Genomic DNA, 57,671 nt, shown 5'->3' on the forward strand with positions numbered 1-57,671 from the left:
TGTCAAACTGAAAGAATAGATGGAATTCTTTTCTTTTCTGTACAAAAAAAGCATCTTGTTCATTAATCTATAAAAAGGTACAATATAAGTAGCATGTCTTTAGGAGGTTACTCATATGTCACGCAAATTTCAAAAAATGATTATTTACGTAATGATCGCAACATTAGTATTAGGGAGTTTACTTACAGGAGCTGCTTTTTGGCTTTAATACAATACGCAGAGGTTAACTCAATACTTACTTGAGTTAACCTCTTCTTCTTGGTTATGGAAGTGCCCCTGCCTCTCTTGCCAGATATTCAAAGCTCTCATTCGTATTGACAATTAATATTTTTGTACCTAGAGGAATTTCCTCATACAATTCTTCCACTTGATTATTTTCCATCCTCACACAACCCGCTGTCACATAATGTCCTATAGACTGAGGAAGATTGGTACCATGTACACCATATATTCTACCGTCAGTTTCTAGTGCATCAAAACCAATCCATCTCGTCCCTAAAGGGTTTTCTTTCGCACCACCTTCTATGTCTTTTTTGCGGTAATAGGGGTTCGGTGCTTTAACAACGATCATAAACTCACCTTCTGGAGTTAATTCGTTCTGTGTTCCAGTAGCAACAGAATATACATTTTGGATAACTCCCTCGTTAATATAAGCTAATTGATTCGTCTGTTTATTAACGATAATGTATGGATCGCCCACAAGTGGATTTTCACCTAATGGCCAAATCGGTGAGACTACGAGCAAAATCGATAAGAAAAGAGTTTGTAGCATTTTTCCGCCTCCAAAATTTGCTCTTTTCCTTATCTTTACTATTCATGCTATTTTTATTCGCTCTTACCTTAGCCGATCTAATGTTTCTTTAATGAATCTTTAATTATTAAGTAACTTTCTAATTCTTGCATCACATAATACAGTGATGACCTAATCTCAAACTCTTGCCGTGTTTGCGGTAATGGCATCTGTTGAAACTCTTCTCTCATTTGAGAAAGTTCATCAAGAAAATAACTCGAAGTATTTACTGGACCAACAGCTTGACTTAATTGATCCAGAAAGCTAGAAATTTTCACTCCTTGGATAACTGTATCATCTAATGAAGAAATAAATGGCATTACTCTCTCAAAAATTTCAAATTGCCTTTCACGCATCTTGAAATAATTATAATACTGGTCTTCATATCTCAGTATATGATTTTCAATGTTTTTTATAGCAATATTCTTAGCTTCCTGAAGCAATTCATAGGTTTCAGTCAATTCTTTACCATCCCATAAATTATTACTATCTCGTAAATAATTTGAGAATTCAGTTAAAATCACTTTGAAATTCTCTTCAATCTTTTTTTGATACATATGTAGATCCTGGCCAACACTTGGCATATATAAATTCATAATTAACGCAACGCCTATACCTATAATAATAAGGTATAGTTCGTTCAAAAAAATCCCGACAGAAACAGTTCCAAGAGTATAAATATGTAAAATGATTACACAGCTCGTCACTATTCCTTCTTTAAGCCTCAGCATAACGGAAAGTGGTATAAATAATAACAACAAGAGCACCAAGGTAATAGGATGGTACCCGATCAATTCAAAAAGGATAAAAGCTAATACGAGTCCTAATAAACACCCCGCAAACCGTTGCCAAGAAATTGATAATGAACTTCTCCGCGTAACTGAAATACATAAAATTGTAAGAATAGCTGCAGATGCGTAAAAATCTAAAGATAGCCATTGGGCGATTAGAATAGCTATCCCAGCTCCTATTGCCGTCTTTAACGTTCGGTATCCTATCTTAAACATGTAGCTCTCCTATCACATAATAATAGAAAAAAGATGGTCACTCAAGACCACCTTTTATTATACGTTAAATGATTATCATTTAACATCCACTCTATTTAGAACATCTTTATTCTATATAAATGAAAGTGCTGAAACCCTTTCTCAGCACTTTCATTTCACATTTTATAAGACCTTTTGTAAAAAGTCACGAGCACGATCAGTTTTTGGTTGACTAAAAAATTCACTCGGTGGAGCATCTTCCAGTAACTGGCCATGGTCAAGAAAAAATACTCGATCAGCCACTTCTCTAGCAAAGCCCATTTCATGCGTAACAATCGTCATCGTCATTCCTGTTTGAGTTAATGATTTCATTACTTCTAAAACTTCCTTAACCATTTCAGGATCAAGTGCGGAGGTCGGTTCATCAAAAAGCATTACTTCAGGATCCATGGCTAATGCTCGAGCAATCGCAACACGTTGCTTTTGCCCACCAGAAAGACGACTAGGATATTCGTTTTTCTTTTCATATAAACCGACTTTTTTTAGAAGTTCTTCTGCCTTAGTGACAGCTTCTGATTTCTCCATTTTCTTAACTGACATCGGTGCATAAGTTAAGTTTTCCAACACAGTCATATGCGGAAATAAATGAAAGTGTTGAAATACCATACCAATTTGTTGCCTTACTTTCAAAATATCAACCTTAGGGCTAGTTAATTCCGTATCATTAAACCAAACCTCACCTGAAGTCGGTTGTTCTAGCATGTTTAAACATCTTAGAAACGTTGACTTACCAGATCCAGAAGGCCCGATAATAGCGACTACTTCCCCTTTATTTATTGAAGTTGAAATATTTTTTAATACTTCAAGCTTCCCAAATGATTTAGATAAATTTTTTACATTAATCACTTCGTTTCAATCTCCTCTCTAGCAATTTCCCAAGAAGAGTTAATGCCATTACTAATACATAATAGATAACTCCAGCAATCAGTAACGGTTCAAAATAGGCAAACGTATTCGAAGCTACGACTTGTGACCTTCTTAGAATATCCATAACCCCAATAACCGATACGATTGCAGACTCTTTAGTTAGAGTAATAAATTCGTTAAATAACGCAGGTAAAATATTTCGAAACGCCTGTGGTAATATAATTTTTAGCATCATTTGATTGTAAGGGATTCCTAATGCTTCCGCTGCTTCTTTTTGACCCTTATCTACTGCTTGTATACCAGCACGTATAATTTCTGATATGTAAGCCGCAGAGTTTAAACCAAAAGTTAAAACCCCTGCTTCATATGCTGAAATATTATAGTCAATTAACTGCGGTGTCGCAAAATAGATAATAGATAATTGCAAGATAAGTGGTGTACCACGGAAAATCGATGTATAAATATCAGATAAAATAACTAATAACTTTACTTTTCCAATCTTGAGTATTGCCAGAAATGTCCCTAAAACTAATCCAATAATTAAAGACACACTAACAAACTTTAACGTGACCCATATCCCTCCCATTATAAAAGGGATAGAGGGCACGATTTGGTTAAAATCCAAATTCATGCCCGTATCTCATTCCTCTCTCGTATATGTCTATTTTATTAGATTTTTATTCGTCAAACCATTTTAAGATTAGTTCTTCTAGTTTGCCATCCTCTTTCATTTTTTGAAGTTCTTCATTAAACGGATCTAATAATTCACTACCTTTAGGGAAAGCAATTGCGGATCCAGCTTCTTCTGTGTGTGGTAATAGGAAAGAAGTTAATTCTGTATTTCTCTCTAAATAACCTTTAGCAACAGTATCTTCGATAATCGCTGCATCAATACGTCCAGCTATTAATTCTTGAATAAGTTCAGGAATACGATTACGCTTTTCAACTTGTAACCCATCTAATTCAGGAGCTAAAACATCTTCAGCTTCTTCTTCTTGAATAGAACCAAGTTGAACACCAAGAGTTTTCCCATTTAAATCTTCTACCGTTTCAATTCCACTATCAGCTTTAAAAACTATTAAGTTATTTGCTTCATGATAAATATCCGAAAAATCAGCACGCTCTAAGCGATCGGGTCTAGGAGTCATCCCTGCTAATACAAAATCAACTCGTCCACCTTCTAAAGCCGGAATGAGACCATTAAAATCCATATCTTGAACTTCAAACTCGTATCCTAGCTGTTCAGTAATATAACGAGCTAAGTCAACATCAAAACCAACAATTTCACCTGTAGCTTCGTCAATCGATTCAAATGGCGGGTAATCTGCGGAAGTACCCATAACAAGTACTTGTTCGTCATCTCCTCCACACCCTGCTAGTAAACCTAATGACAGTATTGCTGTTACACCAATCTTTAATAACTTTTTCATCCTTTTATCCCCCTATTTTTCATAAATCTTTTGTATACTTTCTTACATAAATAACTAATAAATATTCATCTTGATGTATCTTAACACAACTGACTTTGTTTGAAAAGCTTTTTGTATAAATTAAAACATAACTTTATAAATGATCAAAACTTTGGTTAAATAGGAATAATTAAAAAATTCTATTAACTAAAAGAAATACTGGAATATTAATAATCTTAGATACTTATTAAACTATATACAAAATTTCTATACAAATCATAAGATATACCTAAAAATTGATGACTATTCTTAAATAGAATAAAAGGATGACTTAAAGGTGTCCTCACCCTTAAGTCATCCTTTTTAATAAAGTGAAACTTCCATCAGTGAGGGGTTTTCCACTTCCCCCACTGATGGGTAGTTGAGGCCCACACGATGTGGGTCACACAGACGTTGCCACAGAACGTAGCGCCTTTAGTCTGTGTCCATTTAGTCTTTACTGGCAGTTTATCCCCCACTTCTCCTTCTTTGATTTCTCGAAGTCTTGAAGTGGGGTATTACTGCCAGTTGTTGCGGGATAAAACAAGTTATTAGCCTTTAAACATTTCTGGAACGACTTGTAAATCGATACCCCAAACAATTGGTAGATAGAAGTATATAGCAATGACAATGACTACAATGGACATGATATTGATCCAAAAACCTGCTCGTGCCATATCTACCATTTTTAAGTGTCCTGATGCAAAGACAACGGCATTCGGTGGTGTCGCCACAGGCAACATGAAAGCACAAGATGCTGCAATTGCTGCGGGGATCATTAAAGCATAAGGATGAACACCAATTGCCAATGCAAGTGAAGCCATAATTGGCAAGATCATCGTAGCCGATGCAGTATTCGACGTAATTTCAGTAAGGAACATGACTAATGCAGTAACAATCGTTAAGACTAAAATGAAGTGTATTCCGTCTACGACCGTTAATTGATTACCGATCCAAGAAGCAAGACCTGACTCTCTAAATCCTGCGGCAATGGCTAGGCCACCACCAAATAACAGTAAAATACCCCACGGAACCTTTTTTGCTGTTTCCCAATCTAGGAGGAAAGTTCCTCGCTTATTAAGAGAAGGAATAAGGAACAAAATAGCTGCAGCTACAATAGCAATCATTGTATCGTCAATTCCTGGAATAACACCATCGAGTAAGAACGAGCGTGTAATCCAAGAAAACGCTGCTAATAAGAAAACTGCAAGGACAGCTTTTTCTTCAAAACTTGCTTTACCTAAAGCTTTCTTTTGTTCACGAATTAACGCACCTCCACCAGGTAAAGTTTTCATTTTGATCGGAAAAGCCATCTTAACTAAATATACCCAGGCAAAACTAAGTAAAATAATAGTTAAAGGAAGTCCAAACATCATCCAACTTGCAAAAGTAATTTGAATTCCATATAACTCATTAATCACACCAGCTAATATCATATTAGGGGGTGTACCAATTAAAGTTGCTAAACCACCAATAGAAGCAGAGTAAGCTATACCTAACATCATAGCACGTCCAAAGTTTTTATCTTCATTGGCAACACTAACATTTTTCTCTATTAAACTACGGGACACTTGATAAATGATTGCGGTACCGATTGGGACCATCATCATAGCAGTCGCAGTATTCGAAATCCACATCGATAAAAAACCTGTCGCAATCATAAACCCTAGTACTATTCGTTCTGAGCTAGTCCCTATAATAGAGATGATTGTTAAGGCAATTCGTTTATGAAGTTCCCAACGTTCCATAGCAAGGGCAATCAAAAAGCCACCTAAGAACAAGAAAATAGTACTATTCCCATAAGAAGAAGTCACGGCTCCACTATCTAGTGCGCCCGTCAGCGGAAACAAAACAATCGGCAACAATGAGGTAGCTGGGATCGGAATGGCTTCTGTTATCCACCAAGTCGCAATCCAAACTGTACTTGCAAGAACAGCCCTTGCTTCTGGCGTCAAACCATCTGGTGTAAAAAATAACATAATAATAGCAAAAAATGCAGGCCCTAAAATTAAACCAATGAGTTGTGTTTTTTTATAAATTGGATTGGCATTATTATTATTATCTTCATTTTCTTTAGTCTCAACTTTTTTATTTACATTTTGTTGCTGACTAGCAAATGAAAACGTTAATAGGTTTTTCACACGGGAGTGAGATTGCCAAAGGTTATTCCATAGATTTGAAATTAATTGATTACTCATTCGTGTTCTCCCCCTTATGAATATTTTTATAATTCTAAGTATAAAACGCTTTCATTTTTATTTATATTTTTGTACTTAAAGGTATCCTTTTGTTCTTTTTGGTCGCAAAAAAACCACGAATTATGCCATGAATGCAAAAATCGTGGTTTTCTATATTTAATATAGTTTATAGTTTGAATTTATTTGATTTAAGTCAGGGGGGGATTATGTGCCTTACTAAACTGTTTCTAGTTTAATTCCTTCATACTCTTTTATCTTATGAATGATATCCTCAGGAATCGGTTGAGATTTACCTTTTTCATTATTATAAGACACTTGTATTGCATCAGCCGTAACTAAAATATCATTCGTCCCTTCCCGTGCAATGACATATGAGCAAGTTAAACTGGATTTCCCAATCCTTTTTACTCGACAGTAAACATGGAGGAGATCATCTAACTTTGCAGGTTGATGGTATTCTAACGTGATTTTTGCTAGTACGATGTCAAACGTATTTGTTTCAGCTAATTCCATCCAATTTGCTCCTATAACTTCCCTGAAGTACTCTGTAGATGCGACATCCACATATGTAGAATAGTGCGCATTAAATACAATTTTTTGACCATCGATTTCTGAATATCGAACTCTAATGGGGTAATGAAAACGGAAATTATCCAACATAATATCATTCCTTTTTCGTATTATACTAACACGTAACGTATCTTGAGTACATAGTAATCTGACTTTTTAGAATAATTCATTTTTTATCTTCTATTCAACTATCATAAATATTTACTCTAAAATATGAAAAGATTGTTTTACACAAAAGCCTCTTGAATAATTGTATTTTCATTTTTGAATCCATTCATGAATACTCGTGTTATTCTTGAAGTTTAGTTACTTCAGTAATCAATTCTGGATCAATGATTTGCCCATACTTTTCATAGACGGGTTTAAGTGCGTTTCTCCACACCATCTTTTCACTTTCTGTTTGATGATGAATTTCGATTAGATTACTATTTTCGATGCGAGCTAACATTTCAGTATTAATTTTGTTAGAATGTTCACGTAACCATACTGTTACCTCATTCATTGCTTCTATTATACTGTTTTGATGATCAACTGGTAAGCTGTCCCAAAATTTACCATTCATAAAAACAGCGTATCCTAAATAATTATGGTTACTTACCGTCATATAATTTTGTTGCCGATAAAATCCTTTTGAATAAATATTAGATAGTGTATTTTCAGTGCCATCGACAACGCCATTACTAAGCACGTCATATACTTCATTAAAAGGGAAGAGTCGCGGCTTTGCACCAAGTACACGATAAGTATCGCTTAAAGCTTCGCTTGGCATCACACGAACAGAAAGACCTTCAATATCCTCTGGATTTATTATCGGTCTAATCCGATTCGTCACTTGTTTAAAACTATTTTCCCAATAAGTAATTCCATGTAATCCATAATCACTAATGCTATTAAATAGTAACTCACCAATTCTCCCATGAAGTGCATCTTCAACCATTTGCTCGTTTCGAAATACATAAGGTAAATCCATCACAAGCCAATTAGGATCTATTACCGTCACCTCTGAAAGGGCAGGAGCAATAATATGAATGTCCTTTTTCATCAGTGCATCAAATTCAGCTTGGGCTTCATACAACATTGCATTTGGAAAGACTTGCACTTCAACCCATCCATCTGTTTTTTCTCTCACTAATTGAGCAAACATCGAAGCGGCAAGTCCCTTTGGTGTATTTTCAGCAACAACATGACTAAACCGTAATACGTATTTTTCGTTTAACCCTTCTAATTCTTTATCTACTGCTTTTGGGTCCGAGTCAGCTTGATGCGCAAATCCAATATAATGGGCCGTCAACACCCCTACTAATAAGAAAGAACAGATTGTAATTAACCCTCTCATTCTACTCCTCCTACTGCTTCAAGCTATAAAGCTGTATAGGTCGCCCAATGGTACCGTAAGTTAATTCCATTTCTACTTGACCAATTGATTCTAAATAATTTAAATAGCGGCGAACAGTTACTCGAGCTAGACCGACATCGTTTCCTATTTCTTCTGCTGATTTAGCACTTTTCATATCTTTAAGATAACCATGAATTTGGTTTAGCGTGTGTGCATGTAAGCCTTTTGGCAAGGTAACATCTTGTTTTCTGGTTTGTTGGACTAAAACATGGTCTAACTTTTCCTGGGAAACTTTATCGTTGTGATTTAATTGTCCATACACATTTTTATATTGTGTTAATGCTTTTTCTAAACGTTCAAACGTAAACGGTTTAACAACATAATCCACTACACCATGACGTAATAACGTTTTTACTGTGTTTGTATCATTAGCTGCTGTTACTGCAATAATATCGACGTCCACTAATTCTTGCCGAAGTTGTTTAATGAGTTCAACTCCATCTTTTCCAGGCATGTAAACATCTAGTAACACCAAATCTGGTTTCAGCTTTTCAATTTGTTGCCTTCCCATTACTCCAGAGGATGCTACGCCGATAACTGAAAATCCATCAATTTTATCTATAAACATCCGATTTACTTCTTGAACCATCGGATCATCTTCTACTAAGAGTATTCGTATGACTCTTTTCTCATCACGCATAGCCATCCCCCCTTTTTAACGGTAAAGCAATCGAAATGGTCGTTCCTTCATTTTCTTCACTATCTATATCAATTGTACCATTTACTCGTTCTACAATAGATTGAATGAGAAATAACCCAATGCCTCTACCTTCTTTTTGTTTCGTTGAAAAACCACGTGTAAAGATTCTTTCTTGAAATTGCTTAGGTATTCCAATGCCATTATCTGAAATTTGAATAAATAACTCTTTCTCTAATTCTTTGATTAGAACATAAACTGTTTTTGATTCAACATCTGTATTTATTAGGGCATCATAACTATTATCAATTAAGTTTCCCATAATGACGACAAGATCATGGTTAGTTATACCTTCTGGATAATTGATAAAGGAACTAGCCTTATTAATTTTTAGTGCTATTCCTAACTCTTTTCCTCTACTTACTTTACCTAATATTAAACCCGCTACACTATCGTCATGAATTTGTTGCATCAGTATATGCGAAAGGGCATCTCTTTCATCTTTCAACTCAAAAATATAGTCTAATGCTTTGCTCCCCTGATTAAGTTGAATAAGTCCAGCTATTGTATGCAGTTTATTCGAATACTCATGATTTTGAACTCTTAATGCATCAACAAATGCCTGAACGCCTGTTAACTCTTTCGCTAAACGATTAATTTCTGTTTTATCTTGAAAAATAGCAACAACCCCTATTGTTCTTCCATGATCTCTTATTGGAATCCTATTACTTAATATCGCTCGATTTTGAACATAAAATTCTCGTTGGTATATAGGTTCGCCTAATTCTAAAATTTCAGGTAGCCGAGTATCAGGAATCACTTCAGAGATCTGCTTTCCTATTACATCCCCAGTTATATTAAGAATCGCCTTAGCAGACTCATTAAATACTGTAATCTTTTCAAATTCATCAATTGCGATAACTCCATCATGAATAGCATTAAATGTTGCTGTCCGTTCTTCGAGTACACGCGCTAATTCATTCGGCTCCATTTCAAAGGTTTGTTTTTTAATATGATTAGCCAATAGCCAAGCACCCCAGAAACCAAATAATGTCGTAATTATTGTAATAATGATTGCCGTTTGTCTATATTCGTTAATAATATCCGTTAGTTTTGGCAGAACATTCCCAACAACTACAACACCTACTTGTTGACGGTCTCTATCCATAATAGGGACGAACGCCCTAACAGTTTCAGTTCCATCTTCTGCTCTTGCTTTTGAAATATAAATATGTTCTGAAAATGCAGCATTTTCATCACCGCCAGTGAACACTGTTCCTAAACGCTCGGGTATAGGGTGCGTCAATCGAATCCGCTCCATATTCAAAATCACAATATAAGTATGATCGTTTATAACCCTCATTCGTTCAATTAGCGGCTGCAATATATCTGATGCATCGTCCTCTTCGATACTATTCTGCACAGCTTGATTTTGAGTGACTAACTGAGCCGTAATCATCGCCCGTTGCGATAATTCTTCTTCTTTTATTTCATGACTGTAACCAAGTAAGATAATGCCAATGATAATAAGAGCAAAAGCAACAATACCAAAAGCTAAACCAGTGATTTTCCAACGTATGGGTAATTGTAAAAATACCTTCAATTTACTCTCCATTCGACTCTGTTCAACATTTTCTACCATTACTATAACACAAAAATAATGCCAGGAACCTTTAGTACACAATAGAACTAATCAGGAGTCGTTTTTACTAGATATCACATTATCACCTTTAACAATTTATTTGTGTAGCAAAGCTACACAAGGTGCGACTGCCCGTCGCACAAAAAAAGCCTGAAGAAAAATTCTTCAGGCTTAAATGTATGTATTATTAAAAAATGGCGCGCCCACCAGGATTCGAACCCAGAACGCGAGAGCCGAAATCTCGTGTGATATCCATTTCACCATAGGCGCATTTTTTAGCGACAATATTATTATATAGCGAGGTTATTTAAAAGTCAAGATAGAACAAAATATCTTACCAACTATTTTTTACTCTAAAAAATTTTTCTTATCGGATAAATTAGTACCAGGCGCTAGTAACTTACTACTTCATGTTGATTTTACAGTGCGCCTGGATTTATGTTGTTTTTTGCCCTTAGTTAGCTTCGATTGGACCTTCTTCAAACATTTTCTCGAAGCGTTCGTTAATTTGATCATCGTTATACCCATATTTATGTAATCGAACTACAAAATTCTTTGCCCATAGTTCTGTACGTTGAGCCATTTTTTTATATTTTTTAACTAATGCACCTTTAGATTCTTTAGATCTTGCATCAGAATTTGACATTAAATTTTCTACAATAAATAAGGCTTTCCAAACTTCATCTTCATTAAATTGTTCACTACTTTTACTCAGCACATCTAATACTTTTTTATAGTATTGATCAAATTCTTCAAAAGGTATTTCTTCATCCATATTCAAATACCCTTGAATTTGTTTATACAACTCTTCCATGTTGACACCCTTCCTAAACATATTCGGATATTATTATATCACATTTATATATTAGAAAAACACGAATTATCGTTAAGATTAGCTGAATTGATCTTTCAGTTTACTGAAAGGCTTATCAAACTAACATTCCATACGATTGACTCCAAATCAACGATTATTATCAATGTAGAATAATACAGCCTAAAGGATAGAAAACAGGCTGACTTATTCTGTCAGCCTTTAACATCACCTACAATATTGGTCAAAAGCAGCTTCTAATTTTTGGACAACTTCAATTGGTTCATGCCCTTCAATTTCATGACGCTCAACCATCATTTTGATTTCTCCATCTTTTAATAAAGCAAACGAAGGTGAAGATGGGGGATAATCAGTAAAAAATTCTCTAGCTCGTGCAGTTGCTTCCTTATCTTGCCCGGCAAACACCGTAACAAACTGATCTGGTTTATTGTCATAATTCGCCATATATGCTGCTGCAGGACGAGCGATTCCCCCCGCACATCCACAAACCGAATTCACCATTACCAATACAGTTCCTTTTTGACCTAAGGCTTGATCTACTTCCTCAGGTGTAGTCAATTGCTTATAACCAGCATTATCCATATCTTGTCTTGCCATTTGAACAACATCGTTCAAAAAATTAAATTGCATACTTTATCACTCCTTGATGTTGTTTAGTCTGTATTTATTTTACCCGTTTTTTTCAGAACAACCAACTAAAAAGCATTGTAAGTTACTAAATATTTCATCATTGCTAAAGAAATTAAAAAGAACGAGGAACAAACTCCCCGCTCTTTGCTCTTATTGTAAGGCTGTTCTTAATGCTTCAATATTTTTTCTCATTAAACTAAAGTAATCTTCTTCATTATCAACATTTTCTTGAACCAATACTTCTAAGTTATGAATATAGACAGGCTCTGCACCTACTTCATCTTTAACTACTTCAGCCACTTGAGAAGTGAAATTCTGTTCAAACGCTACATGTTTAATGTTGTGCTTTTCAGCATACTCGATAATTTGCTCTAATTGCTTACGAGTTGGCTCATTTGTTGGTGAAAGACCTGAAATTCCCATTTGCTTAATACCGTAACGGTTTTCCCAATAACCAAATCCAGCATGTGACACGATAAATGTATCTTTTTCTACCTCTTCAACCATCGCAGAAAACTCTGCATCAATTGCTTCTAATTCAGTTTTTACGTCGTTAAAATTAGCTTCAAAGACTTCTTGTTGTTCTGGTAACAATTGAACAAGCGTATTTTTAATGTTTTCTGCTAATTGGATCGAAAGAATTGGATCCAACCAAACATGCGGATCTTCATCACCATGGTGGTGGTCATGATGGCCATTCTCTTCTTGCTCGTGATCATGTCCATGCTCTTCTTGCTCGTGGTCATGTCCATGCTCTTCATGCTCGTGGTCATGTCCATGCTCTTCATGCTCGTGATCATGTCCATGCTCTTCATGCTCGTGATCATGTCCATGCTCTTCATGCTCGTGATCATGTCCGTGCTCTTCATGCTCGTGGTCATGGTCGTGAGCATGGTCATGGTCGTATCCTATCAATTCAATTCCTTCAGTTGCTTTTAGTACTAGAACATCTTCATTAGCAACCGTTTCAATGACAGCATCAGCAAAACCTTCCATTCCAGCACCGTTATAAATAAACAAATCACTTTCTGCCACATTAATCATTTCTCTAGCAGTTGGTTCATATGTATGAGCATCAGCACCTACTGGAATTAGATTTGTGACATTAACAAACTCTCCACCAATTTTATTTGTAAAGTTTTCAAGCGGAAATAGTGTTGTAAATACCTCAAGACTTTCTACTTCTTCTATTACTTCTTCTTGTACATTTTCTTCAGACTCCTCTTGTCCCCCACAGGCAGCTAAAAAAGACGATGTTGCTAACATACCTGCAAACAAGCTTACTTTTAGTTTTTTCATGAGTATCCCCTTCCGTAATCATTACGTTTTTCACCTAATGAATTATAACGTAATAATTACGATTTGTAAATTAAAATTTTTTGTCCTTACTAGAAAACATGATTTACCACAAGAATTACGTGAGTTGATGGCTTTTCTTATATTTTATTCTATTATTGCAGTTAAACTTCTTTAAACTATAAAAAAAGCTGACTAATAAGTGTTTGCATCCTTACATGAAAAATAGTAATAGAGTTAACTATATTTCATGCAAGGAAATAATAAAATAACACACTTTCAAGTCAGCTAGTCCAACTAATTTATTATCTCTAACCTTTTCTTATACATTTTGTTTAAGTCTTTTTGTTGTTGAAATACTTTAGGTATTATTTTCTTTAATGCTTTTTCATTCCTCTGTTCTACAGCTTGAACAAACAAAGTTTGAAGTTCTTCATGTTTTTTTAACCACTCTTCTTCAATAACATCACCGTGCATGATTTTCCCACTTTTCATCGCCTCTGAAATCTTTCTTTTCAGTACAGCTTGCTCTTTACTTATATCACGCCAAGCATCTAAATATTCAGGTCTATATTTTTCTGCTAACAATTCATAGTACATGTTTAAATGAGCAGAGAAACCATTGTTAATTAATAAACTCGAGTGTGATCCACAGTCGTTATCCTTCTTTTGTTGACTACCACTACCAATGTCATATGCATAAGTAGCATTTTGACTACTTATCAGTGCTATTACTGAAATGATACATATTAAACCTAATGAAACAACTTTTTTTCTTGTCACCTTTTACACTACTCCTTTTCATTATTATCACGAGTAGAGTGCCCTTTATTACGCCATTTATTCAAGAAAATTACTTTTTTAATTCTGTAAATTCATCTTTTATAATAAAAAAACAAGGGTACCTAAGCACCCTTGTTTTAATTAGTAAATCGAGGTATTTTCTTTGCCGATCTTTTCTAACTTTTCTTTTACACTCGCTAGGAAGCGTCCACAGACAAGCCCATCTAATACACGGTGGTCTAATGATAAACATAAATTAACCATACTACGTACAGCAATCATATCGTTTTCCATTACAACAGGTCGTTTGACAATCGACTCAACAGAAAGAATAGCTGCTTGAGGGTAATTGATAATTGGAGTGGATAAAACAGACCCGAAAGAACCTGTATTATTCACTGTAAATGTGCCTCCTTGCATGTCAGCACCAGACAATTTCCCTGCACGAACCTTTTCTGCTAACTCATTGACTTCGCGAGCAATTCCTTTAATATTTTTTTCATCTGCAAGCTTAATTACAGGAACAAATAATGCATCGTCCGTTGCTACAGCGATTGAGATGTTTATGTCTTTCTTTTGAATAATTTTATCGCCAGCCCACATTGAGTTAAGCTGCGGAAATTCTTTTAATGATTCAACAACAGCTTTAATAAAAAACGGTAAAAATGTAATATTAAATCCTTCTTTTTGTTTAAAATCATTTTTAACTGAATTACGATAGTTAACTAAGTTTGTTACATCAACTTCTACCATTGTCCATGCATGTGGTGCCTCATGTTTGCTTCGAACCATGTTCGCAGCAATTGCTTTACGAACTCCAGAAACAGGGATTTCAATATCACCTGCTGTAACAGGAATATCCACAGAAGAAGTTTCCTTTGTCGGTTTTGACACAGGCGCAGGTGCTGAAACAGATGGAGCAGTTGATTCTTGAACAGAACTAACAGCCGCTTCTGTTTTCGGCTGCGGAATGACACCACTCTCGACAACCGCGAGGATATCTTTACGGGTAATTCGTCCGCCTTTACCTGATCCACTTACTTGTTCAAGATCAATATTGTTTTCTTGTGCTAAACGTAAAACTGCAGGAGAATAACGCTTTTTCTGAGATTGATCACTGTCTACTACTTCAGTAGATTCTGACGATTTCTCTTCTGTTTTACTTGGTTTTTCTTCAGTTGTCGGGGCTGCACCTTCAACTTCAATCGTACAAATGATCGCACCTACTGCTACCGTTTCATCCTCATCCGCTACTAATTCTTGAATAACACCAGTATATGAAGATGGGACTTCTGCATTTACCTTATCTGTCATAACTTCAGCTATAGGATCATACTTGTTCACCTTTTCTCCTGGTTTAACAAGCCATTTACTAATCGTACCTTCTGTAACACTTTCGCCTAGTTGCGGCATTGTAATTTCTGTAGCCATGATTGGACCTCCTTTTCTTAAAACTCTGCTAAATCTCGCATTGCTTTTTCGACTTTATCTGGATTGATCATAAAATATTTCTCCATCGTTGGTGCATAAGGCATAGGAGGTACATCAGGACCTGCTAGACGTCGAATTGGAGCGTCTAAATCAAACAGACATTCTTCTGCGATAATCGCGGAAACCTCACCCATAATACTTCCTTCTTTATTATCTTCTGTTACTAATAGGACTTTTCCAGTTTTCTTAGCTGCTTCCACTATCGCTTCTTTGTCTAATGGATAAACTGTTCGCAAATCAAGGATGTGAGCAGAAATACCGTCTTTTGCTAATTTTTCAGCTGCCTGAAGCGCAAAGTGAACGGACAAACCGTAAGTAATGACAGTGATATCATCACCTTCACGTTTTACATCTGCTTTACCAATCGGAAGTGTGTAATCCTCTTCAGGAACTTCCCCTTTAATTAAACGATACGCTCGTTTATGCTCAAAGAACAATACTGGATCCTTATCACGGATCGCTGCTTTTAATAAACCTTTTACATCATAAGGAGTAGAAGGCATTACAATTTTTAAGCCTGGTGTAGAAGCAAACATTGCTTCTACAGACTGCGAATGATATAAAGCTCCATGAACTCCACCACCGTAAGGAGCACGAATGACCATCGGACAAGTCCAGTCGTTATTTGAACGATACCGAATTTTTGCTGCTTCACTGACAATTTGGTTAACTGCTGGCATGATGAAATCTGCGAACTGGATTTCCGCAACGGGTTTCATACCGTACATTGCAGCACCCACTCCAACTCCCACTATCGCCGATTCAGCTAGAGGTGTATCAATCACTCGCTGTTCACCAAATTGATCATACAAACCTTTTGTCGCACGGAAAACCCCTCCACGTGCACCAACATCTTCTCCTAGGACAAACACTTTGGAATCCCGTTCCATCTCTTCCTTTAACGCTAAAGTCACTGCATCAATGTATGAAATAACTGCCATCGTTTCTCCCCCCTATTCTCCGTAAACATAGTTCATGGCATGCTCTGGGTCAGCATATGGAGCTTGTTCTGCATATTCAGTAGCTTCATTGACCAACACCATGATTCGGTCGTTCATTTCTTTTTCTTTTGCTTCTGTTAATAATCCTAAACCTTTTAAGTACTCCGCAAAAGTGAATACCGCATCCTTCTTCTTCGCTTCTTCTACCTCTTCTTGTGAACGGTATGTGCGATCATCATCATCACTAGAGTGAGGTGTTAATCGATAGGAAACAGTTTCAATTAGAGAAGGTCCTTCTCCTTTTCTACCACGATCAGCAGCTTCTTTTACCGCTGCATATACGGCTATAGGATCATTTCCATCCACAGTTACACCTGGCATTCCGTAACCAATTGCACGGTCGGATACTTTTTCACAAGCTAATTGCTTTTCAATTGGAACAGAAATCGCATACTTGTTATTTTCACACATAAAAATAACTGGTAGCTTATGAACTCCCGCAAAGTTAGCTCCCTCATGGAAATCTCCTTGGTTAGATGAACCTTCACCAAATGTCGTAAACGCTACAAAATCTTTCCCTTCCATTCGTCCACCTAATGCAATCCCTACCGCATGCGGGACTTGTGTTGTTACTGGTGAGGAGCCAGTTACAATTCTGTTGCTCTTTTGACCAAAGTGGCCAGGCATTTGGCGCCCACCTGAGTTTGGGTCCTCCGCCTTAGCAAAGGCAGAAAGCATTAAATCTTTAGCTGTCATCCCAAACGTTAAGACAACTCCCATGTCTCGGTAATATGGTAAAATATAGTCTTTTTCACGATCCAAAGCAAACGCTGCACCTACTTGAGCTGCTTCTTGACCTTGACACGAAATAACAAATGGAATTTTTCCCGAACGATTTAATAACCACATCCGCTCGTCAATTCTCCGAGCTAGTAGCATCATTTCAAACATTTCTAATACCGTATCATCAGATAAACCTAGAGCTTGATGACGATTTTCTGTCATGAAAATCCCTCCTATTATGAATGAATCGCTTTTCCTTCAACCGCTAACGCAGCTTCACCAATAATTTCAGAAAGCGTAGGATGTGGGTGAATTGTATGTGCTACTTCCCAGTTCGACGCATCTAACACTTTGGCTATCGCTGCTTCTGAGATCATATCCGTTACATGAGGTCCAATCATATGAACACCTAGTAAATCATCTGTTTTTTCATCCACAACAAACTTAACAAACCCATCACTTTCTCCAAATACAAGAGCTTTACCAATGGCTTTAAATAGAAACTTTCCTGTTTTTACAGAATAACCTTGTTCTTTAGCATCCGTTTCTGATAACCCTACCGAGGCTACTTCGGGGTGACTGTATATACATTTAGAAACCGTGTTATAGTCGATAGAATCAGGATTTAAACCCGCAATATGTTCAACAGCAACGATACCTTCATGAGACGCAACATGTGCAAGTTGCAAGCCTCCAATTACATCTCCTATTGCATAAATGTGAGATTCTTTTGTTTGGTAAAATTCATTGGTTAAAACAAACCCTTTTTCAACTTGTATATCTGTATTCTCAAGTCCAATCCCTTCCACATTTGCAGCTCGACCAACAGAAACGAGGAGTTTATCAGCAGAAAATGTTTTTTCTTCCCCTTTATGTTCAGCCTTGATCGTAACACCACTCGCTATTTCTAACGTTTCTGGTAACACTTTTGCTCCTGTGACAAATTTAATTCCTTTTTTCTTCATAAGACGTTGTGCCTCTTTTGAAATCTCATGATCTTCGGTCGGTAATATTCGATCACTGTATTCAATGACTGTAATCTCAACCCCAAAATCCGCTAACATGGATGCCCATTCTATACCGATTACACCACCACCAACAATAATCATGGATGTAGGAAGCTCTTCTAATTGCAATGCCTCATCCGAAGTTAATACATACTTTCCATCCGCTTGCATACCTGGTAACATTCTTGGTCTTGAACCTGTAGCAACAAGTACATTTTTCGGAATTAACATTTCATTTTCTTCACCGTTATTCATTTCAACCGAAATCGTTCCTGGAGTGGGCGAGAAAATCGACGGACCTAATATACGACCTGTACCTTCATATATATCAATTTTCCCTTTTTTCATCAGGTGCTGAACTCCATTATGAAGCTGGTCAATAATCGATTGTTTGCGTTCTTGAACTTTTATAAAGTTTAAGGAAACATCACTCGTTTCCACTCCAAAATCGCTCGCTCGCTTTGTCGTTACAAAAACTTCTGCACTTCTTAATAATGCTTTCGAAGGAATACACCCTTTATGTAGGCAAGTTCCACCTAACTTCTCTTTTTCTACTACTGCCGTTTTCAGTCCTAATTGTGCAGCACGTATGGCAGCAACATATCCACCAGTACCTGCCCCAAGGATGACTAAGTCATATTCGTGAGCCATTTATTTACCTCCTAGAATTCCTAATTCGCTGACCATTTGTCCACTAGGATAATGCTTCGCTTTTTCTTCACCATTCATGACACGTATGGCTCCTTTAGCAAGAGCTAACATTTCATCTTCACCAGGGTAAACTAGTATGTCACTAATCCACTCCAACCTTTTCGTAAGTAGTGAAATCAAATGCTGACTAAAGGCTAATCCACCAGTTAAGACGATTCCATTTACTTGCCCATATAAAACAGTACTAGCTGCCCCAACTTCTTTTGCTATTTGGTATACCATCGCTTCAAAATAAAATTCTGCTACTGCATTACCCATATCTATTTGACGTTCAATTTCATGACCGTCCTGAGTACCTAAATAACTTACTAAGCCACCTGCTCCTGACATTTGTTTTAACGCCTGTTCTTTCGTCATTTTTTCTGAGAAACAAAGCTCTATAACTGCACCAGTCGGTAACGTTCCAGCTCTTTCAGGTGAGAAGGGCCCTTCGCCATATAATCCATCATTGACATCAATGACACGCCCTTCTTTATGAACACCAACTGTAATTCCTCCACCCATATGAACGACAATCAAATTCAGTTCTTCATACTTCTTTCCCATATCTCTAGCAACAAGCCGCGCTGTAGCTTTTTGATTTAATGCATGAAAAATACTTTTACGCTCTATCCCTTGGAGACCTGAAACTTTCGCAATTTCATCCATTTCATCAACAACTACAGGATCAACGATAAACGCTGGAATATTTAACTGGTTTGCTATTTCATGAGCTATAATTCCACCGTAGTTTGAAGCATGCCAACCAGAATAACCATTTTTTAAATCCTCTAGTAATCGTTCATTAATAGAGTACGTGCCACTCGGAATAGATTGAACAAGACCGCCACGACCAACAACCGCATCTAATTTTGAAAGGTTAATACCTTCTTCATCTAAAGTACTTAACACCATTTGCTTTCGAAAATTATACTGTTCTTGAACAGTTAATAACGATTGAATTTCAGTTAAACTATGTTCAATCTTCGTCGTAAACAACGGGGTATATCCCTCGTAAATTGCAATCTTTGTCGAAGTAGATCCAGGATTAATTACTAAAACTCTTTTACGATCTTCCATCTGTTCCACCTAACTTATCTACGACTTAAAATATGTTGGCCATTTTGCAAAAATTGTTTTCTTGAATTTCTCATTCTTCTAATTCGCTCTTCCGCCATACGATCTGCCGCTAGGTATGTTGGAATTTTATCACGACTAGAAATTTCGATGACTTTTTCTATGTTTTCATATATACCTTCTACCTTTTTCATCGCACGATCTCTATTATAGCCATACAATTCATCAGCAACGTTAATGACACCACCTGCATTAATAACATAATCAGGCGCATAAACAATTCCCATTTCATGAATGAGGTCGCCGTGTCTCGTTTCTTTTAATTGATTATTTGCTGCACCAGCAATCACTTTTGCTTTTAACTTAGGAATCGTTTGATCATTGATGATCGCCCCAAGCGCACAAGGAGCAAAAATATCACACTCTACTTCATATATATCATTTATATCTACTGCTTTGGCATCGAATTCCTCGACGACGCGTTGTACAGCTTCCTTATTAATATCTGTAACAATTAATTTTGCACCTTCTTCATGAAGGTGACGACAAAGGTTATATGCAACGTTTCCAACGCCTTGGACTGCCACGGTTTTACCTTCTAAAGAATCCGTTCCAAAACCAGCTTTTGCCGCAGCTTTCATTCCTACATATACTCCATAGGCCGTTACTGGAGAAGGATTTCCTGATGATCCAAACGCAGGAGAAATTCCAGTAACATAATTTGTCTCTTCATGAATGAGGTCCATATCTGCTACAGTAGTTCCAACATCCTCAGCTGTAATATAACGACCATTCAACCCTTGAATAAAACGCCCAAATGCACGAAACATCTCTTCGTTTTTATCCTTACGAGGATCACCAATAATGACCGTTTTTCCACCGCCTAAATTTAATCCCGCTGCGGCATTTTTATAAGTCATTCCACGAGCTAACCGAAGCGCGTCTTCAAAAGCTGCTTCTTCACTTTCGTACATCCACATTCTCGTTCCACCTAATGCTGGTCCGAGTGTTGTATCGTGGATTGCGATAATTGCTTTTAGTCCCGAATCTTTATCTTGACAAACAACAACCTGTTCATAATTATATAATTCCATATACTTAAAAAGTTCCATTTTGTTTCCTCCTAGTATGCTATTTGACTAAAACTTTTTCAGTACGAATTGCAGTTAATGCAAATGCAATTGAGTACACTTTATTTAAAGTTGAATCTGATCTTGAGGATAATACAATCGGTGCTTTAGCGCCTGTAATAAATCCTCCGACATTCGCCTTCCCAAAATAAACCAAAGATTTATAAAGAATATTCCCTATTTCTAAAGTCGGCACTAGTATAATATCCGTCTCTCCTGCAACCTCTCCTGCAATCCCTTTATATTGAGCCGCATCTTTTGAGATCGCATTATCTAACGCAAGAGGGCCATCTACTAAGCAATTTTTGATTTGCCCTCTTCGGTTCATTTGTGTTAAAACTGCTGCATCAACGGTTGACTGCATATCTGGATTGACCACTTCGACAGCTGCAACAGGAGCCACTTTAGGTAACTCCAATCCAACACTTCGTGCAACTTCAACAGAGTTATTTATAATTTGCACTTTTTGTTCAAGTGTTGGAGCAACATTCATAGCCGAATCCGTAATAAATAACAACCGATCATAATCAGGAATATCAAAAGCCGCTACGTGTGAAAATAATTTACCTACTCTTAATCCATAGTCTTTATTTAAAACAGCCTTTAAGAGAACGGAAGTAGGTACCATTCCTTTCATTAACACATCAGCTTTCCCATGAAAAACAGCCTTAACCGCTTCCTGCGCCGACAGTTCAGCATGCTCTGTCGATATGATCTCAACATGTTTAAAATTCATCCGTTTTTGTTCCATTAATTGACGAATTTTTTCTTCATTACCGAACAACATAAATGAAGCTAGATTTAAACGAACAGCTTCATCTACAACTGTCATCATTCGTTCATCATCCGCAGCAGCAACTGCAACTATTTTTTTAGGGAAATCAGCCACCCTAGACATCATTTTCTTTAGTAACATACCCTCTTTCCCTTCCTTCTCTCTTTCTCAAATTTACTATTGCAAGAACCATGCCAAAACAAATATCCTGAAAGCGCTTTATTTTACAGAAATTACGATAATGAAAGTATGCAGTATTTTTCATACTGCGCAAGTTATTGCATGAAGTTTTTTTCAATTTGGTGTTTTTCCATTTTATAATATAAGTTTCTTACTGACAAACCTAATGACTTTGCTGTTGCTGTCTTATTCCAGTTACACAAATTTAAAGTATCTATAATTATTCTTTTTTCAAACTTCTCTACTTGTTTAGCTAACGTTTCAACTGTTAAAGACTCTTCTGATTTCCTTTCTATGTTTACTGTTGCTTTTTCAATTGTTGGTAAATGCTGAAAATGCTTTGTTTCAATAACATGTTCGTTTAGTGTCATATAAATCATCGCTCGACCAAGTACATTTTCAAGCTCTCTTACGTTTCCAGGCCAATCATATTTATTGATCAACTCAAGGGCATCATTAGAAATAAGTTCAACAGCTCTACCATAATCTTGATTTAACTTTTGAAGTAAATGTAAACAAAGTTGAGGTAAATCTTCCTTTCGTTCTCTTAGCGGTGGAATAAAAATAGGCATTTTATTTAACCTATAATATAAATCCTCTCTAAAAGTATGATCATTCATACCTTTTTCTAAATTTACATTTGTTGCAGCGATTACACGTACATCAATTGAAATTGGCTTAGTACCTCCAACTCTAACAATTTCTTTCTCCTGTAAGACTCTTAAAAGTTTAGCTTGCATATTTCCCGACAACTCACCAATTTCGTCAAGAAAAATACTTCCCTTATTCGCTTCTTCAAAAAGACCACGCTTTCCCCCACGTTTCGCACCCGAAAAAGCACCTTCTTCATAACCAAATAATTCACTTTCAAGTAGTGTCTCTGATATCGCAGCACAATTCACACGAATAAATTTATTATATTTACGTTCACTCTCATTATGTATAGCATGGGCGAATAACTCTTTACCTGTCCCTGACTCTCCTCGCAATAAAATTGTTGCAGGAGTAGTTGCAGCTAACTTGGCTTGTTCAATAGCCACTTTCACTTCTTCTGAATCACCGATAATATCATCAAACGTGTATTTTGCTTCTAACGTTCGAATAATTTGCCTTGCACGTTGTAATTGATCTGTTAATGATTTTATTTCAGACGTATCGTGAATGACACCAACACTTCCTTTTAATTTTCCATCAACAATAACAGGAGCTACATTTACTAAGACATCTTTTCGTTTAGGACCTACTGTCATTTGTACGCCCCTGACGGCTTTTCTCGTTTTGAGGACATGCATATGCATGCTTTCTCCTTCGTATATGTCAGCAGTGGCTGGTTTGCCAATAACGTCCTCTGGAAGTAGACCTGTTAAACGTGAATAGGCAGGGTTAATCATAATACCTAGACCTTGTTCATCAACAACTGAAATTGCGTCATCAGACGAATGAATAATTGCTTTTAACATCGTTTGAATACTTTTTAAATTAGTTACTTCTTCTGCCATCTGAACGATTTCGGTAATATCTCTAAAAACAGCTAATGCCCCAATCATTTGTTCTCCACAAATCAACGGAACACGCGTAGTAATAATTTTCCTCCCATTATCCAATAGTTGTTCTTGATTCGTTTCTTCCATTTTTGTATGTATAACCCTGGGTAAGTGACTTGAAGGTAATACATCCTCTATTCTTTTTCCAATGGCTGTCTTGGCATTAATATCCGCCATTTTACCTGCAGCTTCATTAAATAATGTCACTTCACAATCCATATTAATGGCGATCATTCCATCGTGCGTCGAATTGAGAATCGTTTCTTGTACAGTTCCATGTTCTTTCATATAAGATATGAATTTTTCTTTTTCATCAATTAATTGAAATATAAAGTTTGCTATCGTCCCTGAGATGATCGTCGTTTCACTAGGGCAAAACTGTTTTATTTCTTCAATTAAATTATTTTGATCCGTCGCTTCAATGACAATATCTATATTTTGATTAATTATATTTTTCCAGTTTGTATCTGTTTGAATATTATTTTTTACTGCAAATTGAATACCAGGTGCTTTTCTATTAATATCTGATACAGCTACTACTTCCATTTTCCTCGTTTCCATTAGTAGCTTCAATAGCGCTGTACCACCTCTCCCAGCACCGATGATCACGACTTTTTTCATATTACTTCCCCCTTTAAGGAATCGTTCCCACACACAACTATTACTGAAACTGAGAAAACTTGCAACTGATTACTTGGACATCATGGTATAATCATTTAGAATAAATAACAAAGAGGCTGTACGTTTGCATCTAGTTTGTAAACTACATCATTATCGATTTAAATATGAAAGGATAATTCCTATGCAACGATTTATTGCATTAATGATTTTAGTTATTCCAGCCGTTATAGCAGGATACGGGATTAAACTGATGCGCGATACCGTTTTTCAAATTCTCCATATACCTTATTTCTCGTTATGGTTTCAATTTATAGCAGGTCTCATTCTTTGTATACTTGGTATTGCGTTTATCGGCGGGTTTATTTTTCATCGTGATCGAAAAAATAATAAAATAGCCCCTCGTTTTCAAAAAAAATAAAAAAGAAGTTGAACAGGAATTATTCTCCCTTGTAAAACGATGTATAGAGGTGAAGTATAACCGTAGCTCTATATATCGTTTTCATAGGAGTATACAGCACCTGCATCAACCTCTTTATTACTTAATAGACAATCCCCACTGATCAACGATTTTCATTAAAGGATGTTTTTCAATCCACTTCGTAAACGAAATCTTCTCAGCAACAATCGTTAATAAAACTAACAACGATATTACAATATATTGTTGTTGAACCGTTGTATGGGAAACGGTAATAATTGCAAGTATACCTCCCATCAACGTAGCTCCATTATCTCCTAACATCGCTACTGCATGGCCTTCTAAAACATAAAAAATAAATAAAAATGTTAACAGAAACAAGTAATATGAAAACGGCACATTTACCACAACATAAGGTAAAAAAATCGGAATATGTAGCAAAGTCACTTTCCAAACTCGAAGTGGCCTTGTATCAAATAAGTTCATTACATGAGGCGTCAATATCAAGATCAACGAATATCTCACCCATTGCTCTATTGTTGATGGGGCAAGTAATAAAATCCATAAATAAGTCAATATTAAAGTGGATGTTAATTTCAATAACGCTGTACTAAACGTACCTTCTTTAATAAAAGCACGAATATGACCTTTTAGCCCCTTTATTTGTTTATCACCGATCATATCATCAATAAGTCCAACTAACCATAATCCTAATAAATACACTATACTTACTCCACTAAACAACTGAATTTCCCACTGCGAAAAAATAGCAAAAATAAAATAACTATATAATACAAACGATCCGATACTATAAGGAACAGATTTTTGTAGAAAATTGATTGTAATCCAGTTCATCCGCGTAAAAAAAACCATTGTAGCAATTGCAACTAAAGGTAAAGTAAATGATAAAAAAATCATTTAACCACCTCTCACTACTGCTTTAATATCGAACCATTGCTTTCCACGATGGAAAATCCCACTTAAATTCTTCCCTGTATACCTGTGGGTAATTTGTGTATCCACTTCAACTAATTGTGCACCTGCATTCAATAAGTCTATTGTCATGGCTAATTCAATTCCAAATCCACTATAATCTTTGCTTAACAGCGTCATTAACCACTTACGGCGAAAGGCACGTTGTCCTGATAACGGTGCAGTTAACCACTTTCCTGTTTTTTGATAAATAACATTTTGAGCTTTTCTTTTCACAAATCCAAAGCCTCTCGTTTTAGCTGGAGGAAGCGTTCCTATAACAACATCAATAAAAGGGTAGTTTAACGGTGATAATAATTTAATACCTTCTCTTGCTGATGTTCCAATATCAGCGTCTAAACATACAATATACTCTCCTCGAGCTTGTTCCCAACCTGCTTTTAAAGCTTGACCTTTTCCTTTATTGTGACTAAAGTGGATAGTTGTATCACTATATTTTTCACATATTTCACCCGTCGCATCGATACTCCCATCATTTACTGTTATAACTTCTTTTACCCATGTTTGTTCCTTTAATGTCCTTAACGTTTTTTCAATCCTCTCTTGCTCATTAAATGCAGGGACGACAACACTAGCTTGAATGTCCATGAGTATAATTTTCTCCTTTAACTCGTAATAAGGATAAATAAAAGTTTTGTACATCGATCTCATGAATAGGGATTGCTTCTAAAGTCATTTGTGGACCGTCATATTCTTTATACCATTCGTTCCCTAAAGAAATTAGGATACCATCAGCCTCAAGTATCGGCTCTACTCCCATTTCAATCAATTTAACCTCTGCACCAATCTCTTCTAATAAAAAAGCCAATTTACTATATGATTCATCCTCAGAGGGAATGTATAGAGGAGTTGAGCCCATTTCTTCAGCAACAAAGGATAACCACCCTTCTCTTTCTGATTTTAATAAAGCATTCTCTGATTGAAGTTGGTTGAAGTAAATAGCCTGTTGTTCACTCAACCAGTCTTTATCAATAACAACACCAATCAAAACGCCAAATAATAGTGTTGTTATTAAAATAAAAGGATGCTGAAATCTCATTTCTACACTCCACCTCCTGCCTTTACCCAATTCCATAAAACCATGATAAGTAATTGAACTTTAGAACTTGATGTCATGAATAACAACGCAGCGAAACTACCTGCTATCGGAAATAACGGCAGAGAATACTCACTCTTTTTTAATTCCAATCGATGAATTCCTTTCAGATCAACAATCCGATGACCTGCTTGCATTCGGGTCAAAAGGGTTGCTCCCATACCTTTTCTTCCTTTATCTAGGAAATCATTCATGGAGTTATGGCCGCCAACTAAGTAGATAACGGTTGCATTAGCCCAATATGAAAAAATAATCGCAACATCTTCACTCGTTCCAACAAACGAAACCTTTTCACAACGTAGCCCGAGATTACAAACACGGTCATACCCTGGAGAAACACCATTTAAATATCCGTGCGCAATAAGGTTCGCTCCCGATCTAAGTAATTTTTCACTAACTGAATCCATGTCACCGATAATATAATTAGGTATAATTCCTAATTCAGCTAAGCCATCCGCTGCACCATCAACCGCAATTATTGGAAGTTTCTTTCTTTTAATTCTTGGCAAAAGAGTTTGAAGGTCTTTTTTATATTTTGTTCCTCTAACTACGATCACAACTTCTTTTCCATTCAAGTCTTTAAATGGTTGATTACTTACGTTCGCATTTATAAATTCAGGGAGTTCTTTATCAGCAAAAGCAAGTGAGTTATTAACAAACTCATTGTATAATTCATTTACATGAAATGATGAAAGTTTAATTAACTCCTTTACCCATTTAATGGTATATTTGAAAACTTTGGCAACTTTTCTCCATTGAGTTTCATCCCTAACATATAGGTCCAAATTTATGAACTTTATCTTTGATCGGTGTAGGTTAATATTATGATCATATATTTCGACAATATCAAAAACAGGTATTTGGGCTTTTAACAACTCTAATACCCCGTGATGATCATAGCGGCCCGTCATAGAACGTTTCATGTTTAGCACCGCTTTAACTTTTTTATCCACTAATCCATCTGCTGCAGTACAATCGATATCTTCATGATGCAGTAAAGCGATACTTCGTTGTGGAATGACTTTCACTAAATCTTTCGTTATTTGTCCTTCATAACAAACACCACGCAGGAACCGATTCATACTTCATACCCCTCGTGTCTTTTTTTGATAGTATGTTCCAAAAAGGCAAATTTCAACCATACCTTAATGTGTATAAGGTAAAAGTGAGCAGGGAAAAATAAAAAGGATCTTGGAGGTGAAAAAATGTTTCAATTTTTACACGAAAGCAACGATCGAAGAGTTTATCAAGCGGAATATTGTGATGAAAGATATTTAATTACTTACAATTCGAAAACAGATGAAATTGAACATGTGGCACCCATGCTCGGAACAGATGCAATTGTTCACTTATTTAAAAATTATATACACGAAAACCGCTAAAAGAGGCAACCACGTATGGTTAGCCTCTTTATCTTATTATTTCTGATCTTTTCAACTAACTTTATGTTCAATCCTTAACTTATCAGCAACCATTGCAATAAATTCAGAGTTGGTCGGTTTTGCCTTTGTATGGCTCACTGTGTAACCGAATAACGACGAAATCGAATCAATGTTTCCTCGACTCCACGCAACTTCGATTGCGTGGCGGATCGCACGCTCTACACGACTTGCTGTTGTATTAAATTTCTTAGCAATATCTGGATATAAAACTTTAGTAATAGAACCTAACAGTTCAATATCATTATACACCATTGTAATAGCTTCTCTTAAATACATATACCCTTTTATATGTGCTGGGACCCCTATTTCATGAATGATATTTGTAATACTTGCATCAAGATTAAATTCTTTTGTCACTGTCTGTTTTAGTGCAGACTGTTGATATGAAACCGTTTTTTGAATGAAATGTTGTTTTTGACCACTCATATCGCGAATATTGGAAATCAACGTATCCATATCGAATGGTTTTAAAATATAATATGAAGCACCTAAATCAACTGCTTTCTTCGTTACATCTTCTTGTCCAAAAGCTGTTAACATAATAATATTTGTTTTTTTCTTGAGCCCTAATTGATTCAATTTCTCTAATACTGCCAAACCATCTAAATGAGGCATAATTATATCTAGAATAAGTACATCTGGTTGTTTTTCTTCTACAATTTTTAAACACTCTTGACCATTGTAAGCAAAACCTACTACTTCCATGTCGTCTTGAGCAGAAATATACTCATTTAATAAACCAACTAACTCTCGGTTATCATCTGCTATACATACTTTAACCTTTTGCACACGACGTCCTCCTCAACTTCTATAGTAATAAAATAATGTCCAAAGTTTATATTCCACACAATAATTTCGACACTTTTACTAAAACTCCTTTAAAAATTATAAAATTCATCTAAAAATATTGTTTTTTATTCATGAAATACGTTATAATATAAAATTCGCTATAATTCGATTTAACAAGCTAAAGCACAATGAATTTTTGTCGAATAATCTTTTTTGCCGTTTTTATTTATAATACAGTTACAGTATATGTCTTCATTCCCGTATTATTAATGTATCATAAATAAATTGTAAGATATAGACGATTTTTGATAAAGAACATAAATATAATTACTGTTAATGATTTCCGAAGTCTTGAATTGAGGGAATTACTGTTGTTGTGGAAAAAAAAAAGACGAGCTTAGCTCGCCTTTGCAGTCCCATCTTTTTGTTTATAAATGTCAATTCCAGCTTCTTGTAACATCCACTCAATATGACAGCCATATCCAGAGGTTGGATCATTTACAAATACATGAGTAACTGCACCTACGATCTTTCCATCTTGGATGATTGGGCTACCACTCATGCCTTGAACAATACCACCAGTTGCTTCAATTAATTTTTTATCTGTTACTTTAATAACGAGACCTTTTGTCGCTGGATATTTTTGAGGGGTTGAGCTAATTATTTCAATATCATACTCTTGAACTTTTTCTCCTTCAACCACCGTTAATATTTTCGCAGGGCCTTCTTTTACTTGTGACGATAAAGCAATTGGCATGGCTTGATCATGTAACTCATTCTTCACTTGCTTTGGTTGTGTTAGTTCTCCAAATATTCCAAAAGAACTATTCTTAGTAATACTACCTAAAATATTTCGTTGGTCTGAAAAGCTCGCTAATTTTTCACCTGGATCTCCATTACTCCCTTTTTCAATCGATGTTACCGACGATCGAATTATTTGTCCGTCATGAACAACAATTGGCTTTTTCGTATCAACATCTGAAATGACGTGGCCTAATGCACCATACTTTTTCGTTATTGGGTCAAAGAAAGTTAAAGTTCCAACCCCCGCTGCTGAATCACGAATATACAGTCCTAAACGGTATGAACTTTCTCCCTTTGCCTTTAACGGTAATAACTTTTTTTGCATCGTTTTCTTATCTCGCTTTACTTGAATATCAAGTTCTTTACCTTTTTCGCCAGCTTCTTGAACAAAAGCTGCCACTTGACTCATTCTTGTTATTTTTTCTCCATTTATTTCTGTAATCATATCTCCTACGAGAATGTCAGCAATTTCTCCTGGCGACTGTTCACCATTTTCAGTTTGTATTAGATGATGACCTACAACTAATACTCCATCTGTATTTAGTTTCACTCCTATTGATTGGCCCCCAGGAACGACTTTCACCTCTGGTAAAACTTTTACGTCCACCTTCTTAGTCGGTAAAGACCCAGACTGAATTGTCACCTCACCATCCCCTTGCCCTTGAGCTAAAACAGTGATAGCTTGTTCTTCTTCATGTTCGGTTACATTAAACATGAAATGATCTTGATTAGATTGAGCTGTGAGATGTCCTAATTCAGGAGATTGCTTCACGATTTGTTCTTCCACTCCTTCAAAAATGACAACTTGAGAAGGAATGCTTATCCATTCTTGTACTGGTTTATAAAAGCCAATACCGATGACAAAAACAAGGAGAATTGTTCCTATAATTTTTCTAATTTGTTCTGAATACAATTATTTCACTCTCCTCGCTCCTTACACACACCTCCATGTTTGCTGTATTACTAATGTTGCCTTGTTTCGTGTCATTTATAACTGATGTTTTAAATAAAAAGCCAGCCTTATTTGGCCGACTTATCATGTTTTGGTTTTTAATTTTTTAGCAAGGAGTAATAATTCGTTTGCATGTTCACGTGTAAGTTCAGTAACTTCAACTCCAGAGATCATTCTTGCTATTTCATTAATTTTTTCTGATTCTGAAAGCTGCCTTACATTTGTTTTCGTTCTTTCCTCTATTTGCTGTTTTGAAATAAATAAATGTTGATCAGACATGGCGGCCACTTGGGGAAGATGAGTAATGCATAACACTTGAGACTTTTCTGAAATTTTATTGATTTTTTCTGCAATTGCTTGAGCTACTCGACCACTAACCCCAGTATCCACTTCATCAAAAATTAACGAAGTAATGCCTTGTCCTGATGAGAAAATAGTCTTCATTGCTAGCATAATTCTAGAGATTTCTCCCCCTGATGCCACTTTAGATAGTGGTTTTAATGGTTCTCCAGGGTTAGGAGAAAGAAAAAATTCAGCCACATCCACACCTTCTTCAGTAAATCGACCATTTGGTAATACTTTAAGTTCAACTGCAAATTTTGTTTTTTCCATGTAAAGTGCTTGTAATTGTTCATGAACAGCATCGCTCAACTGTAATGCTGTTTGTTTTCGAATTTGAGATAATGCCTTTGCTTCTACTTCAAGATCTAATACGATTGCATTTAATTCTTTTTGTAAATTTTGTATACGGTCATCTTTATTTACGAGGGTATCCAGTTCATCTTCTACGTTTGCAGCATATTCTAAAATTTCATCAACGGTTGGACCATATTTCTTTTTTAACAAACTAATTTCATTTAAGCGGCTTTCAATGAGTTCAAGACGATGGGGATCAAATTCCAACTGTTCAAAATGATGGCTTAATGTAAATGAAACTTCTTCCAGTAAGTAATAACAATTAGAAACCGTCTCAACAAGTGATTGAAAATCTGGGTCAATTCCGACTGCTTCTTCCACATGACTTAAAGTATTATGTATCCAGTCGAGACCTTTCCCTTCACCATAAAGACTATTATAGCTTGCATGAAGTGCTTTATAGAGCTTTTCATTATTACTCAATTTAAACTTTTCATTTAAGAGGTCACTGTCTTCATGAGGACTTAAATTAGCTTTTTCAATTTCATTCAATTGATATTGAATTAAATCTAGACGATGGGCTAACTCTTGCTCATTTTTGTTCATTTGCTCTAACTGTTGTTTAACACTCATATATTTTTTGTAAAGTGTTTGATACTCACTTTTTGTCAACTCCAATTTATTTTTTGCATAACTGTCCAAGTAGGATATATGTCTTTCTTGTTGGAGTAACGTCTGATGTTCATGTTGCCCATGAATATCCACTAATGTTTGGCCAATTTCCCTAATAATCCCAAGAGTTACAAGTTTTCCATTTAACCGACAAATGCTCTTCCCATTCGTCGTTAAATCTCTTCGAACTATAATCATACCTTCTTCAACTTCAATTCCAAGGGCTTTCGCTTTTTCAATGACAGGGTGGTCTTGGTCAATTGAAAACAAACCTTCAATCTCGGCCCGGTTTGCCCCGTATCTAATAAATTCGGTTGAACCCCTTCCACCAACTAATAAGCCTATTGCATCAATGATAATTGATTTTCCTGCCCCTGTTTCACCTGTAAGTACAGTCAACCCTTTATTTAATGAAACCGTTAATTCATCAATTATTGCAAAATTTTTGATGGACAATTCTACAAGCATATTTTTTCACCTTCTATAGCATTTCTAAAAAACGTTCAGTAATACTTAGGGTATCTTCTTTATGTTTACAAATGATGAGTATAGTATCATCCCCACAAATCGTCCCCATTATCTCAGTCCAATCTAAGTTATCTATTAGAGCTCCAACAGCATTTGCATTTCCAGGTAACGTCTTCATAACAATCATATTTTCTGACCGGTCAATGCTTACAAAGCTATCCATTAATGCTCTTTTTAATTTTTGTAGCGGGTTAAAGCGTTGATCTGCTGGTAAACTATACTTATATCTCCCATCCATCATAGGGACTTTAACTAAGTGTAACTCTTTTATGTCACGTGAAACCGTAGCTTGTGTCACATTATAACCTGAATTTTTTAGTTGTTCGACTAAATCATCTTGAGTTTCAATTTCTTGATTGGTAATAATTTCCCTAATTTTTATATGGCGTTGTCCCTTATTCATTTTCATCCACCCACTTATCAAATTAATTAATATTCACTAATTGTATATTCATTATTGTACATCTATCTTCTTTCATTTCAAGGTTTTTTACAAATAATTATAATAATTACTGTATAAATACTATATCCCAAAGTATATACACAAAAAAGTGGAAGGATCCGGTTTAGCCCCGACAAGCAAATGTTCTGGCAGGCTAAAGTCCGCTTTTTGACTTTTGTCCTGACAGGTTATTTGACCTCGAGGGGCTGGCGACTGCAACTAGACATCAAAAAAGTGGAAGGAGCCGGTTTAGCCCCGACAAGCAAACACTTCATGTTTAAAGTATGTTTACACCTTTAAAAAACCAGCAGGGCGTTTGCCCTGCTGGTTTTAGTCTTTCTTTAATTGTTCGTGGGCTTGACTAACAACTTCTTCCACTGAATACGGCACCGTTTCCTGATTTGAATTCCAACGTAAATTCAATAGGAACTCAATATTACCCTCTCCGCCTTTAATTGGCGAGTAGTCAATACCTGCAATATCAAAGCCCTCACCTTTCGAGAAGTCAATGATAGCTTGTACAACTTTTATATGTGTCTTAGGTTCACGAACAATTCCTTTTTTACCTACTTCTTCCCTACCAGCTTCAAACTGAGGTTTAATTAACGCTATCACTTGACTATTTTCAAGCAACAACGTTTTTAATACAGGAAGGATGAGCTTTAGGGAAATAAACGAAACATCAATTGTTGCAAAATTAGGTAAACCATGAATTAAATCCTCAGGCTTCACGTAACGAAAATTCGTTCTCTCCATTACCGTTACCCGTTCATCGGTTCTTAATTTCCAGGCAAGTTGGTTATATCCAACATCTAAGGCATACACTTGCTTTGCCCCATTTTGCAAAGCACAGTCTGTAAACCCTCCAGTTGACGCCCCAATATCTAAGACAGTATAACCTTCTAACTGTAGATTGAATACTTTTATCGCCTTCTCTAGCTTTAAGCCTCCCCGGCTTACATATGGTATAACATCGCCTTTAATCATGAGAGGAGAATCAATACTAATTTTCATTCCTGGTTTGTCAATTCGTTCACTTTCTACATAAACTAGTCCTGCCATAACCGCTCGTTTCGCTTTTTCTCTCGTTTCGATTAAACCTTTCTCCACTAGCAATATATCTATTCGTTCTTTTTTGCTCATTATTTATGCCCTTTGTCTTTTTCGCGGTACCATTGCTGTAATTTTTTCAGCAACTTTGCCTGAAGTTAGACCAACTTCTTCGAGTAATTGCGAGACACTTCCATGCTCAATGAATCGATCAGGAATTCCCATACGTTCCACAACTACACCATGGAAATCATTGTCGTGGAAGAACTCTAATACCGCACTACCGAAGCTTCCTTGTATCGCTGCTTCTTCTAACGTTAATATTGGTATGTTCGTTTTTGCAAGCTCAGTTAATAACTCTTCATCCAATGGTTTAGCTGAACGAGCGTTTACGACTTTAACAGACAATCCTTGTAATGCAAGATGACGGACAGCTTCTTCAGCTACAGGAAGCATTGTCCCATATGTTAATATACAGGCATCATTGCCGTCTTGGAGAACGTCCCATTTACCAATAGGAATTTGTTTGAGCTGTTCATCCATTTTTATACCATAGCCATTCCCACGTGGATAACGAACAGCAATTGGGCCATCATCATATTGAATCGCCGTATAAAGCATGTGCTGTAATTCGTTTTCATCCTTTGGCATAAGGATTACCATGTTAGGTAAATGTCTGAGATAAGCAATATCAAATACCCCTTGATGTGTTTCACCATCGGCGCCAACAAGTCCTGCACGATCAATAGCAAATACAACATTTAAGTTTTGACGACAGATATCATGAACAATTTGGTCATATCCTCTTTGTAGGAAAGTTGAATACACGGCAAAAACAGGCTTTAATCCCTGTGTAGCTAATCCCCCAGCCATCGTTGTTGCATGTTGTTCTGCAATCCCAACATCGATCATCCGCTCAGGGAATTCTGCAGCAAACTTATCTAACTTTGTACCACCTGGCATCGCAGCTGTAATAGCAACCAGTCGTTTGTCTTCTCTAGCAATTTTCTTAAGAGTTTCACTAAATACACCACTATAACTTGGTGGCCCTGGCTTACTAACAACTTCTCCTGATTCAATCTTATAAGGTCCTAAGCCATGCCAAGTTCCTTCTGCATCATTTTCTGCAGGAGCATAACCTTTCCCCTTTTTCGTAAGAACATGGATGATTACTGGACCTTTTGTCTTTTTTGCATATTTCATATTATCCATTAAGTCATCCAAATCGTGTCCATCAACTGGCCCTAAATACGTAAATCCCATTTCTTCAAAAAAGATTCCTGATACAAGTAAATATTTCAAGCTATCTTTAACTCGTTCAGCAGTCGCGGCTAATTTACCACCGAAAGCTGGAATTTTTCGAATTAACATTTCTAGCTCTTCTTTAGCTTTATGATACTTTCCTGCTGTTCGTAATCGACCTAATACGTTATGAAGTGCTCCTACATTCGGTGCAATTGACATTTCATTATCATTTAAAATAACAATTATATCTTTTTGTTCATGCCCAATATGGTTTAAAGCTTCTAAAGCCATACCACCCGTAAGCGCACCATCACCAATGACAGCAACAACTTTATCATCCGTTCCTTTTAGGTCACGTGCTGTTGCCATTCCCATCGCTGCTGATAACGACGTTGAACTGTGCCCCGTTTCCCAAACATCATGCTCACTTTCACTTTTTTTCGGAAAACCACATAGTCCCTTGTATTGACGTAAGCTGTCAAACTGTCCAGCTCTACCTGTTAGTATTTTATGAACATACGCTTGATGACCGACATCCCAGATAATCTTATCCTTTGGACTTTCTAAACAATGGTGTAAAACTAGCGTAAGCTCAACGACACCCAAATTTGGACCTAAATGACCACCCGTAATCGATAACTTTTCTATTAGAAAGTGACGAATTTCAGATGCTAATTGTTCCAACTCTGTTTTGGATAGCTGCTTTAACATACTAGGGTCTTTTATATTTTCAAGTTCCATCAAGAACCCTCACTTTCGATTATTCTTATCTCTTTTCTTGTTCTTTCCGTTCTTACCATTATTAACAAAAAGTGTTATTTTTAATTTTACCTCTAAAATATATAATATTCTACCAACCTGATAAATGATGGGAGTAGAGTATTGCATCGCTAGCGTTTTTCCTACTGATTTTCCTCCAACCGTTAAAGCAGCAACAACACTTGTAAAAAGGACAGATATGAAAAACTGGTCCAAAGATCCTTCACCGTGTCCTAACTGTAAAGACAACTGAAGAACGACGTATGCTGATGCTGTTCCACTTACAATACCAGCGATATCACCAATCACATCATTACAAAAGTTTGCAAAGCGATCTGCGTTCCTTGTAATCTTCACAGCATGTTTTGCGCCAATTAATTTTCTAGCTGCCATAGCATGAAAAGGAGATTCATCAGCTGCTGTCGCGGCTACACCAATTGTATCAAAAAAAATACCGATTAATACAATAAAAAATACAATTAGCATTCCAATAGCCCATGTGACCCCGCTTAAGAGAAACGTGGATATAACTGAAAAAATAGCCGCTAACACAAGTGTGATAACGGCAATTGCTAAGCTCCAATTTATGGATTTAATAAATGAATGTTTCATTTATATTATTTGTCACCTATCTTTAGACGATGTTCATGTATCAGAAACTGAACATACCCACTATATTTATCATGTTATGTACAATTCTGAGTGGTCATTTAAAGAGTAAACGCTGTGGCTTAGGTCCAGTAGGATTTCCCAGATACGTACCAAAGCGTCGCCGCTTTGACGGTTTCCCTTTAAACATATCTTAGCATCGTCACCGAAAGCTAGACTGGATTACCACTTAGTCCACACTTCAATCCTCTTTAAATGTCTTGCGAACAGTCTAGGAGTTTTCCTCAGCAGCTCCTCGCTATTCTTTTATCCTCTTTTGCAGAGCAGATTTCATATGGTAAAGAGTAAACATTGTTGGCCGACAACCTTTACACCACTTCCATAATCCCCTCTAACTCCACTCAAGGCAGGCTACGCTGCTGGCATAACTACCCAAGTTTGCCTTAGCAGGTTCATACCCTCTCTTTCTACTATTTGTATGCCCTGCATACAGTAGAAAGAAAAGGCCTCCGCGGAATGAGGGTCAACGCCCACATGCCTTTGTGGATCGCCCTCACCCCTTAACACCCAGCGCCGACCCAAAGCTGGGCGCCTCAAGCCGACACAAGGAGCTTCATCGATGTGCCCTTTAGCGGATTTTTAGCCCCGCCTTCAAAAATAGAGAACTGACTAGAATACTGCACCACTCAACTTGTAGAGTAATTATATCACTAGATAGAAAATCGCTCAATGAAAAAGTATGCCAGCACAATTATAGATTACCAACTACCAAATTAGTGATCTCTTTCCGCAATATAGTCAGTTATTTCCATTAATAAAGTATTTTCAAGGTTAATACTATATAAATATTCTTTTGCACGTTTTGTATGCTCAAATAATTTACTTTTTGCCCCATCCATAGATAGTAAAGATGGATACGTGCTTTTATCTCTGTCAGAATCGCTACCAATTGGCTTTCCAATTGTAGAGACATCTCCTTCAACATCAAGAATGTCGTCTTTTATTTGAAAAACAAGTCCAAGCTCTTTACCAAACAAGCGTAATTTTTCAAGTTCTATATTATTGGCACCAGCTAAAATCGCTCCAGCCAAAACTGAATAAGTTAAGAGATCCCCAGTTTTATGATGATGAACATATTCTAGCTCCTGTAAGGACAATCGTTTTTTTTCGCCTTCGAAATCTGCCACTTGGCCACCAACCATTCCTTCTGGTCCTGATGCTTTTGCAAACTCTTGTATTAATTTTATTTTCATCTGATCTGTTATACTGGGAACGTCCATATCACTAATTAATTGAAATGAATATGTAAGCAGTGCATCTCCAGCTAGGATTGCCATAGCTTCTCCATACACCTTATGATTTGTTGGCATTCCTCTACGTAAATCATCATCATCCATCGCAGGTAAGTCATCATGGATTAAAGAATAGGTATGTAACATCTCAATGGCACAAGCCACATCAATTCCAACTTTTTCATCCTGATTAAAAGCTTGCAGAGTAGCTAATAATAAAACTGGGCGTATTCGTTTTCCTCCTGCGGAAATTGAATAAAGCATTGCTTCTTTTAATGATGGTGGAGCTTTTAATTCACTAATGTATGTCGGAAGTTGCTGGTCAATCATTGTTTTACTTCGTTTAAGAAATTCATTTAAGTTGAGATCAATCACTTGCATGATCCTCCTGAAAAGATACTTCTTGTATTTCTCCATCTTCTGTAAGAATTTGCTCTAATTGCTTTTCGACGACTGACAATTTATCATGACATAGCTTAGAAAGGTTCATTCCCTCTTGAAACATCGTAATCGCTTGTTCTAACGGAACGTCTCCTTGCTCTAGCTTCTCGACAACACTTTCAAGTTCTTTTATCGCTTCTTCAAAAGATAATTCCCCTTGCTTTTGTTCACTCATGACTCATCCACCTTTAATAAAGTTTCCTCTTTAATATCTACCACTTGGCACTTTACCGTACCATCCATAACCCGAATTTGAACTTCATCACTTCTCTTTACATCAGTTACCGACTTTACGAGCTTATTCGTATCAACAAAAGCTAAGCTGTAACCACGCTCCATCATTCTTAACGGGCTAAGTACTTCTAATGTTTGCATCTGTTTTTGAAATTGGTTTTGCTTATCTTTTAATTGCAATTTCATATTTCGCAAAAGTTGATCTCTTAAAAACATCACTTGTTCTTTTGAATTTACTAGCTTCCTATTCGGATGATTTCTCATGACATCTTTTGTTAACTGATTGACCTGGTCTATACGTTTTTCCAGTAGCCGACGCATTTCTCGCTCTAAACGATCATATATCCGATCTAATTCTTGCTCTTTTTGATCTACTAGTTGCTGAGGATACCGAAATGCATATGATTTTTGCAATTGACTTAATCTTTGTTTTTCACGAGAAAGCTTTTCCATTAAGGCGCGCCGCAATCTAAGTTTTTGTAGATCAATAGCCCTTATAAGCTCTTTCAACTCAGGAACTGCCAGTTCAGCTGCTGCAGTAGGTGTTGCTGCTCGAATATCAGCAACAAAGTCCGAAATAGTAAAATCCGTTTCATGCCCTACGGCAGAGATAATGGGAATTGTAGACTCAAAAATCGCGCGCGCAACTTCTTCCTCATTGAATGCCCAAAGTTCCTCAATTGAGCCTCCACCACGACCAATTATTAATACGTCAAATGTATTTAAAGCATTCGCTTGTCGAATCGCTTTAACAATTGATGGTGCAGCTCCTTCACCTTGTACTAAAACAGGTAATAACGTAATATTCGCAATCGGAAACCGCCTTCTTACCGTTGTAACAATATCGCGAATCGCTGCCCCTGTTGGTGAAGTTGCAATTCCAATTCTCATTGCATAATTTGGGAGAGGCTTTTTTAAATCGGGCGCAAATAAGCCTTCAAGTTCCAACTTTTCCTTTAATTGCTCATAAGCCATATATAAGCTCCCGACTCCGTCTGGCTGCATTTCTCGAGCATACAATTGATATTGTCCATAGGCTTCATATACTGTAATCTCGCCACGGATTAGAACTTTCATTCCATCTTCGGGTTTAAATTTAAGAAAACGGTTATTTCCTGCGAACATGACAGCTTGCATGCGTGACTGTTCATCTTTAATTGTAAAGTACATATGTCCACGATTGTGATGCTTAAAGTTGGATAGTTCGCCTCTAATCCAAACATTTTGCAAGATATCATCTTGTTCAAATTGCCTTTTTATGTGCCTAGTTACTTCTGTTACAGATAAAATAGTTTCCTTAGACATAAACGGCTCCTTATCAAATCCCTCTCTTTGCGGAAATGATTGTATTATGTAATAGCATCGTAATTGTCATTGGTCCCACCCCACCAGGTACAGGTGTTAAATAAGATGCGACTTCTTTCACTTCATCAAAAACAACGTCACCGCATAATTTACCAGTATCTAAGCGATTAACACCAACATCAATTACGGCTGCACCACCTTTGACATAGCTCGAATCAACAAAATTTGCCTTTCCAACTGCAACAATAAGGATATCCGCTTGTTTTGTTAGCTCTTTCATATTTTCCGTCCGCGAGTGACAGTATGTCACAGTTGCATTTTCATTTAACAATAGTTGTCCAACTGGTTTTCCTACGATATTACTTCTTCCAATAACGACAACATGTTTTCCTTCTAATTTAATTTCCTTTGACTTAAGCATTTCAACAATCCCAAATGGTGTACACGGTAGAAAGGTTTCTTCACCAATCATCATTTTTCCAATATTAATCGGATGAAATCCGTCGACATCTTTATCTGGGCTAATCTTTTCAATCACAGCTCTTTCAGAAATATGATTCGGTAGTGGCAATTGAACGAGAATTCCATGAATTTCCTTATCATTATTTAAGCTATCAATTAAATTCAGTAATTCTTCTTCGGTTATATCTTCAGATTTCTCAATGAGAATGGAACGAATACCAACCTCTTCACATGCTTTCACCTTACCAGATACATAAGATTTTGAAGCTGGATGTTCTCCAATTAAAATAACTGCTAACCCTGGGATAATTCCCTGCTTACTTAGTTTTTCTACTTCTAATTTCATATCTTGTCTTTTGTTTGCTGCTAATTCTTTCCCACTTATAATCGTTGCTGACATCTGTAAACACTCCTATCCCATAACTCAGATTTAGTTTTCTTCTTTACTTATCGCTTGAACAACTTTTGATAATACTCCATTTACAAAACGACCTGATTCTTCTCCACCAAAAGCTTTTGCAAGTTCAATTGCCTCATTAAACGTAACATTCATTGGAATATCGTCAATGTATTTCATTTCATGTACAGCCATGCGAAGAACTGCCCGATCAACATTACCAACTCGATCTAACGTCCAGTTTGATAAATTACCTGATAAAATCTTATCAATTTCCTCTTGGTGTGACAAAGTTCCTGAAACTATTTCTTCAAGAAATGGAGTCAACTTCTCATCATCCTCAAGTGTGTTTGCTAATGCTTCTTTCCATTCAATAGCTGTCAAATCAATTTGAAATAGTGCTTGGACTGCTCTTAAACGTGCTAGACGTCTGTTCATACGTGTTTTCTCCTTTTGTTGCCTAATTATATGTATGATAATAGCATATTCTAATAGTGGATAACAGCGCTTGCCTTATTTTCCTTAAGATAATAACAAGTAGAAAACAGCCAAAGGTGTAATCCTTTGGCTGTTTGTCTATTACTAGTATTCCCACTGGTAATTGTGTTAACCCTTTTGGTAGTGAATTTATTCTTCAACTAATTCTTGTGGCTCTGTTTGTGATTCAAATTGTACACCAACGACATGTACATTTACTGCTTCAAGATCAATCCCTGTCATTGTTTGAAGAGCTTGCTTTACATTGGATTGAATTTTTTTAGCTACATCAGGAATAGATACACCGTATATAATAATTACAGATACATCTACGATAATTCCTTCTTCTTTTAGCTCAACTTTAACGCCCTTACCGTGATTTTTTCTTCCTAATCGCTCCGCAACACCAGTTGCAAAATTTCCCCTCATGGTTGCAACGCCGTCTACTTCTGATGATGCAATACCTGCAATTACTTCGATGACTTCTGGAGAAATTTCTACTTTACCTAGTTCGTTTTTTTGCTCTTCTAGGTCTAAAATGTGATTTTCTGCCATTATAGCACCTCCATCATTAAGCCTTATTTACATTTTACCATATTACTTGCTAGTTAAATCATACTGCTCTAAAAATTTCGTATTAAACTCCCCTGAGACGAACTTTTCATGTTCTAGTAATCGTAAATGAAACGGAATTGTCGTATCAATTCCTTCAATTTCAAACTCAGCTAATGCTCGTTTCATCCTTGCAATGGCTTCATCTCGAGTCGCACCATAAGTGATTACTTTTGCTATCATAGAATCATAAAATGGTGAAATCGTATAGCCTGGATAAGCTGCTGAGTCAATTCGAACACCTAGACCACCAGGAGGTAAATACTTTGTAATCTTCCCTGGAGATGGCATGAAATTTTTATTCGGATTTTCCGCATTAATACGACATTCCATCGACCAACCAGTAAACGTCACTTCTTCTTGCGTTACCGACAATGCTTTATCCGAGGCTACAAGAAGTTGTTCTTTAATAAGGTCAATTCCCGTCACCATTTCAGTTACTGGATGTTCAACTTGGATTCGCGTATTCATTTCCATAAAATAATACTGACGATTATTATAATCGTAGATGAATTCAACTGTACCTGCTCCAGTATAATTTACAGCCTTAGCAGCAGCTACTGCTGCTTGCCCCATTTCATCTCTCATCTCTTGGTCGATTGCTGGTGATGGGGTTTCTTCTAATAGCTTCTGAAGTCTTCTTTGGATGCTACAGTCTCTTTCCCCTAGGTGAATAACGTTGCCATAGTTATCTGCTAACACTTGAATTTCAACATGACGGAAATCTTCAATATATTTTTCAAGATACACACCTGGATTACCGAAAGCGGTCTCTGCTTCTTGTTGTGTAATTTGAATGCCTTTCTTCAACTCTTCTTCATTACGAGCAACGCGAATTCCTTTTCCGCCACCGCCAGCTGTTGCTTTTATAATGACAGGATAGCCAATTTCACTTGCTATCTTTATACCTGCATTAACATTTTCAATGATCCCTTTAGATCCAGGTACAATAGGGACATTCGCTTTCGCCATCGTTTCTCTAGCTACGTCTTTCGTCCCCATTTTATTAATTGCTTCTGGACTCGGTCCAACAAATGTAACATTGCAGGCTGAGCATATTTCTGCAAAATCTGCATTTTCAGCTAAAAATCCATAGCCTGGGTGGATCGCATCCACCTCAGTTAATGTTGCTACACTCATAATGTTTGTGAAGTTAAGGTAGCTTTTTGCCGAAGGAGTTGGACCTATACAAAAAGCTTGGTCAGCTAGTCTAACATGAAGGGCATCTTTATCCGCTTCAGAATAAACAGCAACCGTTTCTATCCCTAACTCTTTACATGCTCGAATAATTCGAACAGCAATTTCTCCTCGGTTAGCAATTAGAACCTTTTTTATCATCATGAGCTCTCCCTAATCTGGTTGGACAACAAATAATGGTTGCCCGTATTCTACTAATTCTCCATTTTGAACAAGGACTTCGACGATTTTCCCTTTAACTTCCGCTTCAAGTTCATTCATTAACTTCATCGCTTCAACAATACAAACGACTGTACTTTCATTCACCTGATCACCTGTTTTGACGTACTGATCAGCATCTGGTGCTGGAGCAGAATAAAATGTTCCGACCATCGGTGAATTAATCGTTACGTGTGTGTCATTTACTTTTGCTTCTGGCTGAACAGGGACTTCAATTGTTTGTTCATTCTTAATCAGATTTGGCTTTTCTACCTGTTGTGGTATCGCTTGCTGATTAGCCATTTGACTTGGGAATTCTTCAACAAATGGAGCTGTTATGGTTTGACTTGTATTTCTTTTGATAGTTAACTTAGTACCCTCTTGTTCGATCTTTACGAAATCTATTGTCGACTTGTCAATGACTTTAATCAGTTCTTTTATCTCTTGAATTTTCAACATTTACTATTATTCCTTTCATGATCGAGCTTCTCTTTATTCATTTATTTCTTTATCTTCTACTTCTTTAACAACCACATCATTCTTGTATTGACGAAATACAGGAAATTCAGATAAATTATCTGGTATTTTTCCATTTTCTAATAAGATGAGCTTAACGATATTTTTATTTCGTGCCATATGAAATTTTTCACCGTACTCATTTTCGTTAGTATACCGCTTAATACTATCATAATCCTCTTCTTGAATTGAAACTGTATATGTATTTCCGCCTTCTGTTTCAAAATCCTGCACAAATCCCACTTCAAATTCTACAATTTGAATGTTATCATTTTTTAAATTACGAGTTTGTTCAAATACTGCTTTGGCACCTTCTGTTAAATCATTCCATTCCACTTTCATCACCTCATAAAAATCATACTAACAAACGTTAAGGACTCCGATATTGACGTATTATACCATTTCATCGTTTCCTTCGCATTATAGTATAGCATGTTCCAAAACAATAGGGATATAAACATTGGATAAGAAAAAGAGGCTAACATGAATATCAGCCTCTCCTTGTTTATTATTTTGAAGGTTGGTGTCCTACGACCACTAACTTTTCTCCTAATTGTTCATTCGCCATTAGAAGAATTTCATTTGCTTGTTCTTTTGATAACTCATCTGCCTTTACAATGATTTTTACTTGTTCTTCTTCTGTAAGAACTAATACATCATCATAGCCTTTCGAACGAATTAATGTTTCAAGTAAATTTTCCTTTTGTTCTAGAGCTAACAAGTTATTTTGACTTGCTAATGCTTCAACTTTTACTTGAGCTGGAACATCGGCTTCAGCAATGATATTCGTATACTCTTGAAGCATCTTACTGCGTGAAACTTCACGATCTAATCGGATTTCTGTAAAAAATTCATTGCTGTTAATAGCTGAGATCATTCCACTTTCACTTTCACCTTCACCGTTACTCTCTGTCATCACTTCTTCCATGTCGTCTTCTTCAATAGTTACAGAAACTTCCCCTGCAGCATTTTCCTCTTCCAGTATCTCACTTAATTCATTCATTTCGTCGTCCATATAAGCTAAATCGGTTGGATTTTGCCCCTGAGAAGTCATGTAATAAACAGATAATACAACGATTAAACTAAGCATTGTTAATAACCAAACTGTTTGTTTCTTTAATACCATTTTTTATTCCTCCTCTATTTTCTTAGGCATTACTGAGACTCGGTGGGCTGGAACATCGAGTACTCTACTAACAGCTTCGACAATCCTTGATTTAACTTGAATATTGTCAGCACCTTGAGCAACAACAAGTACACCACGAATTTCAGGCTTTTGCTTTTTTACTAAAAGCGGTTCTTCTTTGTCTCCATTGCGGACAATGACAACTTGCTCATCTCTCGTTAAATCATCTACTTGTCTCGTTCCACCTTCACGGTCTGTCTCATCAGTTTTTTGATGTTTTGTACTACTATTTCTTTCATAGACACGTTTTTCTGTTTCTGCTAGATTAATCATTATTGATACATCGGAAACACCTATCATTTGATCTAACACTTCTTTGAGTTGATTTTCATAACGAATTTCATAGTCTTCCATTGTCATAGGACCAGAAGAACTGCTTCGCCCTAGCACTGGTTCAGCATCTTCATTTTCATTTTGGTTGAACACTGGTTCACTTGGTGGAGCACTCTTTTCGTCTCCAATGAAATTGCCTAATATCATGAGTCCAACACCAACACATAGGACCATTACCACGTATTGTATTGTATTCTTTTTCTTTGGACTGCCTGATTTTTGGTCAAATAATTTTTTTAACCATTGCTTATCCCCTTTATCACCTTTTTCCATATCACTGCTCCCCTCCTTCCCAGGCTAAAGAAATTTTATCTTTAGGAATTTGCCATTCATCTGCTAAGAATGATTGAATCGGCGCTACATTCATTACTGTATCTTCTCGAGATTGAGATGGGAATTCTTTGCTTGTATCAATGCTTACAACTTGTACGGATTGCACAAGATCGCCTTGTTCTTCTTGATCTTTTACTTCTTTAAGGTGGACTGTTACGTCGACAATTGCATCCTCGGCTTGTTCAAAGGCAAATTCATCGAGGGTAATAATAATACCGTTAACTTCTACATCAAATCTTGCTACCAACTCCTCTTCTACTTTTCTCTTTAATTGGACAGCCATCTGTTCTGAAATATATGCACGTTGTCCACTTTCTATTTCTATTTTCTTTCTTTCTATTGAATTTTCTAAAGAATTTTCTGTAACTTGTTCATATTTGGTAAAATCAGGTAAAATATCATTGATATCTTTAGAAAAAATAGAGAGCAAAGGATTGAGAATAATAACTAATAACAGTAGACCTACAACCATCTTGACATAACGTTGCATACTGGAGTTTGGTAGTAGGAGCTCTAAGATCGTAGCTAATAAAATAAAAATAATTATATTGGTTAGCCAATCTGTTAAAAAGCTCAATTTTCACACTCCTTATCGCATCATTAACGATACATTTCCGGCTGCAATTATTATTGTTAAAGCTAGAAAAAACATTAAGCATACTGTTGCTAACGCTGCAAATATGAAAATAACCGATTTTCCAATGATTGATAAACAATCAATAATTGGGCCACCTCCAAGTGGTTGGAGGACTGCTGCTGCAACCGTGTAGATGATTGCCAGTGACAATACTTTTATCGCGGGGAATGCACAAAGTAATAAGAGAATGGCCAACCCAGCTAGTCCCACTGTGTTTTTTAGTAGTACACTAGCTCCCATAACGGTGTCAGCTGCATCCGTAAACATTCTTCCTACTACTGGAACAAAATTACCAGCAATAAATTTTGCCGTTCTAACTGTAATTCCATCCGTCACAGCAGAAGTTGCACCTTGTACAGAAATTACCCCTAAAAATACAGTTAAAAAAACACCTAATATTCCTATACTAAAGTTCCGAAGAAAATTGGCTAATTTAGTTACTTTGTAATGATCACTAAGCGTACTAACGATACTTAATATGGCAGATAGAAATAATAAAGGCATTACAATATGCTGTATAAGTAAACCACTAGTATTTACAAGAAACACTATTAGTGGATGAAATAAGGCCACGGATGTAACACTTCCTACAGCAGCCATTAATGCTAATAACAAAGGCAATAATGCAATCATGAAATGGATCATATTACTTATTGCATCGGTTGCGTACGTAATCGCAATATGAAAACTGTTTAGAGCAATCACAATGAGTACCATGTACGTGATCGCATAGGCGACCTTACTAATCGTATGTTGTTCAAAAGCATTTTGTAACGATTGAAGTACCATTGCAAAGAGTGTTAACAAGATGAGTGAGCCAAGTAACTTACCATTTACTAATAATTCATGAAGAAAAAATTTTATAAGTCCACCAAACCATTCTTTTATTGAAAACTCTTTTTCGCCTTTTACAAATTCCATAAATGAGCCTTTTTGGCTTTCTGGTAAAAAACCACCGTACTCTGTTGCAATCTTGTCCCAATATTCTCGAACTTCATCTACTCCTAATTTTTCTAACTGTTCGTCTACAAAATTTTGCTCTTCCATTGGAACGGTTTCAGCTGATACTCCAAATGGTAAAAAGAGTAAAAATGCAAAAAAACTTATGATAACGATACGCATCTCTTCACCCCCTCTGTTCATGATAGGAGATGCTTGTACACTTTCAATTAACTTGGAATTAATGAAATGATCATTTCGATGATGGATGTAAGGATAGGTATTGCCATTACTAGAATTAATATTTTTCCAGCCAACTCAATCTTTGAGGCAATGGCTGCTTGTCCAGCATCTTTTGCAATTTGAGCGCCAAACTCAGCAATATAAGCAATCCCAATAATTTTTAAGATCGTTTGTAAATAGACCATGTTAATGTTTGCATTTTGAGCAATATTTTCAAGCATCGCAACTACTTTGACAATTTCATCTATGATAAACAAAAAGATAAGAATTCCAACAAATACAGTCAGTAAAAATGCAAAAATTGGCTTTTGTTCTTTCACTACGAGAGCAAGGAAGGTGGTGATGAGCCCTAAACCTACAATTTGTATGATTTCAATGGTCACCACCCCCTATCCTTGAAATAAAAAGACACCTTTAATTTTTTGAAATAAATCATCGACGATGGAAGCCACCATATACAATACAACAACAAATCCGATGAGAGTTACCCAATGCGCCCAATCCTCTTTTCCCATTTGTTTTAATACGGTATGGATCATGGCAACAACAATTCCTATTCCTGCGATTTGAAATATGATATTTACATCATATGCCACCGATATCCCTCCCTGCCCCTTTAGATGCAAACAATAAACAACTACAACATCAATATAATGATGAGTAAGCCTGTTAAGAACCCTAGACTTTTGATCATTTTTTCATATCGGTTTTGCCGATCTCTAGCTTCACTTTCTTCACGTTCTAGATGAGTAATAGTAAGAATGATATGTTTTTGTTGATTGGAACGGTCATGTTGTCCAAGTGTCGAACCAAACTGTTGCATAATTTCATATTCAGTATCACATAAGGCTGTAAGTTGCCACGTTTCTTTCAAACTCTCTTCCCAAGCTATTGGTACACTTTCTTCCTGACTTTTGAGCCGTTCAGCAAAACGTGAAAAAAAGTAAGATACAGGCTTAGGCATTTGTTTAGCTAAATTATGACAAGCTTCAGCTAATGGCGTCATTCCATACATGATTTCAGCTTCTAGTGATTGCAGCGCAATTTTCAATTGTCTTAATTGGCGTGGACGTTCACTTAACCTTCTTGCAATTTCAAATCCAACCCAAGTTGTAGCAATTAAAATAATCATTGCACCTATGAGCTTCAAATAACGTTCACCACATCTTTCCGAAGCTGATTTCGAATTCGCCTGATCGAACCTGCTGAATTCCTTCTTGTGAGTTCAATACACCGGTTAAACACATTGGCCTTCATTAGTTCGGCTATTGTCGGTCTTTGGTCTAATTCTTCCATATCAAAACCGTGAACCGTTGTTACGATCTTCACCCCAGCATGTATCGCTTCCATTATCGCTATCGAATCCTCTTTTCTTCCGATTTCGTCTACGATTAACACTTCAGGACTCATGGAACGAATCATCATCATCATACCTTCTGCTTTAGGACACCCGTCTAGTACATCAATACGGTGACCTAAATCGTGCTGTGGCACACCTCGTACACTTGCTGCAATTTCAGAACGTTCATCAATCACCCCAACCTTGGAAGGAGGAATATTCAATTCAGGTACTCCACTACTAATAATTCGCGCGATATCCCTTAATAAAGTAGTTTTTCCCGTCTGAGGGGCACCCACAATTAAAGTATTTTGCCAACCTTTTTGATAGATATGTGGGACCACTTTATTTGCAACACCGATTTTTTGCCGCGCAATCCTTATGTTATAAGAACTAATATCTCTCAACGCTTTCACATGACCAGACTCAATAATCACTTTCCCAGCTAAACCTACCCGATGTCCTCCACGGATCGTAATGAAGCCTCTTTTCAGTTCTTCTTCGAAGGCATATAACGAATATTGACTCAACTGATTTAGTAAATGTTGACCCTCTTCTGGTCGAACTTTATATACTTGCTTATGAAACTCTGGGTAATAAGGTTTACCACCTGCAATCACTTCTAATGGACGATTAATACGAATGCGAATTTCTTCTATATCTTTTTTTAATGAGTCTGGACATTGAGTAATAAGTTGAGCGATTGGTTCAGGTAAAACATCAAGTACTTCTTTCATAATTCTCTCTCCTTCATCCTCATTAAATAGCTAGTCTCACTCAAATGTATGCTTGAACCATGTGTTTATTCCTTATCTTTTAATACCAATTAAAATTAAAGTTACACCTAGCCCAATCAGAATAAGCTTACTTGCAGACAACTTATCTGCTAATCCAATAAGCCCTATCGTCATGGTTGTAATAAGAACAAGTGGTCCTACAATTGCTAAAATGGCATTAATTGCAACTGCCTTTTCAATGCTATTCAATTTCAACATTAGACCTGCTGCAGAAAGTTCAATCATCCCTGAAATAATTCTCAAGATAACCATCCCTAATAATGCAGTTTCAATTCCTGTAAAAAAACCTTTCATTCCATTCACCTCTAAGTGGAAACTTCCTTTGTACAACCTTATGTAGAAATTGATAAGTTCAGAACAGCTTGTTTTTTTGAATATAAAAAAAGAAGTTAGCACGTTACGTGTCAACTTCTTCATTAGTTTATTTATTTTGTTGCTTGTTCCATGAATTCGTTCGAGTAGTTCTCTTTACCCATGCTTATACTTCTAGTTATATAGTCTACACACAAAGTTCCCTACTTTTATATTTTTTAGAAGGGTACTCAAGAACAAAATAGCCCGATGCTTAATGCATCGGGCTGTGAAAAGAGATTACGCACGAGAAACATAATCACCATTACGAGTATCAATGATGAGTACGTCACCTTGGTTAATGAAAAACGGTACTTGAACAATTAACCCTGTTTCAAGAGTAGCAGGTTTTGTACCCCCACTTGCCGTGTCACCTTTAATACCAGGTTCTGTTTCTGTAACTTCAAGCACTACAGTATTTGGAACTTCTACTCCTAGAATTTCCTGTTGATACGTCATAATATGAACTTCCATATTTTCTTTTAAAAACTTAAGTTCACGTTCAATTTGTGATGAAGGTAATTCAAGTTGTTCATATGATTCGTTATCCATAAATGTATGAGTATCGCCACTTGCATACAAATACTGCATTTTGCGATTTTCAATATGAGCCTTAGCAACTTTTTCTCCCGCTCGGAATGTTTTTTCTTGAATACCTCCTGTACGAATGTTACGTAGTTTAGTTCGAACAAAAGCAGCACCTTTTCCAGGCTTTACATGTTGGAACTCAAGTACTTGCCAAATTCCATTATCTACTTCAATTGTCAATCCTGTTCTTAAATCGTTTACAGAAATCATGTTTAATCCTCCATCTTCGTTCAATCAATTGTAAATTCCACTATAAAAATATACCATACATTATTAGAAAAACACGATTTTTCGCCAAAAATGGTGAAAATCGATGTCTTTTCTTTATACTTTATTCCCTTAAAAAGTTTAACTTTCTTAAAGTGCAAAAAGAAGTGCAAGAAATTATTCACCTACGATTAATAGCTCTTTAGTGGATTTTGTGAATGAACGATTTCCGTTCTCTGTTATTAATGTATCGTCTTCGATGCGAGTACCACCAACACCTGAAATGTAAATACCTGGTTCAACCGTAACGATCATTCCTGGCTCTAGGACCGTATCCGACTTCATTGATAAGGCCGGACCTTCATGTACTTCCATTCCTAATCCGTGTCCTGTAGAATGGCCAAAATAATCACCATAGCCTTGCTCTGTAATATAATCACGCGTTAGTGCATCTGCTTGTTTCCCAGTCAGTCCAGGTTTGATTCCTTCCATTCCTCTTTTCTGTGCTTCTAGTACAGTATCATATATTTTTCGGAGTTCATCATTTATTTGTCCAACTGCTAACGTACGGGTTATGTCCGAACAATACCCTTTATAATAAGCACCAAAATCAAGAGTAACTAGTTCTCCTTTAGCAATAACCTTTTCACTCGCAACACCGTGTGGTAAAGCAGAACGAAGTCCTGATGCAACTATAATATCGAACGATGAGGATGCAGCTCCTTGTTTTCTCATAAAGAATTCCAGTTCATTTGCAACATCAAGCTCTGTAATTCCTGGGCGTATGTATTTTGTAATATGATCAAAAGCGGCATCTGCAATTTCTGCTGCAGCCGTAATAATTTGAATTTCATTCTCGTCTTTTAGTAAACGTAGCTTTTCTATTACACCACTGACTGGAACTAGCTCTCCTTGAATTTGCTTTTGGTAAATTTCAAACGTTTGATAGGTTGTATGATCACTTTCAAAACCTAAACGTCCAATCCCCATATTACTCGCTTGTTTTGCTACTTCTTCGAAAATAGGTCCTGTATGTTGAACTACTTCAAAGCCTGTTGCTTGAGCTTTCGCTTGTTCAACATACCGAAAGTCAGTAATAAACTTCGCTTCTTTTTCTGAAACTAATGCCACTCCAGCTGTACCCGTAAAGCTCGTCATGTATCGACGATTATACGTACTAGCAATCAATAAACCATCAATTCCTTGCTCTTTAAATGTTGTACGCAATTTTTGTAAACGTTCCACTTAACTTCCCCCTTTGATTAGTGCTTGAATTGCAAGTTCATAACCATTAAAGCCAAGTCCAACAATTTGCCCTTTTGTTACTGGTGCAGTAACTGATATATGCCGGAAAGGTTCTCTAGCATGAACATTAGAAATATGGACCTCAATGACAGGTATCGAAATACTAGCAATCGCATCTCTTATAGCGTAACTATAGTGCGTAAAGGCTCCTGGATTTATGATTACCCCAACATAACCGTGATCTTGAGCTTCGTGAATCCACTCAATAATTTGACCTTCATAATTCGATTGCTTACAAAGCACTTCGTAACCTAGACCATCACCAAACTCAACTAGATTTTTCTCTAAATCCGCTAGCGTATCATACCCATAAATCTCAGGTTCGCGCTTTCCTAGTCGATTAATGTTAGGTCCATTAATTACAAGAATCGATTTCATTTTTTTCTCCTCTTTAAGGCACTAGTATTTTTGTACTTTATGGTTTATTCTACCATAGCTTTTTCTTTTTTTGCCAATCTTCACGATGTCATTTTATTCTGACTGTACTCTTTTTAATTCTTGATATTCAAAAGAAATAGAATAGCCGATAAAGACACCATATAGCACGTACAAACATAATGTAGTTAATATAGTGTTACTATCCAAGTTTGCTACACTCTTTAAGCCTGGAAATATTGGATTTAATAAATAAAATACGACCAACCACAATACAACACCGTACAACGCTCCAGCCCACATACTATTTACTTTTTCAAGTAATAGCTTATAAATAAAAGCAACAGCTATTGATAATATCGCAATAACTACAATACCAACGAGTTGTCCCCTATAACCATTTTTCCAATCACCTAATGCCCATGGCATTAAGACAAGCGCAGGACCAATTCTTGCAAAGTTAAAGAAGAAAGCAATATAGCCTAATATACTCCAAAGTAGTCCCCCGAAAATTCCAATTGTCGCAACTTTGGCATTATATGACATTGGGTCATCTTTTCGGTTTTGTTCTAATGATTGTGAATTTGATTGTTGATTTTCCAATGTTAAACACCTCCAACCCTAGTATGTCCCATCTTTTTCTATAGTTTTCATTTAATTTTTTTGGATATCTTTAGAAATTTTCTAGAAATATGTGTAATTTAAAAAATAAGGGGAAATCTATGAAGAGGATGATATCTTATAGAGGAATTATGGACATTGTTGTAGAATATAAATAAAAAAATAAACCTTATCTTAACTGTAACAGGACAATAACCTTCGCTGTATTTAGGATTTATGAGGCCAGTAAGTGGAGGCCAAGCTATTGTTATTAATTTGTTACTAAATTATAGAATTAGTACTACCTTACCATTAATCATTGTCCCCTTATAACATGAAAGCTTTAAATTATTTGCGTAACGTAATAATAGCTTCAACCCTTACAGTAAATAATCTAAGTTAATTTAATGCACTCTTCGTAAAGCGAACTTTTGCTAATTTTTTGGAGGTGAGCCCAATGTCTCGTAAAATGTACAATCCTCTTGTTTTAATTCTTATTGGATTAGCAGTACTCGGATTTTTTTACCGACTGATTACACAGCCATTGCAATTGTTAACACAATTTATCATTTTTGGTGCTATTGCTGCAATCCTATTCTTCTTGTACAAACGCTTCCTGGCGAACCAATTTGGAGTGGAAGGGACCTCTCACCGTCCAAAACAACAACAGGTCAAAAATAAAACAATGAAGAAAACGACCAATGTTGTACCGCATCGTAAGAAAGCTGGACAAAAAAAGACAAGTAACCGTACACTAAATAAACGTAGTTCAGCACCTAATTTAACAGTGATTGAAGGAAAAAAAGGAAAGAAAAAAAATCGTGCACTGTTTTAAGTTGCGCGATTTTTTTTCAATTTCTATGAAATAACTTGTGTTTCTCATATAATATAGAAAGGTTTGCAGTTATTCCGTGTTAATGAAAGGAGGCCAACCATGTTTGAGTCCAATTTTCTTACTTGGTTATTGTCTTTGGAGCACCCATTCCTTGACTTTTTCAATTCTTTTATTCATTTGATCAGTCATGAATATTTCTACTTTATGGCCATCCCTATTATTTACTGGGCTATCCATAAACAAACTGGGTTTCAGCTTTTATCATTGTTTTTATTTTCCATGTACGTTAACAATTTTATTAAGGATATTTTTATGGTTGAACGTCCAAATGGTGCATTACAACTTAATGATGGTTATTCTTTCCCGAGTGGTCACACTCAAGCTGCAACGACATTTTGGGGGTACCTCATTCCTTCAGTATCAAAACAATGGTTTACTATTCTTTCCTGTTTTATCGTAGCCTCTGTTGCCTTTACTAGACTTTACACTGGAGCACATTGGCCTTTTGATATTCTAGGGGCAATCGTAATTGGGTCCTTTCTGATTTATGCGAGTTATCGATCATTAGACTGGGCAGGTGGTATGCCTGAACGAATAAAAATTTCCCTTTGGCTTATCGTTCCTTTTGCTCTTTTCATCTTGTCACCTGAACAAGCTTTTCTTAGTGGATTATTACTCGGTTCAGGGTTAGGTTATCATCTAGAACAGACGAAAAATCGGATGGATATAAAGGTTTCTTTACTCAAAAAAGCAGTCGCTATTTTGATTGGTATAATGGGAATTGTAGCTATTCAAACCATTGATATGTTTTTACCCAACCAAGTTTTTATTGAATTTATTCATGCGATTGGTTTAGGCTTGTGGATTACCTATATTGCACCAATGTTATTTGTAAGTTTAAGAATTTATCAACAGCAAGGAAACAAAATCGGCTTATAACTCTTTAGTAAACCCATTTTTTTAAAAATTTTTCCGTCCGCTCTCTTCCTAAAAGAATGAGAGCTTCTTTTTTTTCTTCAGATAAATCAAAATCAGTTGCTTTCACATCCTCTACAGGAATAAACACTATATTTTTCGCATGTTCTTCAATGATATAGCGTACATCGTGAGCCTTACGCATCGTTTCAAATAAGGATTGAAACATATCAATTGCATTATGAATTTCATTCGGTGGTATTTCGTTTACATTTGGTGTTAACCTAAACCCCAAAACGGGTCGAGGCAATTTTTGATTCAACTCCCTCATAAATACCCATAGTGGAAAGTTACTGAGTACTCCACCGTCTACGATATAGGACTTCCTCCCCGATGGATCATACACCTTCACAGGTTCAAAAAAGTAAGGAATACTACTACTCATTCTGACCGCACGAGCCACTGAAAATTTTTCTGGAATAAGTCCATAGGTTGGTAAGTCATCTGGGAGCACAAGTATCCTACCTTTTGTCAAATCGGATGCAATAATTTTTAACGAACCTTCAGGCAAATCCGCAAAAGTTTTCACACCTTTTTTTTCTAACTTTTCACTAATCCATTGTTCAAGCTTATCGCCCTTATACATCCCAAGATTAAAATATAATTGGATCCACTTCATCCACTTAAAAGGTAGTAAGGTTTTTCTTCCATCCATAAATTCAGCAACATTCAACTCGTTCATTAAGTCATTAATTTCATGACTGGTATAACCTGCTTTTAAAAGTGCTGAAAATAATGCACCTGCACTTGTACCAGAAAGCCTTGCGAAACTAAACCCTCGTTCTTCAAGCACTTGTGTTGCTCCGATAAATGCAAATGCACGAACGCCACCTCCTGCAAATACGCCATCAATTTTCATTACCACTCCTCCTTCTCACTTTAAAATATGTGATATTCACCTAAGGAGGTACATCTGTTAATGAATTTTTTCTTCTGACTTTTAATTTTTTCTATTTACCTTATTAAAACAAAAAACAATCATAACTAAATTGTTATGATTGCTCTTCATTCCGCTTTTGAACTTCCCTTAATTGGTTGATACGCTTTTCATCTTATTGAAAATATTGAACGAGGTCACCGATCCGGTCGATAGCATCCCAACTTAAATGATGCTCGATTCCTTCGACATCAACATAAATATTTTCATTGGTAACCCCAATAATTTTCATAAAGTCCTCTAATAAATCATGACGATAAACTAAACGTTTTCCAATTTTCTTTCCTTTAGGGGTTAAAATTAGTCCACGATATTTTTCATATATTAAATATTCGCTTTTATCTAGTTTTTGAACCATCTTTGTAACGGAAGACGGATGAACTTCCAATGCCTCTGCAATATCTGATACTCTGGCATACCCTTTATCTTCAATTAGCATATATATTCGTTCTAAATAATCTTCCATACTTGGTGTTGGCATTGGTACTCCTCCACTCCATTCGTCTCTTATCCAATAAGTCTACCCTATATTCTACTATAAGTACGGATGGACAACAATATATACTGTCCATTAATCGAGTAGAGGGAAAATAAGTTAACCTATTTTCGCCCCTCTCACAACACCGTACATACGGGTCTTGTATACGGCGTTTCAATTTATATTACAGTGTGTACTTTTAAGTAACGTTCTAAAGCAGAGGGTACTCCCCTTTGTTTTAGTCTTTTGTTTGAGATTGCTTTTTGAACAACTTTCGATAATCCGATATACCGATAACCTTTCCGGCAGAACGTTAATCCTTTCGCTTCTTCTTCAGGTATCCCTAATTGAGTTAGCGACTTGATTTGTTTTTTCGCTACCTTCCATTGTTTCCAGATGATTACCCTTAATCTTGAGCGTAATTTCTTATCTATTCGACTCATTGCTGTTTTCATATTTGCGATTCTAAAGTAATTCACCCATCCGAATATGACTTGTTTCAGTTTCAGTATTCGGTAGTCTAACGGAACACTCCAATTTCGCTTTGTCAATTGTCGAAGCTTCCTTTGAAATTTCTGTACTGAAATTGGATGAGGCCGCACTTGATATCTCTTGTTATTAGGATCATAATAATACCCAAATCCCAAGAATTTTAACTCTTTTGGGCGAGAAACTTTACTCTTTTCGGCATTTACTATCAATCCTAATTTCTCTTCTATAAATCTCACGATTGATTTCATCACTCTGTCAGCGGCTTTTTCGCTTTTCACAAAGATGAGTGCGTCATCAGCGTATCTTATGAATCGTAATCCTCTACTTTCTAATTCCTTATCGAGTTCATTCAACATAATATTACTCAATAATGGACTGAGGTTACCTCCTTGCGGAGTCCCGATTGGTGTTTCTTCATATTTCCCATTCACCATGACCCCACTAACAAGATATTTTCTTATTAGAGAGATAACGTCTCCATCATCTATTGTGTTGGCAATAATTCGCATGAGTTTATCGTGGTGGACTGTATCGAAGAATCTTTCAAGGTCAATGTCCACTATCCAATCGTGTCCATCATTCAGATATTCCAAGCTTTTTATAATTGCCATCTCACAACTTCTTTTTGGTCTAAAGCCGTAACTGAATTCACTGAACTGCTTTTCGAATATCGGACTAAGTACTTGGTGAATTGCTTGTTGAACTACCCTATCCACTACTGTTGGTATTCCCAATTTGCGCATCTTTCCATTTTCTTTTGGGATCTCCACTCTTAAGGCAGCTT

63 protein-coding genes and 1 tRNA gene (1 of these 64 running past the window's edge) are annotated in these 57,671 nt (G+C 36.4%); 5 read left to right on the forward strand and 59 right to left on the reverse strand.

The window, feature by feature from the left end; translation table 11 throughout:
• The first annotated feature begins 115 nt into the window (after positions 1-115).
• Positions 116-208, forward strand: coding sequence for a stressosome-associated protein Prli42 (prli42, locus tag BK574_RS27475; RefSeq protein WP_158211627.1), 93 nt, complete (start codon positions 116-118; stop codon positions 206-208).
• A 54-nt stretch (positions 209-262) separates the two neighbouring features.
• Here prli42 and BK574_RS11405 read toward each other — a convergent pair whose 3' ends face one another.
• From BK574_RS11405 to BK574_RS11515, 23 genes are all read right to left on the reverse strand, one after another.
• Positions 263-772, reverse strand: coding sequence for a L,D-transpeptidase (locus BK574_RS11405; RefSeq protein ID WP_078428690.1), 510 nt, complete (start codon positions 770-772; stop codon positions 263-265).
• Positions 773-849: 77 nt separating this feature from the next.
• Complete coding sequence (locus BK574_RS11410) at positions 850-1,797, reverse strand: aromatic acid exporter family protein (protein WP_075385007.1); 948 nt, start codon at positions 1,795-1,797, stop codon at positions 850-852.
• A gap of 162 nt (positions 1,798-1,959) precedes the next feature.
• Complete coding sequence (locus tag BK574_RS11415; protein WP_075385008.1) at positions 1,960-2,682, reverse strand: amino acid ABC transporter ATP-binding protein; 723 nt, start codon at positions 2,680-2,682, stop codon at positions 1,960-1,962.
• Entirely contained in the window at positions 2,675-3,334 is a 660-nt protein-coding gene (locus BK574_RS11420; protein WP_075385009.1) for an amino acid ABC transporter permease, read from the reverse strand. The genes BK574_RS11415 and BK574_RS11420 overlap by 8 nt, the downstream gene beginning before the upstream one ends.
• Before the next feature lie 46 nt (positions 3,335-3,380).
• Positions 3,381-4,133, reverse strand: a complete 753-nt coding sequence (locus BK574_RS11425) for a transporter substrate-binding domain-containing protein (RefSeq protein WP_078428691.1) — start codon at positions 4,131-4,133, stop codon at positions 3,381-3,383.
• 569 nt (positions 4,134-4,702) lie between these two features.
• Positions 4,703-6,349, reverse strand: a complete 1,647-nt coding sequence (locus tag BK574_RS11430) for an SLC13 family permease (protein ID WP_078428692.1) — start codon at positions 6,347-6,349, stop codon at positions 4,703-4,705.
• A gap of 216 nt (positions 6,350-6,565) precedes the next feature.
• Positions 6,566-7,009 carry an acyl-CoA thioesterase gene (locus tag BK574_RS11435; protein ID WP_078428693.1) on the reverse strand — a complete coding sequence of 148 codons (444 nt, stop codon included), beginning with the start codon at positions 7,007-7,009 and terminating at the stop codon, positions 6,566-6,568.
• 199 nt (positions 7,010-7,208) lie between these two features.
• Positions 7,209-8,255 carry a DctP family TRAP transporter solute-binding subunit gene (locus BK574_RS11440; RefSeq protein WP_078428694.1) on the reverse strand — a complete coding sequence of 349 codons (1,047 nt, stop codon included), beginning with the start codon at positions 8,253-8,255 and terminating at the stop codon, positions 7,209-7,211.
• Positions 8,256-8,265: 10 nt separating this feature from the next.
• Positions 8,266-8,955: a response regulator gene (locus BK574_RS11445; protein WP_078428695.1), complete on the reverse strand. Its 690-nt coding sequence runs from the start codon at positions 8,953-8,955 to the stop codon at positions 8,266-8,268.
• Positions 8,948-10,594: an ATP-binding protein gene (locus tag BK574_RS11450; protein WP_238458009.1), complete on the reverse strand. Its 1,647-nt coding sequence runs from the start codon at positions 10,592-10,594 to the stop codon at positions 8,948-8,950. The genes BK574_RS11445 and BK574_RS11450 overlap by 8 nt, the downstream gene beginning before the upstream one ends.
• 195 nt (positions 10,595-10,789) lie before the next feature.
• Positions 10,790-10,864: transfer RNA gene (locus BK574_RS11455), tRNA-Arg, on the reverse strand.
• Positions 10,865-11,048: 184 nt separating this feature from the next.
• Positions 11,049-11,408, reverse strand: a complete 360-nt coding sequence (locus BK574_RS11460; RefSeq protein ID WP_078428696.1) for a hypothetical protein — start codon at positions 11,406-11,408, stop codon at positions 11,049-11,051.
• 225 nt (positions 11,409-11,633) lie between these two features.
• Positions 11,634-12,056 (reverse strand): BrxA/BrxB family bacilliredoxin, encoded by a 423-nt coding sequence (locus tag BK574_RS11465; protein ID WP_075385016.1) that lies wholly within the window; start codon positions 12,054-12,056, stop codon positions 11,634-11,636.
• A 150-nt stretch (positions 12,057-12,206) separates the two neighbouring features.
• Positions 12,207-13,355: a metal ABC transporter solute-binding protein, Zn/Mn family gene (locus BK574_RS11470; protein WP_078428697.1), complete on the reverse strand. Its 1,149-nt coding sequence runs from the start codon at positions 13,353-13,355 to the stop codon at positions 12,207-12,209.
• A gap of 294 nt (positions 13,356-13,649) precedes the next feature.
• Positions 13,650-14,135, reverse strand: a complete 486-nt coding sequence (locus BK574_RS11475; RefSeq protein WP_078428698.1) for a hypothetical protein — start codon at positions 14,133-14,135, stop codon at positions 13,650-13,652.
• Between the two features lie 141 nt (positions 14,136-14,276).
• Positions 14,277-15,566, reverse strand: a complete 1,290-nt coding sequence (locus BK574_RS11480; protein ID WP_078428699.1) for a dihydrolipoamide acetyltransferase family protein — start codon at positions 15,564-15,566, stop codon at positions 14,277-14,279.
• Positions 15,567-15,583: 17 nt separating this feature from the next.
• Positions 15,584-16,567 carry an alpha-ketoacid dehydrogenase subunit beta gene (locus BK574_RS11485; protein WP_075385020.1) on the reverse strand — a complete coding sequence of 328 codons (984 nt, stop codon included), beginning with the start codon at positions 16,565-16,567 and terminating at the stop codon, positions 15,584-15,586.
• Positions 16,568-16,579: 12 nt separating this feature from the next.
• Positions 16,580-17,572, reverse strand: a complete 993-nt coding sequence (locus BK574_RS11490) for a thiamine pyrophosphate-dependent dehydrogenase E1 component subunit alpha (RefSeq protein ID WP_078428700.1) — start codon at positions 17,570-17,572, stop codon at positions 16,580-16,582.
• A gap of 14 nt (positions 17,573-17,586) precedes the next feature.
• Positions 17,587-19,008 carry a dihydrolipoyl dehydrogenase gene (gene lpdA / locus BK574_RS11495; protein WP_078428701.1) on the reverse strand — a complete coding sequence of 474 codons (1,422 nt, stop codon included), beginning with the start codon at positions 19,006-19,008 and terminating at the stop codon, positions 17,587-17,589.
• Positions 19,009-20,127 (reverse strand): butyrate kinase, encoded by a 1,119-nt coding sequence (gene buk / locus BK574_RS11500; RefSeq protein ID WP_078428702.1) that lies wholly within the window; start codon positions 20,125-20,127, stop codon positions 19,009-19,011.
• A 14-nt stretch (positions 20,128-20,141) separates the two neighbouring features.
• Entirely contained in the window at positions 20,142-21,236 is a 1,095-nt protein-coding gene (gene bcd, locus BK574_RS11505) for a branched-chain amino acid dehydrogenase (RefSeq protein ID WP_075385024.1), read from the reverse strand.
• 19 nt (positions 21,237-21,255) lie between these two features.
• Positions 21,256-22,170, reverse strand: a complete 915-nt coding sequence (gene yqiS, locus BK574_RS11510) for a phosphate butyryltransferase (RefSeq protein WP_078428703.1) — start codon at positions 22,168-22,170, stop codon at positions 21,256-21,258.
• A 134-nt stretch (positions 22,171-22,304) separates the two neighbouring features.
• A complete protein-coding gene (locus BK574_RS11515) occupies positions 22,305-24,374 on the reverse strand; it encodes a sigma 54-interacting transcriptional regulator (protein ID WP_078428704.1) in 2,070 nt (689 codons plus the stop codon).
• Positions 24,375-24,555: 181 nt separating this feature from the next.
• Here BK574_RS11515 and BK574_RS11520 point away from each other — a divergent pair, with 181 nt between their 5' ends.
• Positions 24,556-24,792: a DUF2627 domain-containing protein gene (locus BK574_RS11520; protein WP_075385121.1), complete on the forward strand. Its 237-nt coding sequence runs from the start codon at positions 24,556-24,558 to the stop codon at positions 24,790-24,792.
• 117 nt (positions 24,793-24,909) lie between these two features.
• On the opposite strand, the gene BK574_RS11525 is transcribed toward BK574_RS11520, so the two are convergent.
• The 4 genes from BK574_RS11525 to steA are packed head-to-tail and all read right to left on the reverse strand — an operon-like array spanning position 24,910 to position 27,960.
• A complete protein-coding gene (locus BK574_RS11525; RefSeq protein ID WP_078428705.1) occupies positions 24,910-25,707 on the reverse strand; it encodes a hypothetical protein in 798 nt (265 codons plus the stop codon).
• Positions 25,708-26,370, reverse strand: coding sequence for a glycosyltransferase family 2 protein (locus BK574_RS11530; RefSeq protein ID WP_238458010.1), 663 nt, complete (start codon positions 26,368-26,370; stop codon positions 25,708-25,710).
• Positions 26,354-26,821: a hypothetical protein gene (locus tag BK574_RS11535; RefSeq protein ID WP_075385029.1), complete on the reverse strand. Its 468-nt coding sequence runs from the start codon at positions 26,819-26,821 to the stop codon at positions 26,354-26,356. Before BK574_RS11535 ends, BK574_RS11530 begins: the two co-directional genes overlap by 17 nt.
• 2 nt (positions 26,822-26,823) lie before the next feature.
• Positions 26,824-27,960 carry a putative cytokinetic ring protein SteA gene (gene steA / locus BK574_RS11540; protein WP_078428707.1) on the reverse strand — a complete coding sequence of 379 codons (1,137 nt, stop codon included), beginning with the start codon at positions 27,958-27,960 and terminating at the stop codon, positions 26,824-26,826.
• Positions 27,961-28,083: 123 nt separating this feature from the next.
• Here steA and BK574_RS27480 point away from each other — a divergent pair, with 123 nt between their 5' ends.
• Positions 28,084-28,260 carry a hypothetical protein gene (locus tag BK574_RS27480; RefSeq protein WP_158211628.1) on the forward strand — a complete coding sequence of 59 codons (177 nt, stop codon included), beginning with the start codon at positions 28,084-28,086 and terminating at the stop codon, positions 28,258-28,260.
• Positions 28,261-28,311: 51 nt separating this feature from the next.
• Here the strand turns inward: BK574_RS27480 and spo0A are convergent, their stop codons facing one another.
• The 29 genes from spo0A to BK574_RS11685 form a co-directional block, all read right to left on the reverse strand.
• Positions 28,312-29,109, reverse strand: coding sequence for a sporulation transcription factor Spo0A (gene spo0A, locus BK574_RS11545; protein WP_078428708.1), 798 nt, complete (start codon positions 29,107-29,109; stop codon positions 28,312-28,314).
• Positions 29,110-29,506: 397 nt separating this feature from the next.
• Entirely contained in the window at positions 29,507-30,826 is a 1,320-nt protein-coding gene (gene spoIVB / locus BK574_RS11550; protein WP_078428709.1) for a SpoIVB peptidase, read from the reverse strand.
• 123 nt (positions 30,827-30,949) lie between these two features.
• Complete coding sequence (recN, locus tag BK574_RS11555) at positions 30,950-32,641, reverse strand: DNA repair protein RecN (protein ID WP_078428710.1); 1,692 nt, start codon at positions 32,639-32,641, stop codon at positions 30,950-30,952.
• A gap of 13 nt (positions 32,642-32,654) precedes the next feature.
• Positions 32,655-33,104, reverse strand: a complete 450-nt coding sequence (gene ahrC / locus BK574_RS11560) for a transcriptional regulator AhrC/ArgR (RefSeq protein WP_075385034.1) — start codon at positions 33,102-33,104, stop codon at positions 32,655-32,657.
• A gap of 369 nt (positions 33,105-33,473) precedes the next feature.
• Complete coding sequence (locus tag BK574_RS11565) at positions 33,474-34,286, reverse strand: TlyA family RNA methyltransferase (protein ID WP_078428711.1); 813 nt, start codon at positions 34,284-34,286, stop codon at positions 33,474-33,476.
• A 3-nt stretch (positions 34,287-34,289) separates the two neighbouring features.
• On the reverse strand, positions 34,290-36,179 hold the full coding sequence (gene dxs / locus BK574_RS11570) for a 1-deoxy-D-xylulose-5-phosphate synthase (protein WP_078428712.1): 1,890 nt from the start codon (positions 36,177-36,179) through the stop codon (positions 34,290-34,292).
• A gap of 9 nt (positions 36,180-36,188) precedes the next feature.
• Positions 36,189-36,809 (reverse strand): CNNM metal transporter family protein, encoded by a 621-nt coding sequence (locus tag BK574_RS11575; protein ID WP_075385037.1) that lies wholly within the window; start codon positions 36,807-36,809, stop codon positions 36,189-36,191.
• Between the two features lie 770 nt (positions 36,810-37,579).
• On the reverse strand, positions 37,580-38,470 hold the full coding sequence (locus BK574_RS11580) for a farnesyl diphosphate synthase (RefSeq protein WP_169917373.1): 891 nt from the start codon (positions 38,468-38,470) through the stop codon (positions 37,580-37,582).
• Positions 38,466-38,714 carry an exodeoxyribonuclease VII small subunit gene (locus BK574_RS11585; RefSeq protein ID WP_075385039.1) on the reverse strand — a complete coding sequence of 83 codons (249 nt, stop codon included), beginning with the start codon at positions 38,712-38,714 and terminating at the stop codon, positions 38,466-38,468. Before BK574_RS11585 ends, BK574_RS11580 begins: the two co-directional genes overlap by 5 nt.
• A complete protein-coding gene (xseA, locus tag BK574_RS11590) occupies positions 38,711-40,078 on the reverse strand; it encodes an exodeoxyribonuclease VII large subunit (RefSeq protein ID WP_078428714.1) in 1,368 nt (455 codons plus the stop codon). The genes BK574_RS11585 and xseA overlap by 4 nt, the downstream gene beginning before the upstream one ends.
• A 13-nt stretch (positions 40,079-40,091) precedes the next feature.
• The gene (folD, locus tag BK574_RS11595) at positions 40,092-40,940 is read right to left on the reverse strand and encodes a bifunctional methylenetetrahydrofolate dehydrogenase/methenyltetrahydrofolate cyclohydrolase FolD (protein ID WP_075385041.1); all 849 of its coding nucleotides are present in this window, start codon (positions 40,938-40,940) and stop codon (positions 40,092-40,094) included.
• Between the two features lie 30 nt (positions 40,941-40,970).
• A complete protein-coding gene (gene nusB / locus BK574_RS11600) occupies positions 40,971-41,375 on the reverse strand; it encodes a transcription antitermination factor NusB (protein WP_075385042.1) in 405 nt (134 codons plus the stop codon).
• 189 nt (positions 41,376-41,564) lie between these two features.
• Positions 41,565-41,969 (reverse strand): Asp23/Gls24 family envelope stress response protein, encoded by a 405-nt coding sequence (locus BK574_RS11605; protein WP_075385043.1) that lies wholly within the window; start codon positions 41,967-41,969, stop codon positions 41,565-41,567.
• A 42-nt stretch (positions 41,970-42,011) separates the two neighbouring features.
• The gene (gene accC / locus BK574_RS11610) at positions 42,012-43,364 is read right to left on the reverse strand and encodes an acetyl-CoA carboxylase biotin carboxylase subunit (protein ID WP_078428715.1); all 1,353 of its coding nucleotides are present in this window, start codon (positions 43,362-43,364) and stop codon (positions 42,012-42,014) included.
• A gap of 12 nt (positions 43,365-43,376) precedes the next feature.
• Positions 43,377-43,880, reverse strand: coding sequence for an acetyl-CoA carboxylase biotin carboxyl carrier protein (gene accB, locus BK574_RS11615; RefSeq protein ID WP_175576439.1), 504 nt, complete (start codon positions 43,878-43,880; stop codon positions 43,377-43,379).
• A 33-nt stretch (positions 43,881-43,913) separates the two neighbouring features.
• Positions 43,914-44,273, reverse strand: coding sequence for a hypothetical protein (locus tag BK574_RS11620; protein WP_075385045.1), 360 nt, complete (start codon positions 44,271-44,273; stop codon positions 43,914-43,916).
• Between the two features lie 172 nt (positions 44,274-44,445).
• Positions 44,446-45,063 (reverse strand): SpoIIIAH-like family protein, encoded by a 618-nt coding sequence (locus tag BK574_RS11625; protein ID WP_078428716.1) that lies wholly within the window; start codon positions 45,061-45,063, stop codon positions 44,446-44,448.
• Positions 45,064-45,066: 3 nt separating this feature from the next.
• Entirely contained in the window at positions 45,067-45,729 is a 663-nt protein-coding gene (gene spoIIIAG / locus BK574_RS11630) for a stage III sporulation protein AG (RefSeq protein ID WP_075385047.1), read from the reverse strand.
• A 1-nt stretch (position 45,730) separates the two neighbouring features.
• Positions 45,731-46,366, reverse strand: coding sequence for a stage III sporulation protein AF (gene spoIIIAF, locus BK574_RS11635; RefSeq protein WP_078428717.1), 636 nt, complete (start codon positions 46,364-46,366; stop codon positions 45,731-45,733).
• Positions 46,367-46,378: 12 nt separating this feature from the next.
• Positions 46,379-47,548: a stage III sporulation protein AE gene (gene spoIIIAE, locus BK574_RS11640; protein WP_420796935.1), complete on the reverse strand. Its 1,170-nt coding sequence runs from the start codon at positions 47,546-47,548 to the stop codon at positions 46,379-46,381.
• 47 nt (positions 47,549-47,595) lie between these two features.
• On the reverse strand, positions 47,596-47,991 hold the full coding sequence (gene spoIIIAD, locus BK574_RS11645) for a stage III sporulation protein AD (RefSeq protein ID WP_078428719.1): 396 nt from the start codon (positions 47,989-47,991) through the stop codon (positions 47,596-47,598).
• 6 nt (positions 47,992-47,997) lie between these two features.
• Positions 47,998-48,204: a stage III sporulation protein AC gene (spoIIIAC, locus tag BK574_RS11650; protein ID WP_075385050.1), complete on the reverse strand. Its 207-nt coding sequence runs from the start codon at positions 48,202-48,204 to the stop codon at positions 47,998-48,000.
• Positions 48,205-48,245: 41 nt separating this feature from the next.
• Complete coding sequence (gene spoIIIAB / locus BK574_RS11655) at positions 48,246-48,758, reverse strand: stage III sporulation protein SpoIIIAB (RefSeq protein WP_075385051.1); 513 nt, start codon at positions 48,756-48,758, stop codon at positions 48,246-48,248.
• Positions 48,755-49,684 carry a stage III sporulation protein AA gene (gene spoIIIAA, locus BK574_RS11660; protein ID WP_078428720.1) on the reverse strand — a complete coding sequence of 310 codons (930 nt, stop codon included), beginning with the start codon at positions 49,682-49,684 and terminating at the stop codon, positions 48,755-48,757. Before spoIIIAA ends, spoIIIAB begins: the two co-directional genes overlap by 4 nt.
• Before the next feature lie 72 nt (positions 49,685-49,756).
• Positions 49,757-50,038: a YqhV family protein gene (locus BK574_RS11665; protein WP_075385053.1), complete on the reverse strand. Its 282-nt coding sequence runs from the start codon at positions 50,036-50,038 to the stop codon at positions 49,757-49,759.
• A gap of 297 nt (positions 50,039-50,335) precedes the next feature.
• Entirely contained in the window at positions 50,336-50,893 is a 558-nt protein-coding gene (efp, locus tag BK574_RS11670) for an elongation factor P (RefSeq protein WP_075385054.1), read from the reverse strand.
• Positions 50,894-51,067: 174 nt separating this feature from the next.
• Positions 51,068-52,135, reverse strand: coding sequence for an aminopeptidase P family protein (locus BK574_RS11675; RefSeq protein ID WP_075385055.1), 1,068 nt, complete (start codon positions 52,133-52,135; stop codon positions 51,068-51,070).
• A complete protein-coding gene (aroQ, locus tag BK574_RS11680) occupies positions 52,136-52,573 on the reverse strand; it encodes a type II 3-dehydroquinate dehydratase (RefSeq protein WP_075385056.1) in 438 nt (145 codons plus the stop codon).
• Between the two features lie 93 nt (positions 52,574-52,666).
• Complete coding sequence (locus tag BK574_RS11685) at positions 52,667-53,173, reverse strand: YqhR family membrane protein (protein ID WP_078428721.1); 507 nt, start codon at positions 53,171-53,173, stop codon at positions 52,667-52,669.
• A gap of 454 nt (positions 53,174-53,627) precedes the next feature.
• Here BK574_RS11685 and BK574_RS11690 point away from each other — a divergent pair, with 454 nt between their 5' ends.
• Both BK574_RS11690 and BK574_RS11695 read left to right on the forward strand, forming a co-directional pair.
• Positions 53,628-54,005, forward strand: a complete 378-nt coding sequence (locus BK574_RS11690; protein WP_075385058.1) for an SA1362 family protein — start codon at positions 53,628-53,630, stop codon at positions 54,003-54,005.
• A 99-nt stretch (positions 54,006-54,104) separates the two neighbouring features.
• The gene (locus BK574_RS11695) at positions 54,105-54,944 is read left to right on the forward strand and encodes a phosphatase PAP2 family protein (RefSeq protein ID WP_078428722.1); all 840 of its coding nucleotides are present in this window, start codon (positions 54,105-54,107) and stop codon (positions 54,942-54,944) included.
• A 4-nt stretch (positions 54,945-54,948) separates the two neighbouring features.
• Here the strand turns inward: BK574_RS11695 and BK574_RS11700 are convergent, their stop codons facing one another.
• From BK574_RS11700 to ltrA, 3 genes are all read right to left on the reverse strand, one after another.
• Positions 54,949-55,839 carry a patatin-like phospholipase family protein gene (locus BK574_RS11700; protein ID WP_078428723.1) on the reverse strand — a complete coding sequence of 297 codons (891 nt, stop codon included), beginning with the start codon at positions 55,837-55,839 and terminating at the stop codon, positions 54,949-54,951.
• A 193-nt stretch (positions 55,840-56,032) separates the two neighbouring features.
• On the reverse strand, positions 56,033-56,398 hold the full coding sequence (mntR, locus tag BK574_RS11705; RefSeq protein ID WP_078428724.1) for a transcriptional regulator MntR: 366 nt from the start codon (positions 56,396-56,398) through the stop codon (positions 56,033-56,035).
• Positions 56,399-56,574: 176 nt separating this feature from the next.
• Positions 56,575-57,671 carry the 3' portion of a group II intron reverse transcriptase/maturase gene (ltrA, locus tag BK574_RS11710; protein WP_078428053.1) on the reverse strand. Its footprint extends 178 nt past the window's final position, so only the last 1,097 of its 1,275 coding nucleotides appear in the window; its start codon lies beyond the right edge, outside the window; it ends in the stop codon at positions 56,575-56,577.

Origin of the sequence: Alkalihalobacterium alkalinitrilicum (assembly GCF_002019605.1) — a bacterium.
Classification (GTDB): Bacteria; Bacillota; Bacilli; order Bacillales; family Bacillaceae_F; genus Alkalihalobacterium; species Alkalihalobacterium alkalinitrilicum.

Bases quoted from the DNA above. Each gene is read 5' to 3' on its own strand.
- BK574_RS11525 (WP_078428705.1), bottom strand. From the start codon at position 25,707: ATGATTTTTTTATCATTTACTTTACCTTTAGTTGCAATTGCTACAATG.
- BK574_RS11535 (WP_075385029.1), bottom strand. From the start codon at position 26,821: ATGAGATTTCAGCATCCTTTTATTTTAATAACAACACTATTATTTGGC.
- lpdA (WP_078428701.1), bottom strand. From the start codon at position 19,008: ATGGCTCACGAATATGACTTAGTCATCCTTGGGGCAGGTACTGGTGGA.
- folD (WP_075385041.1), bottom strand. From the start codon at position 40,940: ATGTCAGCAACGATTATAAGTGGGAAAGAATTAGCAGCAAACAAAAGA.
- BK574_RS11435 (WP_078428693.1), bottom strand. From the start codon at position 7,009: ATGTTGGATAATTTCCGTTTTCATTACCCCATTAGAGTTCGATATTCA.
- BK574_RS11565 (WP_078428711.1), bottom strand. From the start codon at position 34,286: ATGAGCAAAAAAGAACGAATAGATATATTGCTAGTGGAGAAAGGTTTA.
- BK574_RS11465 (WP_075385016.1), bottom strand. From the start codon at position 12,056: ATGCAATTTAATTTTTTGAACGATGTTGTTCAAATGGCAAGACAAGAT.
- bcd (WP_075385024.1), bottom strand. From the start codon at position 21,236: ATGGAACTTTTTAAGTATATGGAATTATATAATTATGAACAGGTTGTT.
- BK574_RS11575 (WP_075385037.1), bottom strand. From the start codon at position 36,809: ATGAAACATTCATTTATTAAATCCATAAATTGGAGCTTAGCAATTGCC.
- spoIIIAG (WP_075385047.1), bottom strand. From the start codon at position 45,729: ATGGAAAAAGGTGATAAAGGGGATAAGCAATGGTTAAAAAAATTATTT.
- BK574_RS11515 (WP_078428704.1), bottom strand. From the start codon at position 24,374: ATGAAAAAAGTCGTGATCATCGGTGCTGGGAGAGGTGGTACAGCGCTA.
- BK574_RS11700 (WP_078428723.1), bottom strand. From the start codon at position 55,839: ATGAAAATTGATGGCGTATTTGCAGGAGGTGGCGTTCGTGCATTTGCA.
- BK574_RS11520 (WP_075385121.1), top strand. From the start codon at position 24,556: ATGCAACGATTTATTGCATTAATGATTTTAGTTATTCCAGCCGTTATA.
- accB (WP_175576439.1), bottom strand. From the start codon at position 43,880: ATGTTGAAAATTCAAGAGATAAAAGAACTGATTAAAGTCATTGACAAG.
- buk (WP_078428702.1), bottom strand. From the start codon at position 20,127: ATGGAAGATCGTAAAAGAGTTTTAGTAATTAATCCTGGATCTACTTCG.
- BK574_RS11490 (WP_078428700.1), bottom strand. From the start codon at position 17,572: ATGACAGAAAATCGTCATCAAGCTCTAGGTTTATCTGATGATACGGTA.
- prli42 (WP_158211627.1), top strand. From the start codon at position 116: ATGTCACGCAAATTTCAAAAAATGATTATTTACGTAATGATCGCAACA.
- BK574_RS27480 (WP_158211628.1), top strand. From the start codon at position 28,084: ATGTTTCAATTTTTACACGAAAGCAACGATCGAAGAGTTTATCAAGCG.
- BK574_RS11420 (WP_075385009.1), bottom strand. From the start codon at position 3,334: ATGAATTTGGATTTTAACCAAATCGTGCCCTCTATCCCTTTTATAATG.
- aroQ (WP_075385056.1), bottom strand. From the start codon at position 52,573: ATGAAATCGATTCTTGTAATTAATGGACCTAACATTAATCGACTAGGA.
- BK574_RS11445 (WP_078428695.1), bottom strand. From the start codon at position 8,955: ATGCGTGATGAGAAAAGAGTCATACGAATACTCTTAGTAGAAGATGAT.
- accC (WP_078428715.1), bottom strand. From the start codon at position 43,364: ATGATAAAAAAGGTTCTAATTGCTAACCGAGGAGAAATTGCTGTTCGA.
- BK574_RS11460 (WP_078428696.1), bottom strand. From the start codon at position 11,408: ATGGAAGAGTTGTATAAACAAATTCAAGGGTATTTGAATATGGATGAA.
- BK574_RS11690 (WP_075385058.1), top strand. From the start codon at position 53,628: ATGTCTCGTAAAATGTACAATCCTCTTGTTTTAATTCTTATTGGATTA.
- spoIIIAA (WP_078428720.1), bottom strand. From the start codon at position 49,684: ATGAAAGAAGTACTTGATGTTTTACCTGAACCAATCGCTCAACTTATT.
- BK574_RS11695 (WP_078428722.1), top strand. From the start codon at position 54,105: ATGTTTGAGTCCAATTTTCTTACTTGGTTATTGTCTTTGGAGCACCCA.
- xseA (WP_078428714.1), bottom strand. From the start codon at position 40,078: ATGTCTAAGGAAACTATTTTATCTGTAACAGAAGTAACTAGGCACATA.
- BK574_RS11470 (WP_078428697.1), bottom strand. From the start codon at position 13,355: ATGAAAAAACTAAAAGTAAGCTTGTTTGCAGGTATGTTAGCAACATCG.
- spoIIIAE (WP_420796935.1), bottom strand. From the start codon at position 47,548: ATGCGTATCGTTATCATAAGTTTTTTTGCATTTTTACTCTTTTTACCA.
- yqiS (WP_078428703.1), bottom strand. From the start codon at position 22,170: ATGTTACTAAAGAAAATGATGTCTAGGGTGGCTGATTTCCCTAAAAAA.
- BK574_RS11605 (WP_075385043.1), bottom strand. From the start codon at position 41,969: ATGGCAGAAAATCACATTTTAGACCTAGAAGAGCAAAAAAACGAACTA.
- BK574_RS11405 (WP_078428690.1), bottom strand. From the start codon at position 772: ATGCTACAAACTCTTTTCTTATCGATTTTGCTCGTAGTCTCACCGATT.
- nusB (WP_075385042.1), bottom strand. From the start codon at position 41,375: ATGAACAGACGTCTAGCACGTTTAAGAGCAGTCCAAGCACTATTTCAA.
- BK574_RS11430 (WP_078428692.1), bottom strand. From the start codon at position 6,349: ATGAGTAATCAATTAATTTCAAATCTATGGAATAACCTTTGGCAATCT.
- BK574_RS11665 (WP_075385053.1), bottom strand. From the start codon at position 50,038: ATGAAAGGTTTTTTTACAGGAATTGAAACTGCATTATTAGGGATGGTT.
- recN (WP_078428710.1), bottom strand. From the start codon at position 32,641: ATGCTTGTAGAATTGTCCATCAAAAATTTTGCAATAATTGATGAATTA.
- BK574_RS11530 (WP_238458010.1), bottom strand. From the start codon at position 26,370: ATGGACATTCAAGCTAGTGTTGTCGTCCCTGCATTTAATGAGCAAGAG.
- BK574_RS11425 (WP_078428691.1), bottom strand. From the start codon at position 4,133: ATGAAAAAGTTATTAAAGATTGGTGTAACAGCAATACTGTCATTAGGT.
- dxs (WP_078428712.1), bottom strand. From the start codon at position 36,179: ATGGAACTTGAAAATATAAAAGACCCTAGTATGTTAAAGCAGCTATCC.
- BK574_RS11410 (WP_075385007.1), bottom strand. From the start codon at position 1,797: ATGTTTAAGATAGGATACCGAACGTTAAAGACGGCAATAGGAGCTGGG.
- BK574_RS11585 (WP_075385039.1), bottom strand. From the start codon at position 38,714: ATGAGTGAACAAAAGCAAGGGGAATTATCTTTTGAAGAAGCGATAAAA.
- BK574_RS11440 (WP_078428694.1), bottom strand. From the start codon at position 8,255: ATGAGAGGGTTAATTACAATCTGTTCTTTCTTATTAGTAGGGGTGTTG.
- BK574_RS11480 (WP_078428699.1), bottom strand. From the start codon at position 15,566: ATGGCTACAGAAATTACAATGCCGCAACTAGGCGAAAGTGTTACAGAA.
- BK574_RS11625 (WP_078428716.1), bottom strand. From the start codon at position 45,063: ATGGTATTAAAGAAACAAACAGTTTGGTTATTAACAATGCTTAGTTTA.
- steA (WP_078428707.1), bottom strand. From the start codon at position 27,960: ATGAATCGGTTCCTGCGTGGTGTTTGTTATGAAGGACAAATAACGAAA.
- efp (WP_075385054.1), bottom strand. From the start codon at position 50,893: ATGATTTCTGTAAACGATTTAAGAACAGGATTGACAATTGAAGTAGAT.
- mntR (WP_078428724.1), bottom strand. From the start codon at position 56,398: ATGCCAACACCAAGTATGGAAGATTATTTAGAACGAATATATATGCTA.
- BK574_RS11485 (WP_075385020.1), bottom strand. From the start codon at position 16,567: ATGGCAGTTATTTCATACATTGATGCAGTGACTTTAGCGTTAAAGGAA.
- ahrC (WP_075385034.1), bottom strand. From the start codon at position 33,104: ATGAATAAGGGACAACGCCATATAAAAATTAGGGAAATTATTACCAAT.
- BK574_RS11450 (WP_238458009.1), bottom strand. From the start codon at position 10,594: ATGGTAGAAAATGTTGAACAGAGTCGAATGGAGAGTAAATTGAAGGTA.